Below are 56910 nucleotides of genomic sequence, written 5' to 3' on the forward strand. Positions count from 1 at the left end.
GGTCCGGGACCAGGATCATGATGACGTCGGCCTCGGCCGCGGCCTCCGCAGGGCTCACCACGCGCAGGCCCTGCTCCTCGGCCTTCGCCTTGGACGTGGAGCCCTCGTGCAGACCGACCCGCACGTCCACACCCGAGTCGCGCAGCGACAGCGCGTGCGCGTGCCCCTGGCTCCCGTAGCCGATGACCGCGACCTTACGGCCCTGGATGACGGACAGGTCGGCATCGTCGTCGTAGAACAGCTCAGCCACAGGTGAAGCCTTTCCATGGTGCAAGCCTCGTTGCCACGTCAGGCAGGCTTGCGTGAAGGATGTTGTTCGTCCGCTTTGCGCGGACTTGGATTTCAGGGAGGCCAGCCGCCGCGGACCTTCAGGGATGGGGCGGCGGCAATGGCAGTGGTGGAGGGAGCGCGGAGCCGTGGTCCTCGGCCGCTGCCGCGACGGCGACCCGGCTCGGAGGGAGCTGCGTCGGCTGGTCGGTCCGATCGGGACCCAGACGACCGGTCGCCTTCAATGCTTGGAGTATACATATTTGTCGAGTGCATGCAATTAACCCGAAAGGGCCCTCCGGACCGGCCCGCGACCTGGCTGCGAGGCCATCCCCTGTAGGGGTTCTTCGCCGTGGAGCGCCGCTCCGGTACCATGTCAACGGCTCCGAACATACGGAGCGCCGCTCCGGTAGTCAAACCGCGGAGCGCTGCTCCACCCCGGCGAGGTGTTGATCATGCCGCAGGCAAACCGCGTGGACGCGGTTCGTAACCGTGACCTGCTCCTGGCGGTCGCGAAGAAAGCCGTCACCGAGAACGGAACGGATACCTCGCTGCGTGAGATCGCCCGGCGCGCCGGAGTGGGCATCGGCACGTTGTACCGCCACTTCCCCACCCGTGAGGCGCTGCTCGAGGCCCTGCTGGAATCCAACTTCGCCACGTTGCACGCAAGGGCCGAGCGCCTGCTCACCTCTGCCGACCCAGGTGAGGCGTTCCTGATGTGGCTCCGGGAAATGTCAGCGGGGGCCGCCGCCTATCAGGGGCTGCCCCAGTCCATCAGGGACGCCCTGGCCGACGACGAATCCCGCCTGCACACGTCCTGCGCGGAGATGAAGGCCTCCGGAGGCCTGCTCCTGGAACGAGCACAGAAGGACGGCAGCGTGCGGTCCGACATGTCGCTCGGTGAAGTGATCGACCTCGCGCTGGGGCTCGCCTGGGCGTCAGAGAAGGCGTCGGAGGCGTCCGACCTGGCCGCCCGGCTGCTCTCCACGGCCCCCTACGGACGTGCCGAACGCGGCCGCTGACGGCCAGGGGCCCGCGACATCGGCACGCACCTCTTGGCGTTGACAGGCCCGGCGTTGCCGCTCAGCGCGCGGTGACCGGCCCCGCCGTCGACGCGTGTCAGCCGTTCCCGTTGGCGGCGAGAAGTTGGTTGAAGACGTCGGTCAACACGGTCAGCGGGTCGTCGGCTGCATCAGTCGAACGGAAGGCCACGTATCCGTCGGGCCTGATCAGGAGAGCACCCTCCACGGAGATCGCGCGGTTTCGCTGCCACGCCGACCGGATGTCGATGAGATCGACCTTGCCGAGACCCACTCGGGCGCTGCGCAGCGCAATCCCTCGTGCCCGTGCGAGCTTCTCCGCAGCGTCGATCCAAGGCTGACCGTTCTCACCGGCGATGAGCGCGAAGTGACCGCCGTGGATCAGTGAGCGGAGCGCCAGCCGCTCACCGGATCGTTCGACCCAGGCATGCGGCAGCGGGTGACCCGGCCTCGTGCTCGGTACGTACAAACGGATCTCGTCGGGGGATTCCGGTGCCAGAGTTCCGTCCGGGACGACCGCGGCGGAGTCGTACGTGTAACCAAAGTCGAGCCCGTGCTGGTGGTACTCCACGGTGTTCGCGCCGACCCACTCGTCGAACTCGCGCCGTCGCTCGCCGGCGCCGGGAGCGTCGTCGTCCCAGAACAGGCGCAGCGCCGCCCAGTTCTCCTCGGCGGACTTGCCGGGCGAGAGTCCCAGCGCCGAGGACATGTTGGCCTGGTTGCCGACCATCTTGAGCACGGTTTCGATGGTGTTCAGGTTGACCGGACGGGGCTCGGCTGTGTACGTGTCCAGCAAAGCGTCTCCGGCGCGCTTCTCCAGTACGGCGGCGAACTTCCAGCAGAGGTTGTAGGCGTCCTGGATCGCGTTGTTGAGGCCGAGGCCGCCTGCTGGGGGAAGACGGTGTGCGGTGTCACCCACCAGGAGCACCCGTCCGACACGGAAGTCGTCGACGAGGAACCGCTCCACGTACCACTCGCTCACCCCGAGGACCTTCGGGTCGAGGTCCGGGATCCCGAGCGCTTCGCGCGCCCAGAGCAGCATCTTCCCAGGCTCCGGCTCGCCCAGGTCGGGCCGGGACACCGCCAGCAGCCACTCCTCCGAATGACGGCCCCAGTGTTCGGGCCCTGAGGGATGAGTGCGGCGCCGTGTCCCAGGTACTCCGGGTACTCGGGATTGAACACGAAGGTGATGATCGAGTCGTCGCTCGGCAGATACTCCGACACGTCCATGGCGAGATAGAGACTGACCCACTTGTGGAAGCGGTCATGCATCGTCACCTTGGCCCCGGCCAGCTCGCCTACGGTTTGGCCGGCGTCCGCGCCCAGGACGTAGGAGGAGCGGACCGTGTAGGTGTCGCCCGAACTCCGGTTCAGAATGGTCGAGGTCACACCGTCGGCATCCTGCTCGAGACCCACCAGCTCGTGCCCGAACCGGACGGTCGCTTCCGCGTAGCCCTCCGCATGGGCCTTGAGGAGCGGCTCCAAACGCAGGAGGGAGAGATTGCGACTCGCCTCGGGGCTCGCAGCGATGTAGTCGGGGTCGGCCCCCCTCCCCAGGCTTCCGCGAATCCGAGGAGGCGGCCGTGCCCGTCTTCGGGGCCGCCGCCCCCGAGCCCTGAATACCAGGCGAGGCCTCGCATGTTCTCCGGGGGAGTGGCCTTCGCCTTGACGTCGTCGGCGACCCCCATGTCGGTGAGGATCTCCAGGGTGCGCTGGTTGAGGATGTGTCCTCGCGGCAGATTCGTGGTCTCCGGGTGACGAGTGACGAGCAGCGAGGAAACCCCCGATCGGGACAACAGGATTGAGGAGGTGAGGCCGGCACCACCGTCTCCCACGATCAGTACCGGGACATGTATGTCGATCTTCTGACGCACGTGGTGTTCTCCGTCGTGTTGTGGTCGTGCATGGACACTTCCGCCACGGAGCGTCCAGCCTGGATCCGGTGATATAGGCAACCGGTCGTCTATGTGCTCGCGTGGGCCCCCGTGCCAGCCGCGTCCACCACTGAACGCGCCGCGTCCGTGCCGCACCCCGAGGCGACATGGACGCGGCGCGAAGCCTGTCAGGAGCGGTGGTACTGGACCGGGATGGTGACCTCCCCGCCCAAGGCGGAGGCCGCGTGGCGCGCCCAGTAGGGGTCGCGCAGCAGTTCGCGGCCGAGGAGGACGGCGTCGGCCCTGCCGGAGCCGACGATGGTCTGCGCCTGGTCGGGCTCGGTGATCAGCCCCACTGCGGCCACCTGCATGCCCGTCTCGTTGCGGACGCGCTCGGCGAACGGCACCTGGTATCCGGGTCCGTCGACGATCGTGGCGTCGAGAACGATGCCGCCCGTGGAGACGTCCATCAGGTCCACGCCCCGGGCCTGCAGCTCCTTGGCGAGGCGGACGGTGTCGTCGCCGGTCCAGCCCTCGCGGTCGTCGTCGGCGTTCTCGCTCAGCCAGTCGGTCGCGGAGATGCGGAAGAAGACCGGCAGGTCGGCGGGCCAGACGGCGCGTACGGCATCGACGACCTCCAGCGCGAAACGGGTGCGGCCGGCGAAGTCCCCGCCGTAGCCGTCCGTGCGGCGATTGGTGTGCGGGGAGAGGAACTGGTGGACCAGGTAGCCGTGCGCGCCGTGGACCTCGGCGACCTGGAACCCGGCGTCCAAGGCGCGACGGGCGGCGTCGGCGAAATCCCGTACGATCCCCGCGATCTGCTCGGTGGTGAGCTCCTCCGGTGTCGTCGCCGCCTCCCTGAAGGCGACCGCACTCGGGGCGACGGGCGTCCAGCCGTGCTGCTCCCCAGGGGCGATGGGAGCGGCGCCGACCCAGGTGCGCTCGGTGGAGGCCTTGCGGCCGGCGTGGGCGAGCTGGATGCCGGGCACGGTGCCCTGGGACGTCAGGAAGGCGGTGATCCGGCGGAAGGCCTCGACCTGGGTGTCGTTCCAGATGCCGAGGTCGTACGGGCTGATCCGGCCCTCGGGGCTGACCGCGGTGGCCTCGGTAATGATCAGTCCGGTGCCGCCGGTGGCCCGGGTCGCCAGGTGCGTGAAGTGCCAGTCGTTCGGCACGCCCGCCTGCTCGCCGTCGGGCGCGGCGCTGTACTGGCACATCGCGGCCATCCAGATCCGGTTCGGAATGGTCAGCGACCGAAGGGTGAAGGGCTCGAACAAGGTGGTGGTCACGAAACTGTTCTCCTATGTACAGGTCGGGGCTGGGTCGCACACCGGGGAAGGGTGCCCCTCTGGGGGCGGCATCCCGGCCGGCGACCGCGGCGGGCGCGGCGCCGGGACGCCATCGCCCGCGCCGGGTGTCAGGCGCTGACTCCGCCGTCGACGGTGAGGGTGGCCCCGGTAATGAATCCGGCCTCCGGTCCGACGAGGAAGGACACTGCGGCCGCGATCTCCTCGGGGCGACCGTACCGACCGAGCGGGACCAGGGAACGGACGGATGCGGCCTGCTCCGAGTCCGCCGGGTTCATGTCGGTGTCGATCGGGCCCGGTTCGACGACGTTGACGGTGATGCCGCGCGGAGCGAGGTCCCGCGCCCAGCCCTTGGCGTAGGTGACGACCGCCGCCTTCGTCGCCATGTAGTCGGCGATACCCGGGAAGGGCACCTTGGTGTGCGTCGAACCGGTGGAGGCGATGGAGATGATGCGCCCGCCCTCCGAGAGCAACGGCATCGCTGCGACGACCGTACGGACGGTTCCCTGGAGGTTGATCGCCAGTTGACGGTCCAAGGCCCCCTGGTCGCGATCGGCTGCGTCGACGACCCCCTGGAGGTACACCGCGGCGTTGTTGACCACGATGTCGAGTCGGCCGAAGTACTCCCCGACTCGCTGGACCATGGTCCGCACCTGCTGCTCGTCGGCCTGGTCCGCCTTGACGACCAGGCCGCGGCGGCCGGCCGCCTCGATGGCCGCCAGGGTCTTCCGGCCCTCGTCGGGGTCCGCCGTGTAACTGAACGCCACATCGGCCCCGTCGGCCGCCAGTCTGGCGGCGATGGCGGCTCCCATCCCCCGTGACCCACCGGTCACCAGGGCGACCTTTCCTGCAAGATTCTCGTTCACAGTGTTTCTACCGATTTCTCGTGTGATGGACGGTCCGGTGGACGGGATGACAGGAGCCGTGGTGTCCACCGGCGAATCCGCCGGGCGGAGGCCAGTTGCCGGGAGGGCGACGGCCTTGCGAGCTCCGGGCACTGGGCGATGCGAGTGACGCATGCTTGCCGCGTGGCGCCAGAAAAGTGACCGGTCGCCTACGTAGTTTGATGACACATCCATATGGAGCTCTGCTCCGTTTGGTGGGTCACTCTGCCGGTGCCGGCCGTCTCGCGAACGATCGGACGCGCTGTGCCGGGCGAATTCCCCGATGGGCACAGGCTGTTCCCTGGAGGGATCCGGTTCCGTCAGCGTCCGTGAGGTCCCGCATACAGACGTGCTTTATGCGGAACACTGCACTCCTCGTGCGTGTCAGGCGCTGAATCCACCGTCGACGGTGAGGACGGTTCCGGTGATGAACGCGGCTTCCGGTCCGACGAGGAAGGACACTGCGGCCGCGATCTCCTCGGGGCGACCGTACCTGCCCAAGGGGACCATGGAGGTCATGAATGCCGCCCTTTCCGACGTCGCCGGGTTCATGTCGGTGTCGATCGGGCCCGGTTCGACGACGTTGACGGTGATGCCGCGCGGAGCGAGGTCCCGCGCCCAGCCCTTGGCGTAGGTGACGACCGCCGCCTTCGTCGCCATGTAGTCGGCGAGGCCGGGGAAGGGCACCTTGGTGTGACTCGTCCCCGTGGAGGCGATGGAGACGATCCGGCCCCCTTCCGAGAGCAATGGCATCGCTGCGACGACCGTACGGACGGTTCCCTGGAGGTTGATCGCCAGTTGACGGTCCAAGGCGCCCTGGTCGCGATCGACCGCGTCAACGGCTCCGCCGATGTGCACCCCGGCGTTGTTGACCACGATGTCGAGTCGGCCGAAGTACTCCCCGACTCGCTGGACCATGGTCCGCACCTGCTGCTCGTCGGCCTGGTCCGCCTTGACGACCAGGCCGCGGCGGCCGGCCGCCTCGATGGCCGCCAGGGTCTTCCGGCCCTCGTCGGGGTCCGCCCTGTAACTGAACGCCACATCGGCCCCGTCGGCCGCCAGTCTGGCGGCGATGGCGGCTCCCATCCCCCGTGACCCACCGGTCACCAGGGCGACCTTTCCTGCAAGATTCTCGTTCACAGTGTTCCTACCGATTTCGCGTGTGATGGGTGACCTCGGCGGACGAGGATCCACCCAATTCTTGGTGCGCTGTCAGAGGGCTGACAGGGACTACGAGTCCAGCACTACCTCGGTCCGCCCGATGAAGCCCGGGACGGATTGGCTCAGCTCCAGCCTGAGGCCGTTCGGATCGGCGAGATGGAGGCTCGGCCGCACGCCCAACTGCATGACCTTGTAGGCGGTTCCTCGATCGTCCATGCGCTGCCTGACTGCGGAAAGTTCCTCGGGCGTGAACGACACGGCGAAGTGATGGATCCCTCCGAGTGCTTCCTCGTAACCCGGGTGAGGATGGCCTGGGAAGTCGAAGAACCCGAGCAGGTTCCTGTTCCCCAGGTCGAAGAAGAAGTGGGACGAACCCGGGTAGGAGGGGTTCTCCACGAGCTCCACCAGAGGAAATCCCAGAACCTCCGTGTAGAACAGAATGGTTTCCTCGAGATCGCGGCAGATGAAAGCTGCATGGTGGACGCCGCGTGCGGTGGTGGTGCGTTCTTTCATGGGTCGGACGTGAGTCTGCTTGAGCTGTTCTCGACGACCCACCAACCGCTGCAATTCCGTGCCTTCTGGCTGAGTCATGGCCTTTTTTCCTTCGTCTCTCCTGCGGCCGCCGAGGATGACGCGGATTCCGCGCCTTACGGTTGGCGACGCCGGCCGTGGGGTTGTGGCTGGTGCGGGGCATACGGGCTCAAGAGGGTGAGCACCGATCCGTCTCAGAGGGCGAGGGCTCCGCCGTCGACGGGGAGGGTGGCGCCGTGGATGTGCGCTGCGTCCTCACTGGCGAGGAAGACCACTGCGGCGGCGACCTCCTGGGCGGTGCCGGGGCGCTTTGCCGGGTACCGGCCGGCGACCTTTTCCAGGAGGGCGTGGTAGGTCCCGTTGTCCTCGGTGAGCGTGGGGCCGGGAGCGACGGTGTTGACCCGCACTCCCTTGGAGGCCAGTTCCACCGACCAGGACTTCGTCAGCGAGTGCAGACCGGCCTTACTGGCGCCGTAGAGCGCCGCGAAGTCCATACCGACGACACCGTTGATCGACCCCATGTTGATCACCGACCCCGCGCCCTGCTCCACCATGGCGGGTACCAGAGCGGCCGTCAGGAGGAACGGGACCTTGACGTTGACCGCCAGCGCCTCGTCGATCTGCTCCTCGGTCGCCTCCAGCATGGACTGCGGCGGCACCAGGTAGGCGGCGTTGTTCACCAGGACGTCGATCGGACGTCCCGCAGCGGCCGAAGCCTCATGCGCGAGTCGGCGGACCTCGGGTCCTCCGGCGGACAGGTCGGCGCGGACGAAGTGCGCGCGGCCGCCCTGTGCGGAGATGGCATCGACGACCTGCGTGCCGCGCTCCGCGTGGCGTCCGGTGATCACTACGGTGGCGCCTTCAGCGGCCAGGGCCTGAGCCGCGGCGCGACCGATGCCGCTGGTCGAGCCCGTGACGAGGGCGGCACGTCCCATGAGACGCTTCATTCTGGAATCTCCTCAATCGTGGCTGTGCTGCTGTGTTCCGGGTTCGCCGATTTTCGGGCGGTCCCGTCACTCGGGGAGGATGATGTTTCCCATCGCATCGTTGACGGCGATCATTTCCGGGGTGAAGTCCTCCGGGGTCCACAGGCGCGGCGAATGCCCGGGAAGCGGATCGTCCGCGAAGTCGAGGAAGAAGTTCTCCGGACCGCCCGGAGTGAAGAAGAAGGCCATCTTGACGTCGCGGTCGCTGATGTTCTTGAACCGGTGCCGGATGCCGCGTGGTACGAACACGAAGTCGCCCGCCGACGCCACGAACGTGTTCTCGCCGTCCAGGAACTCCAGCTCACCCTCGAGGAGGTAGAACGACTCGTCGTTGTGCTTGTGGAGGTGGGCGATCGGCCCCTGGCCCGGTGGGACGGTGGCGATGATGAAGCCGAGTGAGCCGTTGGTCTGCCTGCTGCTGACCTTGATGGTGTATTCGTCGCCGGCCATCCACTTGACTTGACCCTCGGCGGAGGGGACGTGCATGGAACCGCTCTTGTACTGCTTGGAATGTGCAATGGACAAGATTGTCTCCTAAATGAGCGGGCGGACCCTGAGGGTGGAATGTCGGTCTTCTCGTCACAAAAGGTGGGTGGCGCCGCGTGGTCGCCTTTTCAACCCATCACAGAGTTTCTTGCCTCGTCAAGCAATATTGCATTCTGGTTGACTCCCGACCTTTCCCATCGACGGTCGCCGAGATGGGTTGTGTAGTGAGGGCGATCAGTTTCCAGGCACGCCGGCGAGTGCCCTGCCGTCATCCGGACACCGGGCCCACGGAGTCGCTGTCGGCGTGCGGAGGGTACGGGTGCTCAGGGGGTGAGCACCCATCTGCCGCGCTGTCCGCCGCCACGCAGTGCCTGATAGGCGCGTGCTGCCTGATGGAGTGGAGCGATGCCGGCCTTGCGGGCCTCAAGTACTCCCTGAGCCGTCAGCTCGAGCAGGCTGCGCAACTGTCGTCCGTCGGGCGTGACCATGCCCGTGACGATCGTGATGCCGCGTTCGGTCTCAGGCTCCGCGCCGGGATAGACCCCTATGTAGGTGCCATGGTCGCGGACGGCACGGAGAGCAGCCGCGTTGAGGAGGGCGGCGTCGAGGACCACGTCAAAACCGGTCGCGTCGCGCAGGCTTGTGATCGCGGCCACCGCTCCGTTGCGGCCGAGGAAGTCCGCGTCGGATGCGCGCGCGAGACCGGTGACGGCCCAGCCGGCATGCGCTGCCAGGGCGACCGCGTACCCGCCCACGCCTCCAGCTGCTCCGGTGACCAGGAGCCGTCGGCCATCGGCAGGGCCGAGAGGTGCCAGGAGCTGGGCGGCCGTCAGGGAGTTGAGCGGGATCGTGGCGGCGTCGAGCAGTTCGACGCCTGGGGGAACAGGAGCGGCGTGCGCGGCGGGGACGATCACGTATTCGGCCGCCGCACCGGCGACGGACTCCGGCGCGTGCGGGAAGTGCAAGGCCGCGGCAGGTGCGCCGGGCAGGAAGCCGTGGGCGTCGGGGCCCACCATGTCGACGACGCCGGCCACGTCCATTCCCAGACCCGGGCGGCGCCCCGGCACGGCTCCCGCCGTCCCCCTCGCCCAGAAGTCCAGGACATGCAGGTCGACGGGGTTGACCGCCGCTCCCGCCATTTTGATGCGGATCTGGCCGTGGGCGGGCCGCGGGTCGCGGAGACGCTCAAGGGTAAAGCCGTTTGCTTCTCCTGGGCGGGTCATGAGCAGGGCGCGCATTTGTGTCTTTCCTACTGTTGGAGAGAGGGCTGGTCAGCTGGCTGCTCTTGCGTCCGGAGGCTGGGCGCCCCACGGACGCGGTCAGTTGCGGAGCAGCAGAACGACCACAGCGATCAGCACGCCGAGGGCGACGGCAAGGATGCCGAATCCGATCCTGTGGTCGCGTATGCCGGGTACGTGGCGGTCGGCCGCGAGGCGGCCCGGCCCCGTCAGGGCCAGTGCCGTCGCCCCTGCCGCCAGTACGAGCTCGTATTCCATGCCGTTCGGGATGAAGAAGCCGCCGTGCCACTTCACGGAGATGGCGTTGACCATCATCCCCACGACTGCTGCGGCGGCAAGGGGGGTGAGGAGCCCCGAGGCGAGGCCCAGGCCGCCGAGCAGCTCGCTCAGCCCGGCGATGACCGCCATCGTCCTGCCCGAGGGGTATCCGAGGGAGGTGAAGAGCTGTCCCGCGCCCGTCAGCCCGGGGCCGGAGAACCATCCGAACAGCTTCTGCGACCCGTGGCTCGCCACAGTGAGTCCGAGGGACAGGCGGAGCAGGAGCAGTCCGGCGTCGTAAGCGTGCAGCGGGACTGTCCGATCCCGTAGTTGCGGGACGCCGGAGGCCGGGTGCTCCAGCGCGTCGCCGGGCGAGGAGGACATGAGGTACCTGAATTCTGGGGGGGCGTCCGTGAACGACATCGGCGCCGGTTCAGCGGAGAGGGGGAAAGGGGTGTCAGGCTGCCGGTGTTCCTGTCACGCGGCCACGCCGCCCAGTGCCTCAAGGACCCAACGCGGGCCGTCGACAGGCCAGTCGGGGTTGGCGCAGAGTGGCTGCGCGGGCGCGTTCCGGTGGCCGGTCCACGCTGATCGATCGGCCGGCGAATCCGGGGTGGCGGCCTCGACGTGCTCCCGGCCGGCGGGACTTCTCTGCCCGGACTGCGGGGCCGAGTTGGACGTCTGCGGGGCGTGGTGCGGGATCACGGGTTCTGCCCTTCTGTGGTCCGTGTCATGGGAGACATGGCCGCTAGAGAGTTGAAGCTTCAAGTCGTGGCTTGCAAAAAGCCGGTGTGGAGCTCAGAGGTCATGTCGTTGGTGCTGGTCGAAGAGCGCCCCGATCCTGGCTGCACCTTCTCTGGCCAGCCAGGTGTCAAAGCTCATGAGGCCGGGGTGCTGTTCGCGGAGTGCCGTGATGTCCGCCTGCCAGCCGGCGAAGAAGCCCCGCTGGCCGACGTCCGATCGTCCGCTCGGTTGCGTTGGGTCGTGTGGTGGGGGGAGTGATCGGCCGATGGCGCGGCTCGTTGCGGTGAGAAGTTCCTCCGCTGTGATCTCGTCGCCGGCTATCTCGATCGTCTTGCACACGTAATGCTCGGGATAGCCGAAGGCGAGTGCTCCGAAAGCGCCGATGTCCTGCACCGCGATGAGCTGCACGGTGCCGTGGGCCGGGATGCTGCGGATTGCCGCCTGTGCGCCGGTCAGGCCGTAGAGCGGGTCCGCGTGGACCTCCATGAACATGACGGGGCGCAGCACCGTGGAGGGAATGTCCAGTGAGCGGATGTGCTGCTCGATCCGCCACTTGACCTCCCAGTGGGGTACACCGCTGTTGCTGTCGGCACCTGCCACGGACGAGTAGACGAGGTGCTCCACGTTGGCGTAGGCGGCAGCCTCCGCGACGTTGAGTCCGCGCTGCAGTTCGTTCTCGGCGAAGTCGGGCGCGATGAACGAGGGCTGGACGCTGTACACGCCGTAAGCCCCCAGGGCCGCGTTTTCCACAGACGCCAGGTCGTCCATGTCGCCGCGGACCAGTTCGGCGCCGAGCCCGGCCAGTGCCCGGGCCGCGGGTGTGGCGGGGTCGCGGACGAGTGCTCGTACGTTCCACCCGTCGGCGAGAAGGTGCCGTGCGGTGGCGCCACCCTGTCGGCCTGTGGCCCCGGTGACCAGCACGGTCGCGGTTTGCGTGGTCATTGTCCTCTCTCAGGGATGGTTCACCGTGGAGCAGTGCTCCGGTACGATGTGATGGCTCCGAACATACGGAGCGCTGCTCCGGTAGTCAAACCGGGGAGCGCTGCTCCGCTTTCCGTAAGGTGTTGATCTTGCCGCAGCCCAGTCGCGCCGACGCGATCCGGAACCGTGACCTGCTCCTTGCGGTCGCGAAAGAAGCCGTCGCCGAGAACGGAACGGATACCTCCCTGCGTGAGATTGCCCGGCGCGCCGGAGTGGGCATCGGCACCCTGTACCGCCACTTCCCCACCCGTGAGGCACTGCTCGAGGCACTGCTGGAATCCAGCTTCACGGCGCTGCAGGCGCGGGCCGAGCGCCTGCTCACCGCTGCTGACCCAGGCGAGGCGTTCCTGACGTGGCTCCGGGAGAGGGCTGAGAGTGCCGCCTCGTATCAGGGGCTGCCGCAGTCCATCAGGGACGCCCTGGTTGACGACGAGTCCCGCCTGCATGCCTCCTGCGCCCAGATGCGCGCTGCCGGAGGGCTGCTTCTGGAGCGGGCACAGAAGGACGGCAGTGTTCGGTCGGACGTGTCGCTGGGGGACGTGATCTCCCTCGCGCTGGGGCTCGCCTGGGCGTCGGAGAAGGCGTCGGAGGCGTCCGACCTGGCCGCCCGGCTGCTTTCCACGGCCACCTACGGACTCGCCGAACGCGGCCGCTGAGGTCCCTTGATGCCGAGGGTCCTGGCAGCCGCTTCCGCGCGTCGGCACTCACGCTGCCGGGACCGAGATGAAGACGGTCCCCGTCCAGATCCAGGACGGCGCTTCCTGCCGGCGACCGGATCTTCGAGTGCTTCGGCGGCCTCTCTAGCCGCACCGCCAGCACTGGCATGGGCCAGTGCTGGCGGCACGACGGGTAATTCCGAGAGTCGGCGTGCACGGTTCGTCGGAACTCTCCACCGGTCGGCCATGTGCAGGAAGCCCTCGGCAGGGACTGCGAAGTGCCTTGTGGCTACTGGTCAGGCGAGCAGGACGATCTTGCCCCGGGGGTGGGGGCCGGCGAGTTCCTCGTACGCCGCCCGGACCTGGTCCAGGGGATAGGTCGCGGCGATCGGCACGTCCAGTGCCCCGGAGGCGGCCATCTGAGCGAGCTCCGTGAGGATGCCGCCGGTAGCTGCGGCTCTGCTCGCTTCCGTCTTGGCGCCGATTCGGGCGGCTCCGGAGTAGTCGACGAGGGTGTTGATACGGGCGGGAGCCGCACCGAGGGCGACCGCGAGTTCGAGATAGCCGTCGCCGTGGGTGTCGATGAACGCGTCAACGCGGTCGGTGGCTTGGCGCAGCCGTTCCGCGACCCCGTCCCCGTAGGCGACGGGTATGACGCCGCGCTCGGAGAGCCACCGGTGGTTCGCCGGTCCCGCGATGCCGATCACGTCGGCCCCCGCCCGCCGGGCCAGTTGGACCGCCAGCGAGCCCACGCCCCCCGCGGCGCCCGAGACCACCACCGTCTCGCCCGGCTGCGGCGCGACCGCGCGCACGGCCGCGTACGCCGACGTGCCGACGACGAAGAGCGAACCCGCGACCTCCCACGACAGCCCCGCGGGCTTGGCGATCAGGTTGGCGGCCTCGACGGCCACGTAGTCGGCGTGACTGGCGTGCTCCCAGGTGAAGCCCATCACCTCGTCCTCGGCGGCGAGCCCTGTCACGCCTGGCCCGGTGCGCACCACGACGCCGGCCAGGTCGATGCCCTGGCCCGAGGGGAGCGAGCGCTGCTGCAACGTTCCCGCCCGGGTCTTGGCCTCACCCGGGTTGATGCCGGCCGCCTTCACCCTGACCAGGACTTCTCCCTCGGCGGGCTCCGGTATGCCCACCTCCACCACCTGCAGGACCTCCGTCCCGCCGTACCTGCTGTACTGCACCGCCCTGGGCATGGTCTGTTCCCGTCTGCTGGCTGAGTGTTCTCTGGGTCGCGGCGCCCCGCACCTTGGCCCCGATTCGATGGTGCAAAGCCCCACGAAATCGCTGTACTGCAAGTTTTTTGACCGTCGGAGCGCTGCTCCGTATAGTGTGACACATGGCGGAGCGATGCTCCGCTTGTCCTGGGGCGGTCGTGAACGGGCCAATCCCGTGCCCGGTTTGCGGAAGTCCGCAGCAGTGCCGGACCGAGCAGACGCCCGCGGCCGGTCACCGCGACCTCACCAAGGTCGGCGGCGCGGCGTCCGTAGCTCACACCCAGACATGTCCCCTGATCACTCGCTCTTCTCCCGTGCGTCTCGCACGCCTAGGTGGATACCCCCCATGCCTCATACAGCCGATCACGTCACCTCCGACCCCAGGCGCTGGAAGGCCCTGGTCTTCATCTCCCTCGCCCAGCTGATGGTGGTCCTGGACGCGACCATCGTGAACATCGCCCTGCCGAGTGCCCAGCAGGCCCTCGACATCTCCGAGGCCAACAAGCAGTGGGTCATCACGGCCTACGCGCTGGCGTTCGGCGGCCTGCTCCTGTTCGGCGGCCGGATCGCCGACCTGTGGGGCCGCAAGCGGACCTTCGTCCTCGGCCTGTCCGGCTTCGCGCTGGCGTCCGCGGTGGGTGGTGCCGCCACCGGCCAGGCGCTGCTGCTCGGCGCCCGCGCGGCGCAAGGCGCGTTCGGCGCCCTGCTCGCGCCTGCGGCGCTGTCCCTGCTCGCGGTCCTCTTCACGGACGCCAAGGAGCGGGCGAAGGCCTTCGGCATCTACGGCGCGATCGCCGGCGGCGGCGGGGCGGTCGGTCTGCTGCTCGGCGGTGTGCTGACGGAGTACCTCAACTGGCGCTGGACGTTCTTCGTCAACATCCCCTTCGCGGTCATCGCGGCGCTGGGCGCCTACTTCGTGATCCGCGAGCCGCAGGGCGGACGCAACCCCTCGCCGTTGGACGTCCCCGGTGTCGTGCTCTCCACCCTGGGCCTGGTCGCGCTTGTGTACGGCTTCACCCGCGCCGAGACCGACGGCTGGTCCGACGGCTCGACGATCGGCCTGTTCGTCGCCTCCGGCGTCCTGCTCGCCGCCTTCGCGGTCGTCGAGTCCAAGGTGAAGGCGCCGCTGCTGCCGCTGCGCGTGATCGCCCACCGCACCCGCGGCGGCATCTACCTGTCGCTGGGCCTGGCCATCATCGGCATGTTCGGCGTGTTCCTCTTCATGACCTACTACCTGCAGGTCGTCCAGGGGTACTCCGCGATCAGGACCGGCTTCGCCTTCCTGCCCATGGTCCTCGGCTTCGTCGTCGGCTCCACACAGATCGGCGCCCGACTGGCCACACGGCTACCCGCCCGCATGATCATGGCTCCCGGCTTCGGTCTCGCCGGCATCGGCCTGCTGCTCCTGACGCAGCTGGACGTCGACTCCTCCTACTGGTCCCTGGCCGGACCCGGCCTGGCGCTCGCGGGCATCGGCATGGGTGCCGCCTTCATGCCCGCCCTGTCGCTGGCCACGTACGGCGTCGAGGCGCAGGACGCGGGAGTCGCCTCGGCGATGGTCAACACCTCGCAGCAGGTGGGCGGCGCGATCGGCACCGCGCTGCTGAACACCATCGCCGCCTCGGCGACCACCGCCTACCTTGCGGGACACACCGCGGGCGCGGGCAACGAGCGGCTCCTCCACGCGCAGGGACTGGTGCACGGGTACGCACGTGCGACCTGGTGGGCGGTCGGCATCGAGGCCCTGGCCGCGCTCATCGCCCTCACCTTCATCAACGTCGGGCGCCCCGGCTCCACGACGGTCGCCGCCGGCACCGGCGACGTCGTCGGCGAGGCCAGCACCCCCACCGCGATGCACTGATCCGCGGCCACCCGCGGTGCTCCCAATCCTTGGGTCCTGTTGCCTGGCTCGGCAGCAGGACCCACGGTTCAGCCGGTCTCCGTGGGTGGCTTGGCCCACGGAAAGAAGCGGTTGGCCCCCGACGGTTGCTGCAGATGCTGGCCGGAGCGCGCGCTGATCGCGGCTCCTGCAGTAGCGGGACTGTACGGCCTGGCGGCGGATGCGCATCGTGCACCACTCAACGCGATGGGCGCTTCGGAGGAACCGGTCCTGGGATCACGTCCTTACCGAGATGCTCCTTGACCAGGTACTTCAGCTCCGGGCCTTCGATCAGCTGGAGCCGACCATGCTGACGGGCAAAGTCGTGGCTCGCTCTGCCGAACCATGAAGTGGTGATCAGGATGCCTTTGGCGCAGCGATTGTCCTCCATGAGGCCGGCTAGCGCATGGACAGGCTCGACGCTAACGCGGCGGGGTCGACTGACGATTGGAGTCGGTGGGCGTCCAACCGCCGGCGAGAGCGAAGCGACCCACGAACTCCGAAGACACCGACGGAGGATGCCGATCACCACTCTGGGTCACGCATTTGAGGAAGTTGTTAGTAAGACCGCAGCCTCCTGGCACGGCCGCCATCTGTGCGGGCTCGAAACGCTCTCTTGGGAGGAGAGCTTGAGCGGGCAATGGACCTTGCCCGCCTCGGCCGGGTTCCGCATGCGTGGCCTTCGGCGTCGTCGGCATGGGACGGCACGGCCAGAGGCCGCGTGGCGCACGCCACACGGCCCCTCCGTCAGCCCACCGTGGCCCGGGTCTGTCCAGTGAACGGTGTAACTCGGGTCGTGTGGGTTATCGGCGGCCGGCGGTCGGCACCCTGCCCGGTCATCCTGCCGGCCGCGTCCGCCATGGGGCCTTCGATCGCGTCCCGGTCCAAGAGGACAGTCCGGGGGACACCGTGGTCGGGCCAGACCGCATGGCGTGGCCAGTCCTTCCCCGCCGGGCGGGGGCGGTACGTCTGAAAGAGGGTTGCCGCGACATCGACGGACTTGGTGGACACAGGGGTGAGTCTCAGCCCGGTGATGCACCGGTCGTACCAGTCCATCGCGACGGTCAGCTCGGGCTGCACCCAGCGCAACGCCAAGGGATCCATCGCGAAGACATCCAGCCTGTTGGTATCCATCAGCAGGTACTCGCCGGGCCGTGTCGGGCGCAGCTTCCCGTACACGCCGGACGGACGGGCGGCGATGTCCCGGTTCCTCTTTGCGCTCAGTCGAAACGTCGGTCGCCGCTTCTCCAGCTCGCTCAGCCACCGGTAGGCCGTCGCGCGCGCAGGGAGCGACACCTGACCCTTGCCATAGCGGGCCTCCAAGCGGGGACGGATGCTGCGGATGACCTTCGCTCGGCTCGGCGTCGAGGCATCGGTGTGCTCCGCCATGATCTCCAAGGCCATCTCCACCCACCGCGGATCAGCCCGGCCCACACCCGCCGCATCCGCCGGCCGGTCCGGAAGGTCGCGTGTCAGCGCTGCCTCCCGCTCACGCTGGAAGCTGCTGATCCATCGTGTGAGGGTCCGCAGGCCTACCCCCAGCTCTTCTGATTTGGCTTTGTAGCGGGCCATTTTTGGTCTTCCCGGCGCGTACTGCGGGCGTGGTTCTCCTGGCGCAGCAAGATCCGACGATCCCGAGCGAAAGCCACAGGTCATTCCGCGGTGCGGCGCAGCAGGGCGAGGTACATCGCGTCGGTGCCGTGCAGGTGGGGCCAGAGCTGGACGTCGGGGCCCTCGCCGAGGTCGTGGACCCCGGGCATGAGGGGGCGGGCGTCGACCCATTCGGCGGGGACGGCTCCCGGCTGGCCGAGGACGTCCTCCACGACGGCACGGGTCTCGGCCGGATGCGGGGAGCAGGTCGCGTAACCGACGACCCCGCCGACGCGTACCGCGCGCAGCGCGGACTCCAGCAGGCCGCGCTGCAGGGGCGCGAAGCCCGGGACGTCCTCGGCGCGCCGGCGCCAACGCGCCTCGGGGCGGCGGCGCAGGGCGCCGAGGCCGGTGCAGGGCACGTCGACCAGGACACGGTCGAAGGCGCCCGGGCGCCAGGCGGGCCGGGTGCCGTCGGCGACGATCACCTCGAACGGCCCGGGGTTGCCGGCCAGGGCGCGGGCCACCAGCCGGGCCCGGTGCAGCTGCTTCTCGGAGGCGACCAGGGCCGCACCGCGCTCGGCGGCGAGCGCGCCGAGCAGGGCCGCCTTGCCGCCGGGGCCGGCGCAGCCGTCCAGCCAGAGCCGGTCGGGGCCGTCGCCGAGCGGGGCCGCGGCCAGGGCGGCGGCGACGAGCTGGCTGCCCTCGTCCTGGACACCGGCGCGGCCCTCGCGCACCGCCTCGATGGCGGCGGGGTCGCCGCCCTCGGCGAGCCGGACCGCCCACGGGGACCAGCGGCCGGGGAGCGTGGCGTCCGCGGGAAGCGCGTCGGCGAGCTCCTGCGGGGTGGCGCGGCCGGGGCGCGCGACGAGGGTGACCTCGGGGCGCTCGTTGTCGGCCGCGAGCAGTTCCTCCATGCCCGCGCGGCCGCCGCCGAGGGCGTCCCACAGGGCCGAGACGATCCAGCGCGGGTGCGAGTGGACGACGGCGAGGTGGTCCTCGGGGTCCTCGTCGTAGGGCGGCGCCACCTCGTCCAGCCAGGCGTCGAGCTCCTGTGCGGCGATCCGGCGCAGCACCGCGTTGACGAACTTCGCGCGCCCGTCGCCGAGGACCACGCGGGCCAGCTCGACGGTGGCGGAGACGGCGGCGTGGCTGGGGATACGGGTGCCCAGCAGCTGGTGGGCGCCGAGCGACAGCACGTCCAGCACGGGCGGGTCGACCTCGCGCAGCGGCCGGTCGACGCACGCCGCGATCACGGCGTCGTACGTGCCCTGACGGCGCAGGGTGCCGTAGACGAGCTCGGTGGCGAGCGCCGCGTCGCGCCGGTCGAACTCCCGGCCCTTGCGTGCCGCCTCGGCCTCGGCCTCGCGCAGCAGCGAGGGCAGGACGAGGTTGGCGTAGGCGTCGCGCTCGTCGACCGCCCTCAGCGCCTCGAACGCCAGGATGCGCACGGGGTCGCGCTGGGGCTTGCGGTAGGGCCGGCCGCCTTGCGGGGGCCTGCCCTGGGTGCGGCCCTGACGGGCGGCGGGCTGCGGTCGGCGTCGTGACGGTTCGCTCACGTGGAAGGTGCTCCGGAAGTGTCGGTGGTACGGCGGGACGCGGTGCGCCCCGCTTCGAGCGTACGTGGCAGACGCGGTCAGGCGCCGAGCCGGTCGCCGGAGGGGACGCGGACGCCGCGCGCCCAGTCGGCGGCGGGCATCGGCTTCTTGCCCTGCGGACGCACCTCGCCGAGCTCCACGGCGTGGCTGCCGGTGCCCACGTACACGGCGCGCTTGGTGACCTCCAGCTCGCCGGGCGCCAGGTCGGTGCGCTCCGGCAGCAGGGAGACGGGGCCGACCTTGAGGCGCTCGCCACCGAACAGGGTCCAGGCACCGGGCGCCGGCGTGCAGCCCCGGACCAGCCGGTCCACCCGCAGCGCCGGGGCGTTCCAGTCGACCTGGGCGTCGTCGACGGTGATCTTGGGCGCCAGGCTGACGCCCTCGGCGGGCTGCGGCCGGGCGACCAGCGCGCCGTCCTCGATGCCGTCCATGGTGGCCGAGAGCAGTTTCGCACCGCTGTGCGAGAGCCGGGTGAGCAGGTCGCCACTGGTGTCGCGGGGCCGGACGTCCTCGGTGACGACGCCGTACACCGGCCCGGAGTCCAGGCCCTCCTCGATGAGGAAGGTCGCGGCCCCGGTGACCTCGTCGCCCGCCATGACGGCGTGCTGCACCGGGGCGGCGCCGCGCCAGGCGGGGAGCAGGGAGAAGTGCAGGTTGACCCAGCCGTGGGCGGGCACGTCGAGGGCGACGCGGGGCAGCAGTGCGCCGTAGGCCACGACCGGGCAGCAGTCGGGGGCGATCTCCCGGAGCCGGGCGAGGAAGTCCTCGTCGCGGGGCTTGGCGGGCTTGAGGACCTCGATGCCGGCCTCCTCCGCGCGCTGGGCCACCGGGCTGGCGACGAGCTTGCGGCCGCGCCCCGCGGTGGCGTCCGGCCGGGTGACGACGGCGACGACCTCGTGCCGGCCGGAGGCGATCAGGGCGTCGAGGGCGGAAACGGCGACCTCGGGGGTGCCGGCAAAGACGAGCCTCATGCGTGCGGGGTGCCTTTCTGCAGTGCGCGGCCCTACAGTGCGCGGCCGAAGGTGCTGTGCGGGGAGACGCGGACCTGGGGCGCGGGCTGACCGGCCCACTCGGCCTCGCGTATCGCCTTCATCGCGGCCTTGCGCTGCTCGCGGTCGAGGCGGTCGATGAAGATGATGCCGTCGAGGTGGTCGGTCTCGTGCTGAATGCAGCGGGCGAGCAGCTGGGTGCCCTCGATGGTCACCGGGTCGCCGTGCATGTTGAAGCCCCGGGCGACGACGCCGTGGGCCCGCTTGGTGTCGAAGCGCAGCCCGGGCAGGGACAGGCAGCCCTCGGGGCCGTCCTGCTCCTCCTCGCTCAGACTGAGGTCCGGGTTGACCAGATGGCCCAGCTCGCCGTCGACGTGGTAGGTGAACACCCGCAGCGAGACGCCGATCTGAGGAGCCGCCAGGCCTGCGCCGGGGGCGTCCTTCATGGTCTCCTCGAGGTCCTTGACGAGGGTGCGCAGCTCTTTGTCGAAGACGGTCACGGGCTGCGCCGTCATGCGCAGCACGGGGTCGCCGAAGAGGCGGATCGGCTGGATGGACACGCGGTGGCTCCGTGGTCGGACGGGGACAGGGCAACCGCCCCAGTCTATGGGCCGGTGGGGTGGGGGCGCGCACCCCTGCGCACGCCCCCCGAAGGGTGCGATGCGCCCCCGATGCGTGACTCCACGGGAGTCTGGCGCGTTGGTCAATGGAGTTTGACCCACAAGAGCCGGTTCGAGAGGCCAGTTGATGCCCGAACACGCAACTCATGACGCCCAGGCCAGGGCGAGCCTTCACCTGCTGGTGCGGGACATCGAGCGGGTCCGCCGACAGGTCGACGCGCTGCGCACCCTCACCACCCAGCTGGGCAACGTCTACCGTCCCCGCCGCGGCGGGCCGTCCGCGGGATTCGTGGTCTACGGCCGCGCCCCCGCTCCCACCGTCCGGCTCGCCCAGGAGCTGCGGGACAGCGTCGAGACCCTGGTGACCGCGGCCGTCGAGTTCGACCGCTCCCTGGGCTTCAGCTGGGACGCCGTCGGCTCCGCGCTGGGCGTCACCAAGCAGGCCGTCCACCGGCGGTACGGCAACCGGCGCTCGGCGCCGCCCGGAGCGGCCGTGGCGGAGGTGCACGGCGATCCCCCGGCCCCGGCGGTGCTGCCCTCCGTGCCCGCGGCCCGCGCGATGCCCGCGCACGCCGGCCCCGCCCCCCGCGACGAGGCCGTCCCCGGAGCGGTCCCCTCCCCGCGCACGGGCTGATCCGGCGGCTCCCCGGGCCCGCCCGCCCCGCCGCCCGCCACGCCGACAGGACGGCCGCCGGGGCGGGCGCGTACGGGCGCGTACGGGTACGGACGCACCGCGGTCAGGGCCGCCGGTGCTCCGCCGGCAGCCGGGCCGGATCCAGCTCCAGCTCCCCCACGGTCTGGCCACCGCTGGACTCCCCTGTGGGCCGGAAGCCGAGCCCCAGGTAGAAACGTTCCGGGCCGTCCTCGCCGGGATGCCAGGTGGTGGTGACCCGGGTGCCGCCCCGGCGCAGGATCTCCGCCGCCACGGACTCGACGGCGAGGCGCCACAGACCGGAGCGGAGGTCGGTGCCGGTTCCGTCGGCCGCGAAGTCGATGTCGAAGAAGGCCATCAGGAAACCGACGATCCGGTCGCCGTCGACGATCAGCCGGGGCCAGGCCGTCTCCCCGTACGCGTACGCCTCCGCGAGGGACTTCACGACCGGCGCGACCAGGTGTTCCTGGCCGGGGCGGACCTTCAGGGCGATCGCGGCGCCGACGTTGTCGGGGGTGATCTTCTCCAGACGGAGCGTGCTGGTCATGCCCGGAACCCTAGGACGGTGCGTCAAGCGCATTTCCCCGGCCACAGCCACCCCGCGGCGCTCCCTCAGGACGGGGGCGCCACCCGGGCCGGGCCTCCGCGTACGGCCAACGCGGCCGCCAAGGCGGCGCCATCGCCGGCCGGAACAGCGTGCACTCCCCAGGCCCACGCGATGGGTGCCCCTCGAACAGCAGGACCGCCCGGCGCCGGTGATCGGCTCTCTCCGCCCGCACCCACCGCCGGGTCCCCACCCGGGTCCGGCCGGCAGCGGCTGATGCGAGCGCCCCCGCGGAGTGCAACGCCCGCCAGGGCGGCGCCACTACAGGGCGGCGGCACCCGCTCCACCCGGCCGCCTCACACAACCGGGGCTCACCCAGGTCATGCTCCCCGCGCGCGATCCGGGGCGGTCCGCGCGGACTCGACGCGACGCCATCGGCCGGAGACACCCCGCGGCACCGACCCGACGAGGACGCACTCTCCACCGGCCGACTCCCGCCACGGGCGCCACGCGGGGCGGGCTCCCCACGCGGACGGCGACGCGGCGCCGCCATCGCCGACGCCTTACGCGCCGCCCGGGGCGCTAGCCGATGTCGGGCGGGTCGATGCGGACCCGGACCGGGTCGGGCTCCTTGCGGGCGATGCGGGCGGTCTGCGCGGACTTCAGCGCGGCGGCCAGGGCGGAGCCCTTGCCCGGCGGCACGCGCAGCAGCACGCGCTCCCAGCGCTCTCCGGGTGGGGTGTCCCCGGAACGACGGGGCCGCGCGGGATCGGTGATCGGCAGCGGCACCGGGCCGAGCACGTCGGTGCCCTCCGGGAGCCGGACCGTGGCCAGCAGGTCGGCGACGGCGGCTGGACGGCCGCTGACGGCGGCCATCCGGGAGACCGGGGGGAAGCCCAGCTCGGCACGTTCGGCCAGCTCGCGCACCGCGTGGCCGACCGGGTCCCAGCGGACGAGGGCCTGCACGGGACGCAGCGTGGGCTCCCCGATGACGACCACCGTGCCGCCCTCGCCGGCCGGGCGCACCAACGCCGCCGCGGCCGCCCAGCGGCGCAGGGTCTCCTCCCCCGCCCGCAGGTCCGGGCGGTTGAGCAGCGCCCAGCCGTCCAGCAGCAGCGCCGCGGCGTAGCCGCCCTCCGCGACCGGTTCGGCGCCCGGGGTCGAGATCACCAGCGAGGGCGTGCCCGGCACCGAGGCCAGTACGCCGTCCCGCCCGGAGGTCCGCACCGGCACCTTGGGGAAGGACCGGCCGAGCTCGTCGGCGGTGCGCCGGGCACCGACCACCTGCGCGCGCAGCCGGAAGCCGCCGCACTCCTTGCAGTGCCAGGCCGCCTCGGGCCGCCCGCACCAGCCGCAGTGCGGCGCGCTCTCCCCGTCGCCGAGCTGCAGCGGTCCCGCGCAGTGCGCGCACCGGGCGGGCTCGCGGCAGCGCTCGCAGGCCAGCCGCGGTACGTAGCCCCGCCGGGGCACCTGCACCAGCACCGGGCCGCGCTGCAGCGCGTCCCGGGTCACCTGCCACGCCACCGACGGCAGCCGCGCCGCGCGCGCCGCGGCGTCCCGCGCCTCGTCGCCCTCGCCGACGGTACGGACCAGGGGCGCGGCGGCCCGGACCCGCTCGCGCGGTGCGGTCAGCGGCAGCGCCCACTGGGTGTCGACCAACTGCGCGCCCTCCACGGTGCAGGTGAGGCCGCCGAGCAGGAAGCCCGCCCGCTCCTCCGCGGCCCGCAGCAGCAGGACGTCCCGGGCGTGCGGCTGCGGTGCGTGCTGCTCGGCGTGGCTGGAGTCGCCGTCGTCCCAGAGCACGGCCAGCCCCAGCTCCGCCACGGGCGCGAACATCGCGGCCCGGGTGCCGACGACGGCGCGTACGCTGCCCCGGCTCACCGCCAGCCAGCGGCGGTACCGCTCCTCCGGCCCGGCGTCGGCGGTCAGCAGCACATGGCGGCCCTCGCCGACGATCGCGGTCAGCGCCTCGTCGACGCGGGCGGCCGCGCGGCCGTCCGGTACGACGGCGAGCGCCCCGCGTCCCGAGGCGAGCGTCGCCGCCATGGCGCGGGCGATCTCCTCGGGCCAGTGGGGCCCGGGCAGCGCCGTCCACACCGCCCGCGGGGTGTCGCCGCGGGCCAGCGCCTGCAGGAACGCCGGCCCGGTCGGGTAGCGCCGCCACGGCCCGGGCTCGGGCGCGCCGGGAACGGGCAGTGGCTCCCGTACCGGCTCCGCCTCGACCTTGGCCCGGCGCGGTGGCACCGCGAGCTGCACGATGTCGGCGAGGGCGCCCGCGTAGCGGTCGGCGACGGCCCGGCACAGCCGCAGCAGCCCGGGGGTCAGCACCTCCTCGGGGGACAGGACCTGGGCGAGCGGGGCGAGGGGGCCGCGGTAGTCGCTCTCGGTGAGGCGGTCCACGATGAAGCCGTCGTGCAGCTCCCCGCCCTCGCGGCGGCCGCCCTTGCCCACGCGGCCGCCGAAGCGCACCCGGACGCGCACGCCGGGCCGCGCCTCGGCGTCCATCGCGGCGGGCACCGCGTAGTCGAAGTACTGGTCGAGGTGGAGCAGGCCCTTGTCGACCAGGACGCGGGCCACCGGCAGCCCCTCGGCCAGCGCCGCGCCCCGCCAGGTCCGCGGCTTGGCGCGGGGCTCCTTGGCCTTGCGCACGGTCTCCCGGATGAGGGCGAGCTGCTCTCCCCCGTGCGGCTCCGCCGCCGGGGACACCTGCCGGTCGTCCTCGCTGCTCACAGCCTCAGTGTTACCAGACGCGTCGGACACCGGACGCCGCCGGAGGTGTCCCCGCGCACGCCGACGGCCCCGGACCGCTGGGGTCCGGGGCCGTCGTCAGGCCGTGGGGCGGGCGCGCCCCCGACGGTAGGGCCTAGAAGCCGGCCGCCTGGCGCAGCGCCTCGACGCGGTCGGTGCGCTCCCAGGTGAAGTCCGGCAGCTCGCGGCCGAAGTGGCCGTACGCCGCGGTCTGGGAGTAGATCGGGCGCAGCAGGTCGAGGTCGCGGATGATCGCGGCCGGGCGGAGGTCGAAGACCTGGCCGATGGCCTGCTCGATCTTCTCGTGGTCCACGGTGTGGGTGCCGAAGGTCTCCACGAACAGGCCGACGGGCTCGGCCTTGCCGATCGCGTAGGCGACCTGGACCTCGCAGCGCGAGGCGAGGCCCGCGGCGACGACGTTCTTGGCGACCCAGCGCATGGCGTAGGCGGCGGAGCGGTCGACCTTGGACGGGTCCTTGCCGGAGAAGGCGCCGCCGCCGTGGCGGGCCATGCCGCCGTAGGTGTCGATGATGATCTTGCGGCCGGTGAGGCCGGCGTCGCCCATCGGGCCGCCGATCTCGAAGCGCCCGGTGGGGTTGACCAGCAGCCGGTACCCGTCGGTGTCGATCTTGATGCCGTCGTCGAGCAGCGCCTTCAGCTCCGGCTCCACGACGAACTCGCGGATGTCGGGCGCGAGCAGCGACTCGAGGTCGATGTCGCTGGCGTGCTGCGAGGAGACCACCACGGTGTCGAGGCGCACGGCCTTGTCGCCGTTGTACTCGATGGTGACCTGGGTCTTGCCGTCCGGGCGCAGGTAGGGGATGGTCCCGTTCTTGCGGACCTCGGACAGCCGCCGGGAGAGCCGGTGCGCCAGCGTGATCGGGAGCGGCATCAGCTCGGGGGTCTCGTCGCAGGCGTAGCCGAACATCAGGCCCTGGTCGCCCGCACCCTGCTTGTCGAGCTCGTCGTCATCGCCCTCGACCCGGCTCTCGTACGCCGTGTCGACGCCCTGCGCGATATCCGGGGACTGCGCACCGATGGAGACCGAGACACCGCAGGAGGCGCCGTCGAAGCCCTTCTTCGACGAGTCGTAGCCGATCTCGAGGATCTTGTTCCGCACCAGGGTCGCGATGTCCGCGTATCCCTTGGTGGTGACCTCTCCGGCGACGTGCACCAGACCGGTGGTGATCAGCGTCTCGACGGCGACGCGCGAGGAGGGGTCCTCCTTGAGCAGCGCGTCGAGGATCGTGTCGCTGATCTGGTCAGCGATCTTGTCGGGGTGACCCTCGGTCACGGACTCCGAGGTGAACAGGCGGCGGGACACATCGCTCCCTGGGGTTGCAGCGGCTGCTGGCTGATCATTGGCGGCTCGCGCAGGGCTGCGCCTGGCGGGCCATGGGTCAGTTTATCTGTCGACCATGCGCAGGGACACGGCATCTCGCACCTTGGATATGCCGTGACCTGCGACACTGTGCATCACCTCGGGACGGAACGCCAGTAGGGGACACGTACCGCCCCGAAGTGTCATCGAGGCAGGCGGGCGGCGACCAGGTCCCAGACCTGCTCGGCCAGCGCCTCCTTGGGCCCGTACGGCACGGCGGTCTCGCTGCCGTCGGCGCCGAGCACGACGGCCTCGTTCTCCTCGGAGCCGAAGGCCTTGTGGTCCCCCACCTCGTTGACGACCAGCAGGTCACAGCCCTTGCGGGCGAGCTTGGCGCGACCGTTGGCGAGGACGTCGTCGGTCTCGGCGGCGAAGCCGACGACGATCTGGGCGGGGTGCGGCCGTTCGGCTGAAAGCTCGGCGAGCACGTCGGGGTTGCGCACCAGTTCCACGGGTGCGGGCTCCTCGCCGTCCTTCTTCTTGATCTTGCCCTCGGCGTAGCGCGCCGGGCGGAAGTCGGCGACGGCGGCCGCCATCACGACCACGTCGGCGTCGGACGCGGCCTTCAGCACGGCCTCGCGCAGCTGCACCGCCGTGCCCACGCGCACCACGTCCGCCCCCGCCGGGTCGGCGAGGCCGGTGTTGGCTGAGACCAGGGTGACCCTGGCGCCCCGGGCCAGGGCCGTGCGGGCGAGCGCGTAACCCTGCTTGCCCGACGAGCGGTTGCCCAGGTAGCGGACGGGGTCGAGGGGCTCGCGGGTGCCGCCGGCGCTGATGACGACGTGGCGTCCGGCCAGGTCGGTCTCCAGCGCCCGGGGGCCGCGCAGCAGCACGCGGCGGCAGGCCTCGAAGATCTCGGCGGGCTCGGGCAGCCGGCCCTTGCCGGTGTCGACGCCGGTGAGGCGGCCGACCGCGGGCTCGAGGACGATGGAGCCGCGGCGGCGCAGCGTCGCCACGTTCTCCTGGGTGGCGGCGTGCTCCCACATCTCGGTGTGCATGGCGGGCACGAACACCACGGGACAGCGCGCGGTGAGCAGGGTGTTGGTGAGCAGGTCGTCGGCGAGCCCGTGGGCGGCCTTGGCGAGCACGTCGGCGGTGGCGGGGGCGACCACGACGAGGTCCGCGCCCTGTCCGATGCGCACGTGCGGCACCTCGTGGACGCTCTCCCACACCTCGGTCGAGACGGGGTTGCCCGACAGTGCCGACCAGGTGGCCTCTCCGACGAAGTGCAGCGCCGAGGCCGTGGGCACGACGCGCACGTCGTGGCCCGACTCGGTGAACCGGCGCAGCAGCTCGCACGCCTTGTAGGCGGCGATCCCGCCGCTCACACCCAGGACGACCTGTGGCTTCCCCATCGACCTCTCCCGCGCTGTGTTGGACCGTGGTGCGTACCACCCATGACACACCACGGGCCCGGCGGTCGTGCCGCCGGGCCCGTGGTGAAACACCTGGGCGCGGTTACTGAGCGGGGCCCTCGACGGCCTCGGAGGTCAGCAGACCCGCGTTGATCTCGCGCAGCGCGATCGACAGCGGCTTCTCGTGCACGTGGGTGTCCACGAGCGGACCGACGTACTCGAGCAGGCCCTCGCCGAGCTGCGAGTAGTAGGCGTTGATCTGACGGGCACGCTTGGCCGCGTAGATCACGAGGCTGTACTTCGAGTCGGTTGCCTCGAGCAGCTCGTCGATCGGCGGGTTGATGATGCCCTCGGGCGTGGTGATGGAAGAGGACACGCTCTACCTTCCGATTGGGTGCAAAAAGATCAGACTACAGCCATCAAGGCTAGCAGCTCGCGCGCGACGTCCTCGACGGAGGTGTTCACCAGGGTGGTGTCGAACTCCGGCTCGGCCGCCAGCTCGACCCGCGCGGCCTCCAGCCGGCGCTCGATGACCTCGGGAGCCTCGGTGCCCCGGCCGGTGAGCCGGCGGACCAGCTCGTCCCAGCTCGGAGGCGCGAGGAAGACCAGCTGCGCCTCGGGCATCGACTCCCGGACCTGGCGGGCGCCCTGCAGGTCGATCTCCAGCAGGACCGGCTCGCCGGCCTCCAGGCGCTCCAGCACCGCCTGGCGCGGTGTGCCGTACCGGTTCCCCGCGAACTCGGCCCACTCCAGCAGTTCGCCGTTGGCGACGAGCTTGTCGAACTCGTCGTTCTCGACGAAGTAGTAGTGCACCCCGTGCTCCTCACCGGGGCGGGGCTTGCGGGTGGTGGCCGAGACGGAGAGCCACACCTCGGGGTGGACTGTGCGCATATGAGCGACGACCGTGCTCTTGCCGACCCCCGAGGGGCCGGAGAGCACGGTCAGCCGCGGACGTTCACTCATGGAGCGATTATCCCGGTTCCCGGAGGGTGCTGGGAACGTCAGGCAGCGGGGCTGCCGAACTCGCGCTCCAGGGATGCGATCTGGTTGGAGCCGAGCCCACGGACCCGGCGGCTCTCGGAGATGCCGAGCCGCTCCATGATCTGCTTGGCGCGGACCTTGCCCACGCCGGGCAGGGACTCCAGGAGGGCGGAGACCTTCATCTTGCCGATGACGTCGTTCTCCTGGCCCTGCTTGATGACCTCGTGCAGCGAGGCGCCGGAGTGCTTGAGCCGATTCTTGACCTCGGCGCGCTCCCGGCGAGCCGCGGCGGCCTTCTCGAGCGCGGCAGCGCGCTGTTCAGGGGTAAGGGGCGGAAGAGCCACGCCTACGTCACCTCGGAAGTAGAACTGTCGGATACGGACCGGTGTGGAACCTAGTCGCCCCCCACCTGCAGGGGCAACGTGAAACGCGCAGCTTGCGCGCTCTCGACGGAGACTAGCGGCCCCAGCGGCGTCAGTCAGCGCAAACAAGAAGAAAAGTCCTGGTCAGCGTCAACCGACCAGGACTTTTCGGACAAATCTGCGCAGGTTTCCGGACGTCTTGACCGCTACTTGACGACTTCGGCGAGCTGTGCGGCCTCGCGTTCCGCCGCTTCGCGCAGTGCGGAGACCGACGGTCCGAGCTTCAGCACGCCGCGGCTGACGCTCGGCACGACGTTGCGCACGGCCTCCCCGAAGACCCGCGGAAGGTCGGCCGCCGTCGCGCCCTGGGCCCCGATGCCGGGGGCGAGCAGCGGTCCGTTCACGGCGAGGTCCACACCCGCCCGGTCGAGCGTCGCGCCGACGACCGCACCGACCGATCCGAGCGGCAGGTCGCCCTCGTTCTCCGCCGCGATGTGGTTCAGCATCACCTGCGCGAGGGACGCGCCGCTCGCCGTGGTTGACCGCTGCACCTCCGCGCCCTCCGGATTGGAGGTCAGGGCGAGCACGAAGACGCCGCTGCCGCTCGCCCGGGCGGCGTCCAGGGCGGGGCGCAGCGAGCCGAACCCCAGGTACGGGCTGACGGTGACCGCGTCCGAGAACAGCGACGAGGCGGGGTCGAGGTAGGTGGCCGCGTACGCGGCCATGGTGGAGCCGATGTCGCCGCGCTTGGCGTCCATCAGCACCAGGGCACCGGCCGCGCGGGCCTCGGCGACGGCCGTCTCCAGGACGGCGATGCCGCGCGAGCCGAAGCGCTCGAAGAAGGCGCTCTGCGGCTTGAGGACGGCGACCCGGTCGGCCAGCGCCTCCACCACGGTGCGGGTGAAGCGCTCCAGTCCGGCGACGTCGTCCTGCAGGCCCCAGTCGGAGAGCAGGGAGGAGTGCGGGTCGATGCCGACGCAGAGCGGTCCACGGGTGTCCATGGCGCGGCGCAACCGGGCGCCGAAGGGCTCGGGGTTCATCGCGGGGTGGCTTCCTTCCGGGTCTCGGCGCCGACGGCGTCGGCGAGGGTGGCGTACGGGCTGGCCTGCAGCAGTCCGGCCAGGTCCCGGTGGATCGTGCGGCACCAGAAGGGGCCTCGGTAGACGAAGGCGCTGTAGCCCTGCACGAGGGTGGCGCCGGCCAGGATGCGCTGCCAGACGTCCTCCGCGCTCTCGACCCCGCCCACGCCGACGAGGGTGATGCGGTCGCCGACGCGGGCGTACAGGCGGCGCAGCACCTCCAGGGAGCGTTCCTTGAGCGGGGCGCCGGACAGTCCGCCGGTCTCCTTGACCAGTGAGGCGTCCGAGCGCAGGCCGAGGCCGTCGCGGGCGATGGTGGTGTTGGTGGCGATGATGCCGTCCAGGCCGAGCTCGAGGGCCAGGTCGGCGACGGCGTCCACGTCCTCGTCGGCGAGGTCCGGGGCGATCTTGACCAGCAGGGGGACGCGGCGATCGGTCACGGTGCGGTCGGCGGCCTCGCGGACGGCGCTGAGCAGCGGCCGGAGGTGGTCGACGGCCTGCAGGTTCCTCAGTCCGGGGGTGTTGGGCGAGGAGACGTTGACGACGAGGTAGTCCGCGTGCCGGGCGAGCCGCTCGGTGGAGGTGACGTAGTCGGCGACCGCCTCCTGCTCCGGGACGACCTTGGTCTTGCCGATGTTGACGCCGACCGTGGTCGGGAAGACCGCCCTGCGGGCGGCCAGGCGCGCGGCGACGGCGGCGGAGCCCTCGTTGTTGAAGCCCATGCGGTTGATCAGGGCGCGGTCGGCGACCAGGCGGAACAGCCGCTGCCTGGGGTTGCCCGGCTGCGGCTGGGCGGTGACGGTGCCGATCTCGACGTGGTCGAAGCCGAGCATGGTGAGCCCGTCGATGCCGACGGCGTTCTTGTCGAAGCCGGCCGCCAGCCCGAAGGGGCCGTGCATCCGGCGGCCCAGCGCCTCGGTGCGCAGTGCGGGGTGTCGCGGCGCGAGCAGGGCGGCGGCCAAGGTGCGCACACCGGGGATCCGGGCGGCGAGCCGGATCCAACCGAAGGCGAGGTGGTGGGCCTGTTCGGGGTCGAGGCGCTTGAAGAACAGGTTGAACAGCAGGGAGTACATGCGAAGCCTTCCACGGCGGGCTGGGGGTCCCCCCGTGCCGCGGGCCACGGGGGCAGGGCGCGGGGGCTCGTGGAGAGGGGGACACCGGACCGGTGTCCCCCTCCCGGGCCTACGCCTCGCGGGCGGCGGTCAGGTGTTCCGCGTGTTCCTGCAGGGAGCGGACCCCGACGTCGCCCCGGTTGAGCGCGTCGACGCCCTGGACGGCGGCGGCGAGCGCCTGCACCGTCGTCAGGCACGGGACGCCGCGGGCGACGGCCGCGGTGCGGATGTCGTAGCCGTCGAGGCGGCCGCCGGTGCCGAACGGGGTGTTGACGATGAGGTCGATGGCGCCCTCGTGGATGAGCTCGATGATGGTCGGCTCGCCGTTGGGGCCGGTGCCCTCGCTCTTCTTGCGCACCACGGTGGCCTCGATGCCGTTGCGCTTGAGTACCTCGGCGGTGCCGGAGGTGGCCAGCAGCTCGAAGCCGTGCTCGACCAGCGCCCGGGCCGGGAAGATCAGCGCGCGCTTGTCGCGGTTGGCGACCGAGACGAAGGCGCGGCCCTTGGTCGGCAGCGCACCGTAGGCGGCGGCCTGCGACTTTGCGTACGCCGTGCCGAATACCGAGTCGATGCCCATGACCTCGCCGGTGGAGCGCATCTCCGGGCCGAGGATGGTGTCGACGCCCCGGCCGTGCACGTCGCGGAAGCGGCTCCAGGGCAGCACGGCCTCCTTGACGGAGATCGGCGCGTCCAGCGGCAGGGTGCCGCCGTCGCCGTGGGCCGGGAGAAGTCCCTCGGTGCGCAGCTCGGCGATGGTGGCGCCGAGCGAGATGCGGGCGGCCGCCTTGGCCAGCGGGACCGCCGTCGCCTTGGAGGTGAAGGGCACGGTGCGGGAGGCGCGCGGGTTGGCCTCCAGCACGTAGAGGATGTCCCCGGCCAGGGCGAACTGGATGTTGATCAGGCCCTGGACGCCGACGCCCTTGGCGATGGCCTCGGTGGAGGCGCGCAGCCGCTTGACGTCGTGCCCGCCGAGGGTGATCGGGGGCAGGGCGCACGCGGAGTCGCCGGAGTGGATGCCGGCCTCCTCGATGTGCTCCATGACGCCGCCGAGGTAGAGCTCGTGGCCGTCGTAGAGCGCGTCGACGTCGATCTCGATGGCGTCGTCGAGGAAGCGGTCGACCAGCACGGGGCGGTCCGGGCCGATCTCGGTGGACTCGGCGATGTAGGAGGCGAGGCGGGTCTCGTCGTAGACGATCTCCATGCCGCGGCCGCCGAGCACGTACGAGGGCCGCACCAGGACCGGGTAGCCGATCTCGTCGGCGATGGCCTTGGCCTTCTCGAAGGTGGTGGCGGTGCCGTGCTTGGGGGCGGGCAGGCCCGCCCGGTCCAGGACGCGGCCGAAGGCGCCGCGGTCCTCGGCGAGGTGGATGGCCTCGGGCGAGGTGCCGACGACCGGCACGCCGTTGTCCTTCAGGGCCTGGGCCAGGCCGAGCGGGGTCTGGCCGCCGAGCTGGACGATGACGCCGGCGACGGGGCCGGCCTGCTGCTCGGCGTGGACGATCTCCAGGACGTCCTCCAGGGTGAGCGGCTCGAAGTAGAGCCGGTCGGAGGTGTCGTAGTCGGTGGAGACGGTCTCGGGGTTGCAGTTGACCATGACGGTCTCGTAGCCCGCGTCGCTCAGCGCGAAGGAGGCGTGGACGCACGAGTAGTCGAACTCGATGCCCTGGCCGATGCGGTTGGGACCGGACCCCAGAATGATCACCGCGGGCTTCTCGCGCGGCGCGACCTCGCTCTCCTCGTCGTAGGACGAGTAGAAGTACGGGGTGCGGGCGGCGAACTCGGCGGCGCAGGTGTCGACCGTCTTGTAGACCGGCCGGACGCCCAGCGCGTGCCGGACCTCGCGGACGACGTCCTCGCGCAGGCCGCGGACCGCGGCGAGCTGGGCGTCGGAGAAGCCATACCGCTTGGCCTCGGCGAGCAGCTCGGGGTCGAGCTTGTCGGCGGCCGCGAGCTCGTCGGCGATCTCCTTGATCAGGAAGAGCTGGTCCACGAACCAGGGGTCGATCTTCGTGGCGTCGAAGACCTCCTGCGGGGTGGCGCCGGCCCGGATCGCCTGCATGACGGTGTTGATCCGGCCGTCGGTGGGGCGCCGGGCGGCGAGCAGCAACTCGCCCTTGTCGCCCGGGTCGCCGGTGAAGGCGAACTGGCTGCCCTTCTTCTCCAGGGAGCGCAGTGCCTTCTGCAGCGCCTCGGGGAAGTTGCGGCCGATGGCCATGGCCTCGCCGACCGACTTCATGGTGGTGGTGAGGGTGGCGTCGGCGGCGGGGAACTTCTCGAAGGCGAAGCGCGGCACCTTGACGACGACGTAGTCGAGCGTCGGCTCGAAGGAGGCCGGGGTCTGCTCGGTGATGTCGTTGGGGATCTCGTCGAGGGTGTAGCCGACGGCGAGCTTGGCGGCGATCTTGGCGATCGGGAAGCCGGTCGCCTTGGAGGCGAGCGCCGAGGAGCGGGAGACCCGCGGGTTCATCTCGATCACGATGACCCGGCCGTCCTCGGGGTTGACGGCGAACTGGATGTTGCAGCCGCCGGTGTCGACGCCGACCTCGCGGATGACGGCGATGCCGACGTCACGCAGGATCTGGTACTCGCGGTCGGTCAGCGTCATCGCGGGCGCGACGGTGATGGAGTCACCGGTGTGCACGCCCATGGGGTCGAAGTTCTCGATGGAGCAGACGACCACGACGTTGTCGTGCTTGTCGCGCATCAGCTCCAGCTCGTACTCCTTCCAGCCGAGGATGGACTCCTCGAGGAGCACCTCGGTGGTCGGGGAGAGCGTCAGGCCCTGGCCGGCGATGCGGCGCAGCTCCTCCTCGTCGTGGGCGAAGCCGGAGCCGGCGCCGCCCATGGTGAAGGAGGGGCGGACGACGACGGGGTAGCCGCCGAGGGTGTCGACGCCGGCGAGGACGTCGTCCATGGTGTGGCAGATGACCGAGCGGGCGGACTCGCCGTGGCCGATCTTGGCGCGGACGGCCTCGACGACGTCCTTGAACAGGTCGCGGTCCTCGCCCTTGTTGATGGCCTCGACGTTGGCGCCGATCAGCTCGACCCCGTACTTGTCGAGGACGCCCGCCTTGTGGAGCGAGATCGCGGTGTTGAGCGCGGTCTGGCCGCCCAGGGTGGGCAGGAGCGCGTCGGGGCGCTCCTTGGCGATGATCTTCTCGACGAACTCGGGGGTGATCGGCTCGACGTAGGTGGCGTCGGCGATCTCCGGGTCGGTCATGATCGTGGCCGGGTTGGAGTTGACCAGGATCACGCGCAGGCCCTCGGCGCGCAGGACGCGGCAGGCCTGGGTGCCGGAGTAGTCGAACTCGGCGGCCTGGCCGATGACGATCGGGCCGGAGCCGATGACCAGGACGGACTGGATATCGGTGCGCTTAGGCACGCTGGCCCTCCATGAGCTTCACGAAGCGGTCGAACAGGTACGCGGCGTCGTGCGGACCCGCGGCGGCCTCGGGGTGGTACTGGACGCTGAAGGCGGGGGTGTCGAGCAGCCGCAGGCCCTCGACCACGTCGTCGTTGAGGCACACGTGGGAGACCTCGACCCGCCCGTACGGGGTGTCGCTGACCTGGTCGAGCGGCGCGTCCACGGCGAAGCCGTGGTTGTGGGCGGTGACCTCGACCTTGCCGGTGGAACGGTCCTGCACCGGCTGGTTGATGCCGCGGTGGCCGTACTTCAGCTTGTAGGTGCCGAAGCCGACGGCGCGGCCGAGCAGCTGGTTGCCGAAGCAGATGCCGAACAGCGGGGTCCTGCGCTGCAGGACGCCCTGGATGACGGTCAGGTCGGCGGTGGCCGGGTCTCCGGGGCCGTTGGAGAGGAACACGCCGTCGGGGTTGACCGCGTAGACCTCGTCCAGGGTGGCGCCCGCGGGCAGCACGTGCACCTCGATGCCGCGTTCGGCCATGCGCTGCGGGGTCATCCCCTTGATGCCGAGGTCGATCGCGGCGACGGTGAACTTCTTCTCGCCGACCGCCGGGACGACGTACGGCTCCTTGGTGGCGACCTCGGCCGACAGGTCGGCGCCCTTCATCTGGGGGCTGGCCTGGACCGCGGCCAGGAGCGCGGCCTCGTCGGTCCGCGCCTTGTCGCCGGAGAAGATGCCGACGCGCATCGCGCCGCGCTCGCGCAGGTGCCGGGTCAGCGCCCGGGTGTCGATGCCGCTGATGCCGACGACGCCCTGACGGGTCAGCTCCTCGTCCAGGGTGCGACGGGAGCGCCAGTTGGACGGTACGCGGGCGGGGTCGCGGACGACGTAACCGGCCACCCAGATGCGGGAGGACTCCGGGTCCTCGTCGTTGACGCCGGTGTTGCCGACGTGCGGGGCGGTCATGACGACGACCTGGCGGTGGTACGACGGGTCGGTCAGGGTCTCCTGGTAGCCGGTCATGCCGGTGGAGAAGACGGCCTCGCCGAAGGTCTCCCCCACGGCCCCGTAGGCGCGGCCGCGGAAGGTGCGGCCGTCCTCCAGGACGAGTACGGCAGGGACCCTCGCGGGCCGCTGGGTGGAGGTCGTCATCGTGCGCCTTCCTGGTCGTGCGTGAGAGTGTTCAGGGCCTCGACCCACGCGGCGTGCTCGGCGGCGTGGTCCGAGCGGAAGCCGGAGTCGATCAGCCGGTCGCCGTGCGCCCAGGTGACCACCAGCAGGCCGCCCTCGGTGAGGACCTTTCCGGCGATGCCCTTGTCGAGGCGTGCGCCGCGCAGGTCCGCGGCCGGGACGAAGAAGCTCGGCGCGCCGGTGCGCCGGGCGTCCAGTCCCCGGTCGGTGAGGGTGAGCTCGACCCGGCTGCGCACGCCCAGCCCGTGGGCGACGATGCGGTCCAGCCACTGCCCGGCGGTGGTGCTGCCGTGGTAGCGGCCGCTCAGGGTGAGCCGGGGCTCGCCGGGCTCCTCGGGGGCGGTGGGCAGGGCGGGCAGGTCGCTCTGGAGGGTGCCGCGCCACTTCCAGCCCTGGCGCATCAGCCAGTAGACGAGGGCGATGAACAGCAGCAGCCCGACGACCCAGCCGATGCGGGCCGACCAGTCGGTGACCTCGGCGGAGTGCTTCCCCTCCGCCGCGATGAGTACCAGAGGTGTCACGAGAGCTTCCCGTCCATGACCGTCGCCTTGCCCCGCAGGAAGGTGGCGAACACCTGGCCCGGCAGCTCCAGACCCTCGTACGGGGTGTTGCGGCTGCGGGAGGCGAAGCCCGCGGGATTCACCACACCACGGTATGCCGGATCGACCAGGGTGAGGTTCGCGGGCTCACCAGCCGAGACGGGCCGTCCGTGGCCGGAGAGCCGGCCGATCTCCGCGGGACGGAACGACATCCGGTCGGCGACGCCGGCCCAGTCGAGCAGGCCCGTGTCCACCATGGCGTGCTGGACGACCGACAGCGCGGTCTCCAGGCCGATCATGCCCATGGCCGCCGCGCCCCACTCGCAGTCCTTGTCCTCGTGCGGGTGCGGGGCGTGGTCGGTGGCGACGCAGTCGATCGTGCCGTCGGCGAGCGCCTCGCGCAGCGCCATGACGTCGCCTTCGGTGCGCAGCGGCGGGTTGACCTTGTAGACCGGGTTGTAGGTGCGCACCAGCTCGTCGGTGAGGAGCAGGTGGTGCGGGGTGACCTCGGCGGTGACGTCCCAGCCCTTGGACTTGGCCCAGCGGACGATCTCGACCGAGCCGGCCGTGGACAGGTGGCAGATGTGCACGCGGGAGCCGACGTGCGCGGCGAGCAGCACGTCACGGGCGATGATCGACTCCTCGGCGACGGCGGGCCAGCCGGTCAGGCCCAGCTCGCCGGAGACGAGGCCCTCGTTCATCTGGGCGCCCTCGGTGAGCCGGGGCTCTTGGGCGTGCTGGGCGACGACGCCGTCGAAGGCCTTCACGTACTCCAGGGCGCGGCGCATCATCACGGCGTCGTCGACGCACTTGCCGTCGTCGGAGAAGACCCGCACACCGGCGGCGGAGTCGGCCATCGCGCCGAGCTCGGCGAGCTTCTTGCCCTCCAGGCCCACGGTGACGGCGCCGACCGGCTGGACGTCGCAGTAGCCGTGCTCGCGGCCAAGGCGCCAGACCTGCTCGACGACGCCGGCGGTGTCGGCGACGGGGAAGGTGTTGGCCATCGCGTGGACGGCGGTGTAGCCGCCCGCGGCGGCCGACCGCGTGCCGGTGAGGACGGTCTCGGAGTCCTCACGACCGGGTTCGCGCAGGTGCGTGTGGAGGTCGACCAGGCCCGGCAGGAGGACCTTGCCCTCGGCCTCGACCACCGTGGCCCCCTCGGGGGCGGTCAGGTCCGGGCCGACCTCGGCGATGGTCTCGCCGTCGATCAGGACGTCCTGCGGCTCTCCGCCGAGGATCCTCGCGCCGCGGATCAGCGTCTTCGGGGTCGCGCTCATGCTTGGTTGTTCTCCTCGGTGCGGGCGGGGGCGGGGGCGGAGACGGCGGGCTCGGCGCCGCCGAGCAGCAGGTACAGGACGGCCATGCGGATGCTGACGCCGTTCTTCACCTGCTCGACCGCGGTGCAGCGCGGCGAGTCGGCGACCTCGGCGGTGATCTCCATGCCGCGGTTCATCGGGCCGGGGTGCATGACGACGGCGTGCTCGGGCAGCGCGGCCATGCGCAGGCCGTCGAGGCCGTAGCGGCGGGAGTACTCGCGCTCGGTGGGGAAGAAGGCGGCGTTCATGCGTTCGCGCTGGACGCGCAGCATCATCACGGCGTCGGACTTGGCGAGCACCGCGTCCAGGTCGTAGGAGACCTCGCAGGGCCAGTTCTCGACGCCGATCGGCAGCAGGGTGGGCGGCGCCACCAGGGTGACCTCGGCGCCGAGCGTGCCCAGCAGCAGCACGTTGGAGCGGGCCACCCGGCTGTGCAGCACGTCGCCGACGATGGTGATGCGGCGTCCCGCCAGGTCGCGGCCGGGGCCGGACAGGTGGCGGCGCATGGTGAAGGCGTCGAGCAGGGCCTGCGTGGGGTGCTCGTGGGTGCCGTCGCCGGCGTTGACGACGCTGCCGCCGATCCAGTCGGAGTACGCCAGCCGGTGCGGGGCGCCGGACATGTGGTGGCGGATGACGACGGCGTCGGCGCCCATGGCCTCCAGGGTGAGGGCGGTGTCCTTCAGGGACTCGCCCTTGGACACCGAGGAGCCCTTGGCGGAGAAGTTGATCACGTCGGCCGACAGGCGCTTGGCGGCGGCCTCGAAGGAGATGCGGGTGCGGGTCGAGTCCTCGAAGAAGAGGTTGACGACCGTGCGGCCGCGCAGGGTCGGCAGTTTCTTGATGGGGCGGTCGGCGACGCGGGCCATCTCCTCCGCCGTGTCGAGCACGAGGAGGGCGTCGTCACGGGTGAGGTCGGCGGCCGAGATCAGGTGGCGCTTCATCGGGTCACTCCGGAGGATGCGTGCGGGGGCGGACTGGGTGGCGGCACGCCACGTCTCCCGGGCAGGCCGGGGCGGGGACGGGCGGGCAGGGCGCTGCCCCGGGAGCCGGGGCGGGCCCGCGGCTACTCGTCCGCCGGGGAGCCGTCGCGTACGCCGAGCAGGACGCAGTCGCGCCCGTCCTCCTCGGTCAGGTGGACCTTGACGGTCTCGCGCAGCGAGGTGGGGATGTTCTTGCCGACGTAGTCGGCCCTGATGGGCAGCTCGCGGTGGCCGCGGTCGACCAGGACGGCCAGCTGCACGGCGCGGGGGCGGCCGATGTCGCCCAGCGCGTCGAGGGCGGCGCGGATCGTGCGGCCGGAGAAGAGCACGTCGTCGACGAGGACGACCAGCCGGCCGTCCACCCCGTCGGCCGGGATCTCGGTGCGGGCGAGCGCGCGCGCCGGGCCGAGCCGCAGGTCGTCGCGGTACATGGTGATGTCGAGCGAGCCGACCGGGGTCTTGCCGCCGGTGATGCCGTCGAGTTTGTCGGCGAGCCTGCGGGCCAGATGGACCCCGCGGGTGGGGATGCCGAGGAGAACCACGTCGTCCGCGCCCTTGGCGCGTTCGACGATCTCGTGCGCGATGCGGGTCAGCACCCGCGCGATGTCCGGGGCCTCGAGGACGGGCCGGACCGGATCGGAACCGATGACGGTCATGGAAAAGGGACCTCCTTCCCCGCCTCACTGGACGGGCCTTAAAGGACGCCAAAACGTACGGGTCAACCGTATCAGGCACCCTGGCGTGCTCCCTGGCGGGGCCTGGCGGCCGCCTGGCGCGGCTCTCGGGGCGGGTCCGCCACCCGTACCACGATCGACTGCAGATCCCGGCCGAAAGGCCGTTGACCGGCCATTCCTCGCTCTTCCGGGGGACCGGTGTGGACCATTCGGCTTGACGGATTCCAATTACGCTGCGTAACCTCACAGTGAGTTACTGAGTTTCCGTCCGGGGAGCCATATGTCCAGCGATTACGCCAAGCAGCTCGGAGCGAAGCTCCGCGCCATCCGCACACAGCAGGGACTCTCCCTCCACGGTGTCGAGGAGAAGTCCCAGGGCCGCTGGAAGGCCGTGGTGGTCGGTTCCTACGAGCGCGGCGACCGCGCCGTGACCGTGCAGCGCCTCGCCGAGCTCGCCGACTTCTACGGCGTTCCGGTCCAGGAGCTGCTGCCCGGTTCCGCGCCCGGCGGTGCCGCCGAGCCGCCGCCGAAGCTCGTCCTCGACCTCGAGCGACTGAGCCAGGTGCCGTCCGACAAGGCCGGTCCGCTGCAGCGCTACGCCGCGACCATCCAGAGCCAGCGCGGCGACTACAACGGCAAGGTGCTGTCGATCCGCCAGGACGACCTGCGCACCCTCGCCGTCATCTACGACCAGTCGCCCTCGGTCCTGACCGAGCAGCTGATCAGCTGGGGCGTCCTCGACGCGGACGCACGGCGCGCGGTGCAGCACGAGGAGGGCTGACGCCCTCGGGAAGCAGAAACGTCCCGCCCCTTGGGCGCGGCCGCCAGGCCGCGTCCGAGGGGCGGTTGTGTTTGCCCTCCCGTCGCCCGCCCCGGCACGGCGTGCAAGGCGCCGGCCGGGCACGCCACGGGCCCGGAACGCGCGGCGTTCCGGGCCCGGTGGGCGGTGTCGGGGGCTAGTCCTCCCGGAGGCTGGGCTTCAGCTCCTTGAGACGGGCCAGCAGGCCGTTCACGAACGAGGGCGACTCCTCGGTGGAGAACTCCTTGGCCAGCTGCACGGCCTCGTCCAGGACGACGGCGTCGGGGACGTCGTCCTCCCAGATCAGCTCGTAGGCGCCGAGCCGCAGGATGTTCCGGTCGGTCACCGGCATCCGGTCGAGGGTCCAGCCCACGGCGTGCTTCGACAGCAGTTCGTCGATGCGCCTCGCCCGTTCGGCGTAGCCCTCGATGAGCTGCATCGTGTATTCGCTGACCGGCGGCTGCCGGTCGTCGGTCCGGGCGAGCCTGATCCAGTCCGCCATGGCGGTCTTGGGGCTGACACCCCGCTGCTCCGCCTCGAAGAGGATCTGGAAGGCGCGCTTGCGGGCCTTGTTACGAGCAGCCACGGTTAGCTGGTCACCCGGCCGAGGTACTCACCCGAGCGGGTGTCGACCTTGATCTTCTCACCGGTGGTGATGAAGAGCGGGACGCCGATCTCGTAGCCGGTCTCCAGCTTGGCGGGCTTGGTGCCCCCGGTGGAGCGGTCGCCCTGGACGCCGGGCTCGGTGTACTCGATGACCAGCTCGACGGCGGCCGGGAGCTCGATGTAGAGCGGGGAGCCCTCGTACATGGCGACGACGGCCTCGAAGCCCTCCAGGAGGAAGTGGGCGGCGTCGCCGACGACCTCGGGGGTGATGTAGATCTGGTCGTACGTGTCCATGTCCATGAACACGAAGCTCTCGCCGTCCTTGTAGGAGAACTGCATCCCGCGCTTGTCGACGTTGGCCGTCTCGACCTTCACGCCGGCGTTGAAGGTCTTGTCGACGACCTTTCCGGAGAGCACGTTCTTGAGCTTCGTACGGACGAAGGCGGGGCCCTTGCCGGGCTTGACGTGCTGGAACTCGACGACGGACCAGAGCTGGCCGCCGTCGAGCTTGAGCACGAGGCCGTTCTTGAGGTCGTTCGTGGTGGCCACGGTTGCGGAATCTCCTGCACTGCTGCTTCGGGGACCCGGAGCCGCGGCCGCCCTCTACAGGGCGAGCAGCTCCTTGGTCGTGATGGTGAGTAGCTCGGGCCCGCCGTCCGTCGGTGGACGCACGACGAGTGTGTCGTCGATGCGGACACCGCCACGGCCCGGGATGTGGACTCCCGGTTCGACGGTGACCGGCACGCAAGCGTCCAGTTTACCCATGGCCGAGGGGGACAACCGCGGGTCCTCGCCGATCTCCAGTCCGACGCCGTGTCCGGTGGACTCCCCCAGGGCCTCGCCGTGGCCCCCGGACTCCAGTACGTGGCGTGCGGCGTGGTCCACGTCGCGGCAGGCGGCGCCGGGTGCGAGGGCCTCGCGGCCGGCCCGCTGGGCCGCGAAGACCAGGTCGTACAGCTCGATCTGCCAGTCCGCGGGCGAGGTGCCGATGACGAAGGTGCGCCCCACCTCACAGCGGTAGCCGCGGTAGCAGGCGCCCAGGCACACGGTGAGGAAGTCGCCCTCCTCGACCCGCCGGTCGGTGGGCAGATGGCGCGCCGCACCCGAATGGGGGCCGGTGCCCACGCAGGTGGGGAAGGCCGGGCCGTCGGCGCCGTGGTCGATGAGGCGGCGCTCCAGCTCCAGGGCGAGGTGGCGTTCGGTGCGGCCCACCAGGATCGACTCCAGGAGTTCGCTGAGCGCCTGGTCGGCGATCTCGGCGGCGATCCGCAACGCGGAGATCTCCTGCTCGTCCTTGACCAGGCGGAGCTGCTCCACGGCCGAGCCGAGGTCGGACAGGCTCACGCCCGGCGCGGCGCTGCCGACGGCGCGGTGCCGCGCGACGGTGAGGTGGTGCTCCTCGACCGCCAGGGCCTCCGCCTTGCGGTCCGCGGCCAGCGCGGCGGCGGTGACCGCCGGGTCGCCGTCGGGGCCGGACAGGACGACGGCCCGCACGTCGTCCGGGAGCCGGCCCTCGGCCAGGTCGCCGGACGGGTGACGGTGGTGGACCAGCACGTCCTCGGGACCCGGCCCCACGAGCAGCACGGTCCCCGGCGGGGCGCAGCCCGTCAGGTAGCGGACGTTGGCGGGACGCGAGACGAGCGCCGCCGCCGATCCGGCCGCCGCGCAGCGGTCCCGGAGGCGTTCCCTGCGGGCAGCGTGCACCTCGGACATGTGGCGAGCGTACGTCGCGGGCCGCCGGTCGGCCTGTCGAGAGCCGCCGGGCGGTGGCTACCAGGCGGGCGGGCCCTGGAGGCTGCGGGTGACGACGCTGTCGAGCGCGGCGGCGGCCGCGGCGACGTCCAGGTGGGAGTTGTCGATGATCGGCAGCCCCGAGCCGTACCAGCCGGCCATGCGGCCGTGGATGCGGGCGACCTCCTCGTCCGACAGGCGCCGGTTGCCGCTGCGCTGGGCGTTGCGGGCCAGCACGATGTCGAGGCCGGGGAGGAGGACGACGGGTAGCAGACCGGGCCCCACGTGCCGCTTCCAGCCGCCGAGGCCGACGACCGGGCGGTCGGGGAAGACCGCGTCGTCGATGATGCAGGAGATGCCGTTCGCCAGGAAGTTGCGGGCCGCGAAGCCGCAGGTGCGGCGGGCGAGGCGGTACTGCGCCTCGGAGTGGTCGTTCCAGCCGGACTGCGGGTCGGCGAAGCCGGAGCGGACCCACTCGCGGACGTCGTCCAGGCTGATGTGGGCGGTCGGTACGCCCCGGTGGTCGGCCCAGTGCCGGGCGATGGTCGTCTTGCCCGCGCCGGCCGCGCCGATCAGCAGGACAGCGACGGGGCCGTGCGTGGTGCCCGTGAACGGAGCGCCGCCGCCGGCCGCGGGCTGCGGGGGCGGCTGGACCGGGTGCTGGACGGGGGCTCCCTGGGCCATCGGGAAGTGGCCGGTGGTGCCCGGGGGCTGCGGCGGCGGCCCTGGCTGCCCGGCCTGCTGCCCACCGTGCGGCGGTGGCAGCGGCGCACCCACGGCATGCTGCATCGAGGCCACTCCGTCCGTACAAGAGCTTTCAGGTTCGACCGAACGGTACCGTCAACGGACGCAGTTGTGTGAACGGCCGGGCAGCCCACGGGGTGCCCGGCCGTTCGGGATCCGCCGTCCCGTGCGCGTGCGGGCCTACTTGGAGATCTCCGCGTAGGCGGCGAGGAGCACCCCGGGGTCGGGGGCCTCCAGGACGGTCGGCTTGGCGAGGCCGTCCAGCACGATGAAGCGCAGCCGGTCGGCGCGCGACTTCTTGTCCACCTTCATCGTCTCCAGCAGCCGCGGCCACTGGTCTCCGCGGTAGGTCAGCGGCAGGCCGACGGACTCCAGCACGGAGCGGTGACGGTCGGCGGTGGCGTCGTCCAGACGGCCGGCCAGGCGGCCGAGTTCGGCGGCGAACACCATGCCGATGGAGACGGCGGCGCCGTGCCGCCAGTTGTAGCGCTCGTTCTTCTCGATGGCGTGGCCGAGGGTGTGGCCGTAGTTGAGGATCTCGCGCAGGCCCGACTCCTTGAGGTCCGCGGAGACCACCTCGGCCTTGACGCGGATGGCGCGCTCGAGGAGCTCCGCGGTGTGCGGGCCCTCGGGGCCGCGGGCGGCGGCCGGGTCCTGCTCGATCAGGTCCAGGATCACGGGGTCGGCGATGAAGCCGGCCTTGATGATCTCGGCGAGACCGCTGACGTAGTCGTTGACCGGCAGCGACTCCAGCGCCGCGAGGTCGCAGAGCACCCCGGCGGGCGGGTGGAAGGCGCCGACGAGGTTCTTGCCCTCGGCGGTGTTGATGCCCGTCTTGCCGCCGACCGCGGCGTCCACCATGCCGAGCACGGTGGTCGGCACGGCGACCCAGCGGACCCCGCGCAGCCACGTCGCCGCGACGAACCCGGCGAGGTCGGTGGTGGCACCGCCGCCGACGCCGACGATGACATCCGTACGGGTGAATCCCGACTGCCCGAGCGCCCGCCAGCAGTACGCCGCGACCTCGGTGGTCTTGGCCTCCTCGGCGTTGGGCACCTGGATGGCGACGGCCTCGTAGCCCTGCTCCGCCAGGTCCTCGCGCAGCGCCTGGCCGGTGGCCTCCAGGGCCTCGGGGTGGATGACGGCGACCCGCACCGCCTTGTCGCCGATCAGGCCCGGCAGCTCGCCGAGCAGCTGCCGGCCGACCAGCACCTCGTACGGCTCGGTGCCCGCACTGCCCCCGACCTGGATGCGGATGGGGGTGTGGGCGGCGTGCTCCGTCATGCGTTCTTCAGCTCCAGTGCGTCCAGGACGGCGTCCGCGACGTCCTCGGGGGTCCGGCCCTCCGTGCTGACCACGGCGCGGGCGACCTCGGCGTACAGCGGGCGGCGGGCTTCCATCAGCTCGCGCCACTGCCGCCGCGGGTTGACGGCGAGCAGGGGGCGGGCGGCGTCGAGGCCGACGCGCTTGACGGCTTCGGCGACGTCCATGTCGAGGAAGACCACGGGCAGCCCGGCGAGCAGTTTGCGGGTGTCCTCGTCGAGGATCGAGCCGCCGCCGAGCGCGAGCACGCCCTGGTGCTCGGCGAGCGCGACGCGGACGGCCCCGGCCTCCAGGGCGCGGAAGTGCTCCTCGCCGTCCTCGACGAAGATGTCCGCGATCGGACGGCCCTCGGCCTCGACGATGTCGGCGTCGGTGTCGCGGCAGGTCGTGCCCAGCCGCAGGGCGAGCAGCTCGCCGACGGTGCTCTTGCCGACCCCCATCGGGCCGACCAGGACGACGACGGGGCCGCTCATCGGATCACCAGGTTGTCGAGGTAGCCGCGCACGTTGCGACGGGTCTCGGTGACGCTGTCGCCGCCGAACTTCTCCGCGACCGCGTCGGCCAGGACCAGGGCGACCATCGCCTCGGCGACGATGCCCGCGGCCGGGACGGCACAGACGTCGGAACGCTGGTGGTGGGCCTGGGTGGCCTCGCCGGTGTTCACGTCCACGGTGGCCAGCGCACGCGGCACGGTGGCGATGGGCTTCATCGCGGCCCGCACCCGCAGCAGCTCGCCGGTGCTCAGGCCGCCCTCGGTGCCGCCGGAACGGCCCGTGGAGCGGCGGATGCCGTCCTGCGTGGCGACGATCTCGTCGTGCGCCTTGGAGCCGGGGACGCGGGCGAGCTCGAAGCCGTCGCCGACCTCGACGCCCTTGATGGCCTGGATGCCCATGAGGGCGGCGGCCAGCCGGGCGTCCAGCCGGCGGTCCCAGTGCACGTGACTGCCGAGGCCGACGGGCACGCCGTAGGCGAGCACCTCGACGACGCCGCCGAGCGTGTCGCCGTCCTTGTGGGCCTGGTCGATCTCGGCGACCATCCGCTTGCTGGCGTCGGCGTCCAGGCAGCGCACGGGGTCGGCGTCGAGCCTGTCGACGTCGGCGGGGGTGGGGTACACGCCGTACGGGGCCTTGGCCGAGGCGAGCTCCACCACGTGGGAGACGATCTCGATGCCCGCCGTCTCCTTGAGGTAGGAGCGGGCCACGGCGCCGAGTGCGACACGGGCCGCGGTCTCGCGGGCGGAGGCGCGCTCCAGGATCGGCCGGGCCTCGTCGAAGCCGTACTTCTGCATGCCGGCGAGGTCGGCGTGGCCGGGGCGGGGCCGGGTCAGCGGGGCGTTGCGGGCGAGCCCGGCGAGGACCTCGGGGTCGACCGGGTCGGCCGCCATGACCTGCTCCCACTTGGGCCACTCGGTGTTCCCCACCATGACCGCGACCGGGGAGCCCAGGGTGAGCCCGTGGCGCACGCCGCCGAGGAAGGTGACCTGGTCCTGCTCGAACTTCATACGGGCACCGCGGCCGTAGCCGAGCCGCCGCCGCGCGAGGTGGTCCGCCACCATCTCGGTGGTGATCGGCACACCGGAGGGCAGACCCTCCAGCGTCGCGACGAGTGCGGGGCCGTGCGACTCCCCCGCGGTCAGCCAGCGCAACCTGCTCAACGGTGCTCGCTCCTTCATCATCGCCCGGACCGCGGCGAGGCGGACCGGACCATCCGTGCGTAAACCGATCCTTTCACGTCCCGCGGCGAAGGCGGGGCGCGGTCCGCTGGGCGGACAGCGCCGTGGACACCTCCGGACCGGTCAGGGGCGGTGCAGCGCCGCCTCGCCGGCCGCCCGCATGGCCGCCAGGGGGGCCGGCTTGCGGCCGGTCATCAGCTCCACCTGCAGCACCGCCTGGTGCACCAGCAGGTCGAGTCCGCCGACGACGGCCCCGCCCCGCTCCGCCCAGGCCGACGCCAAGGTGGTGGGCCAGGGGTCGTACAGCACGTCGAAGAGCGTGCCGGGACGCTCGGGCACGGCGGCGGCGAGCGCGTCGGCGGTGCCGGCCGGCGTCGTGGAGATCACCAGGGGCGCGGCCAGGGCCTGCTCGGCGTCCTCCCAGGCGGCCGTCCGCACGGCCACACCGAGCCGCTCGCCCCACTGCCGCATCTCGCCGGCGCGGGTGTCGCTGCGCACGTACGCGGTGACCTCGCCGTCGCAGATCTGCGCCAGCGCGGCCAGCGCGGACGAGGCGGTCGCCCCGGCGCCGAGCACGGCGGCGGAGCCGACACGTCCGACGCCGCGCTCGTGCAGGGCCGCCACCATCCCGGGGATGTCGGTGTTGTCGCCCAGCCGGCGTCCGTCCTCGGTGAGCACCAGCGTGTTCACGGCCTCGACGGCCGAGGCGGTGGCGCTGACCTCGTCCAGCAGCGGGATGACCGCCCGCTTGAGCGGCATGGTCAGCGACAGCCCGGCCCAGCGTCCACCGCCGGGCAGTTCGCCCAGCCGGGCCAGGAAACCGGGCAGCGCGGCCTCGTCGACCTCGAAGCGGTCGTACGTCCAGTCGGCCAGCCCCAGTTCCGCGTAGGCGGCGCGGTGCAGCACCGGGGAGAGGGAGTGCGTGATCGGCGTTCCGAGGACCGCTGCCCTAGGCACGCGCGGCCCCCCGCGGGCTCTTCGTCATGGGCTGGTCCCCTCGGCTGCGTGGTGTCCGTCGATCCGGGCCGCCCCCCGTCCGGCCGGCGGAGGGGACGCCCGGTCGAGTCTAGGGCCTCAAGATCCGCCCGGTCCGGGCGGCGCTCGGGACGGCAGCGGGGCGCCGCACGGGGGACGTTCTCCGTGCGGCGCCCCGGCGGCGGCTCAGCCGTTGTGCTTCTTGTCGAACTCCTTGGCGAGCTTGTCGTGCTCCGCGAGCGTCTCCGTGAACTTGGTCGTGTGCCCGTCGAGGGAGATGAAGTAGTACCACTTGCCCGGTTCGGGATCCATGGCCGCGGCCAGCGCCTTCGCTCCGGGGTTGCCGATCGGCCCCGGCGGGAGCCCCCGGTAGTAGTACGTGTTGTAGGCGTCGTCGTAGGTACGGAGCTCCTTGAGCGAGAGGTTGATCTCGCTCTGGTTCTTCAGGTAGTTGTACGTCGAGTCGAACTCGAGCTTGCCGTTGGTCTCGGTGTTGGTCGGCTTGAGGCGGTTGTAGACGACCCGCGACATCTTCCGGAAGTCCTCGTCCGACTTGCCCTCGGCCTGCACCAGGCTGGCCAGGGTGACGACCTGCAGCGGTGACTCCAGCCCCAGTTTCTCGGCCTTCGCCTCCACGTCGTACTTGGTGTACTGCTTCTTGGCGTTGGTGACCATGCTGCGCAGCAGGTCGGCGGGCTTGGTGTCCTTGCCGACGCTGTAGCGGCTCGGCCAGAGGAAGCCCTCCAGCGGATCCTTGATGTCCTTGTTGTCATCAGCCCAGTCGGGCAGCCCGAGCTTGCCGACCTGGTCCTCGGCGACCTTGGCGGTGGCGCCCTTGTCGAGCCCCAGTTTGGCGTCGATGATCGCGTAGATCTGCACGTCGCGCAGGCCCTCGGCGATGACCAGGACGTTCTGCGACTTCGGGTCGAGCATCATCGTGACGGCGCTGGACGCGGCCATCTCCTTGTGCAGGACGTAGACGCCCGCCTGGATGGAGTTGCCCTTGGGGTCCTTGCTGACGGCCGCGGTGAAGGCGTCGACGCTCTTGACCACGCCGGCCTTCTTGAGGATGTTGCCGATCTGGATGCCGCTCGCGCCCTGCGGTACCTCGACCTGGACCTCGCCGCTGCCCTGCCCGGCGAAGTCCGGGGGCGGACCGAAGTTGCTCTGGTAGTAGCGGTAGCCGAACCAGCCGGCCCCTGCGATGCCGCCGCCGAGGACGACCAGCACGACCAGGCACGCCATGCCGGAGCGGCGCTTCTTGCCGCCCTGCCCGGTCTTGCCGCCCCTGCCCGCGCGGCCGCGCCGGTCGTTGCGGCCCGGCTGCGGCTCGTCGTCCTCGTCGTCGTCCGCGCCGGAGAAGAAGGAGTGGTCGTCGGCGGCGCCCCCCTCGTCGTCCCAGAGCGGGGCTTCCTGCTCGGCCGGCCGGGAGCGCTGCGGCCGCTGCGGCTGCTGCGGCTGCTGTTGCGGGGGCTGCTGCTGGTACTGGGGCTGCTGCTCCGGGTAGCGCTGGTCGGGCCGCTGCGGGGGCGGGTAGCCGCCCTGCCCGTAGTAGTCGGGCTGCTGCTGACCGCCGTACCCGTCCTGGCCGTAGCCGGCCGGGGCGCCCCAGGAGTCGTACTGCTGCTGCGGGTCGTACGGGTACTGCTGCTGCTGACCGGTGTCGCCGTAGGGGTCCCAACCGCCCTGCTGCGGGTACTGAGGGTGCTGCTGCTGGTTCTGCGGGTGCTGCTGGTACTGGGAATACTGCTGGTGCTGCTGGTGCTGCTGGTGCTGGTGTTGCTGCGGGTGCTGCTGCTGTCCCCATTGGTCACCGAAGAGAGGGTCTTCGGGGTGCCATGCTTCGGAGCCCGGGCTCCGGCCATAGTCAGTCATCGATCCCCTACGGTTCGGTTCGCGAGGCGGCAGCCGGCCGGCGCTTGTGGCGCGGGCGGGAGGGTCCCGACCCGTCGGCACCCACGGATCAGACTGTGGAGCCGCCGTGCTGCGCGGAACGTTACCGTACCGCGATCAGATAAACGGTTCGACGCTCTCGCCCGGCTCTTTACCAGACACCCGTTCGGTCTCGAGGGCGCTCTGGAGGATGACCACGGCCGCCGCCTGGTCGACGACGGAACGTCCCTTCTTGGCCTTGACGCCCGATGCGCGCAGGCCCTGGGTGGCCGTGACGGTGGTCATCCGCTCGTCAACGAGGCGCACCGGAACGGGGGAGATGATCTTCGCCACATCCTGGGCGAACTCGCGGGCCTTGGCCGCGGCCGGCCCCTCCCGCCCGCTGAGCGAGCGGGGCAGGCCGACCAGGACCTCGATCGGCTCGTACTCCTCGATGATCTGCGCGATGCGCCGGCGCGCGGCCGGGACGTCCCGGCCGGGCACCGTCTCGACGGGTGTGGCGATCAGCCCGTCGGGGTCGCACGAGGCGACCCCGATGCGGGCGTCCCCGACGTCGATCGCGATCCTGCGACCCCTGCGCATCGACGACCTCAGGCAGTCTCGGCGACGAGGCGCTGCACGGCGGCGATGGCCTCGCCGACCGCGTCCGCGTTCTGGCCGCCGCCCTGGGCGACGTCCGGCTTGCCGCCACCGCCGCCGCCGAGGGTCTTGGCGGCGGTGCGGACCAGCTCGCCGGCCTTCAGACCGCGTTCACGGGCCGCCTCGTTGGTGGCGATGACGGTCAGCGGGCGGTCGCCCGCGACGGTGAACAGGGCCACGACAGCGGCGCGGCCGCCGCTGATCCGCTGGCGGACGTCCAGGACGAGCTTGCGCAGGTCGTCGGCGCCGGTGCCGTCCGGCACCTGGCCGGTGACCAGGGCCACACCCTTGACGTCCTGGGCGGAGGCGGCGAGCCCGGCGGCGGCCTGCAGGACCTTCTCGGCGCGGAAGCGCTCGATCTCCTTCTCGGCCTCCTTGAGCTTGGCGAGCATGCCGGAGATCTTCTCAGGGAGCTCCTCCGGACGGCCCTTGACCAGCTGCTGGAGCTGAGCCACGACCGTGTGCTCGCGGGCGAGGAAGTTGTACGCGTCCACGCCGACCAGGGCCTCGACCCGGCGCACGCCGGAGCCGATCGAGGACTCGCCGAGCAGCTTGACCAGGCCCAGCTGGGCGGTGTTGTGGACGTGCGTGCCGCCGCAGAGCTCCTTGGAGTAGTCGCCGATGGTCACCACGCGCACCCGCTCGCCGTACTTCTCGCCGAACTCGGCGATGGCGCCGGCCTTCTTGGCCTCGTCGATGCTCATGATCTCGGCGGTGACGTCGAGTTCGCGGGAGAGCACGGCGTTGATCTTCTGCTCGACGTCGGTCAGCACGCTGCCCGGCACGGCGGCCGGCGAGCCGAAGTCGAAGCGGAAGCGGCCCGGGGAGTTCTCCGAACCGGCCTGGGCGGCGGTGGGACCGAGCGCGTCGCGCAGCGCCTGGTGGGTGAGGTGGGTGGCGCTGTGGGCGCGGGCGATGGCGCGGCGGCGGCCGAGGTCGATCTTGCCGAACGCGGCGGAGCCGACGGTCACCTCGCCGACCTGGACGCTGCCCTTGTGCACGGTGACGCCGGGCACGGGCTGCTGCACGTCGCGCACCTCGATGACGGCGCCCGACTCGGTGCGGATGCGGCCGGTGTCGGCAAGCTGGCCGCCGCCCTCGGCGTAGAAGGGGGTGCGGTCGAGGATGACCTCGACCTCGTCGCCCTCGTTGGCGGCCGGCGAGGGCACACCGTCGACCAGCAGGCCGACGACACTGGCCTCGCCCTCGTTGTCGGTGTACCCGGTGAAGACGGTGCTCCCGGCCGTGTCGGCGATGGAGCGGTACGCCGACATGTCGACATGACCGCTCTTCTTCACCAGGGCGTCGGCCTTGGCGCGGTCCCGCTGCTCCTTCATCAGGCGGCGGAAGCCGTCCTCGTCCACCGACAGGCCCTGCTCGGCGGCCATTTCGAGGGTGAGGTCGATCGGGAAGCCCCAGGTGTCGTGGAGCAGGAAGGCCTTGTCGCCGGAGAGCACACCGGAACCGGCGGACTTGGCCTCGGTGACGGCGGTGTCCAGCACATTGGTGCCGGCCTTCAGCGTCTTGAGGAAGCGGGTCTCCTCGGCGAGGGCGACCGTCTCGATGCGCTTGCGGTCCTCGACGAGCTCCGGGTACTGCTGGCCCATCGTCTTGATGACGGTGTCGACGAGTTCGCCGACGACGGCGTCCGTGGCGCCGAGCAGCCGCATGTTGCGGATGGCGCGGCGCATGATGCGGCGCAGCACGTAGCCGCGGCCCTCGTTGCCGGGGGTGACTCCGTCGCCGATCAGCATGACGGAGGTGCGCATGTGGTCGGCGACCACGCGCAGCGAGACGTCGGAGTCGTGCGCGGCGCCGTAGGCGACGCCGGTGAGCTCGGTGGCCTTGTCGATGACCGCGCGCAGGGTGTCGGTCTCGTACATGTTCTGCACGTCCTGCAGGATCATGGCGAGACGCTCGAGACCGAGACCGGTGTCGATGTTCTGGGCGGGCAGGTCGCCGAGGATCGGGAACTCCTCCTTGCCGGTCCCCTCCCCGCGCTCGTACTGCATGAAGACCAGGTTCCAGATCTCCACGTACCGCTCGTCGTTGACGGCCGGGCCGCCCTCGACGCCGAACTCGGGGCCGCGGTCGTAGTTGATCTCGGAGCACGGCCCGCAGGGGCCGGGGACGCCCATGGACCAGAAGTTGTCCTTCATGCCCAGACGCTGGATGCGCTCGGCGGGCACGCCCACGACCTCGCGCCAGATCTGCTCGGCCTCGTCGTCGTCCTTGTAGACGGTGATCCACAGCCGCTCGGGGTCGAGACCGTAACCGCCGTCCGCCACGGGAGAGGTGAGCAGCTCCCAGGCGAACTTGATGGCGCCTTCCTTGAAGTAGTCGCCGAACGAGAAGTTGCCGCACATCTGGAAGAAGGTGCCGTGGCGGGTGGTCTTGCCGACCTCTTCGATGTCGGGCGTGCGGACGCACTTCTGCACGCTGGTGGCGCGCGGGAAGGGCGGCTTGACCTCACCCAGGAAGTAGGGCTTGAACGGGACCATGCCCGCGGGCACCAGAAGGAGCGTGGGGTCGTCGGCGATGAGCGACGCCGACGGCACGACGGTGTGCCCGCGCTCTTCGAAGAAACGCAGCCAGCGGCGGCGGATTTCTGCCGACTCCATCAGTGTTCGTCCTTCCGGTGGTGGTACGCGATCTCCGGCCGCTGGGCCGGCATGTCGAGGTCGGGGGCCGTACGGCCCAGCTGGTCGTTGAGCTGTTCCTCGCGCTCGGTCATCCCGGCGCGGACGTCCTGCGCGAACGTGCGCAGCCGGTCCCCGGCCTCGAGGGCCTTGTCGGCCGCCTTCGCCGCGAGGCTCTCAGGGGTCAGGCTGCGGATCTTGCGATGGACCTTGTTGGTGGCCCACACCCCGGCGGCGGCACCGGCGGTGAACCAGAAGGCACGGCGGAACATGCAGGTCAGCCCCTTGACTTACGGCTGCGGGCGGACGGAAGCGTCCGGCCGACGACCACGGTGCGCTTCTTGGCGGCGCCCTTGGCCTGGAGGGTGACCGCGCGCCGCACGCCGTAGCCGAAGGCCGCGACCTTCACGAGGGGGCCTCCGAAGGTGGAGGCGACGGTCGTGGACAGGGCGGAGGCGTTCGCGGTCACCTCGGCGACGTCGGAGGTGATGGTGTCCACGCGGGCCAGCTGGGCGTGGGCGGAACGGACCGCCTCGGAGGCCTCGCCGAGCAGCGGCACGGCCTGGTCGGTCACCTCCGCCACGAGGCGGGTGGCCTGACGGAGCGCCTGCGCGAGCCGCACGAGTGCCACGGCGAGGAACGACACCAGGATCGCCCAGAAGACGGCCACGATGAGGCCGGCCACCTCTCCACCGGACACGCTGCCACTCCCTCGGATCCACCGCGCCAACCAGGTACCGATCAGGTACCGACCTTATCGCGACGGGCAGCACGCTCCGTACCGCATTGCGGGCCGGGGCCGCCCGCCACCGGCCCGGGCGAGGGGGCCCGGACTGTACGTTCCGCTTATTTGACGATACCCTCCGTGACCCATGCGCCATGAGACGACGCCCGGCAACCTGCCGTGCGAGCTGAACCACTTCGTCGGCCGGCGGCGCGAGCTCGACGACGTGGCCCGCCTGCTGGAGCGGGCCCGGATGGTGACGGTGACCGGCGTGGGCGGGGTCGGCAAGACCCGGCTCGCGCTGCGCGCGGCGGCCGGGCTGCGCGCCGGGTTCGCCGACGGGGTCTGGCTGGCCGAGCTGGGGGCCGTACGGGATCCGGGACTGGTGGACCACGCCGTGGCGGACGCGCTCGGCCTCACCGACCACACCACGCGCGGTCCCCGGGCCGCGCTCGGTGCTTTCCTGGCCCGCCGCGAGCTGCTGCTCGTCCTGGACTGCTGCGAACCGCAGGTGGAGGCGGCGGCGGAGCTGGCCGAGGCGATGCTGCGGCGGGCACCGGGACTGCGGTTGCTGGCCACCAGCCGGCAGCCGCTGGGGGTGGCCGGCGAGCACATCGTGGCGCTGGAGCCGCTGGGCGACGCCGACGAGGCGGTGGAGCTGTTCGCCGACCGGGCGGCCGCGGTGCTGCCGGGCTTCACCGTGGACGGGGGCAACCGGGCCGAGGTGGAGGAGCTCTGCCGCCACCTGGACGGCATCCCGCTGGCGCTGGAACTGGCGGCGGGCCGCGTGCGGGCACTGTCGGTGCGGCAGATCACCGGGCGGCTGGACGACCGCTTCCGGCTGCTCACCCGGCGCGGCGGCACGGGCGGTCCCGAACGGCACCGCGCGCTGCGCACCACCATCGGGTGGAGCCACGAGCTGTGCACCCCGCGCGAACGGCTGCTGTGGGCACGGCTGTCGGTGTTCGCCGGGGACTTCGACCTCGACGCGGCCGAGTACGTGTGCGCGGGCGGCGAGGTGACCGCCGACACGATAGTGGACCTGCTGGCGGACCTGGTGGACAAGTCGGTGGTGCTGCGCCGCGAGGACGCGGGCGTGGTGCGCTACCTGCTGCTGGACACCGTGCGCGAGTACGGGCTGGGCTGGCTGCGCGAGCTGGGCGAGGAACGGCGGCTGCGGACCCGGCACCGCGACTGGTACCTGGGGTTCGCCACCTGGGGCGAGATGGAGTGGTTCGGCGCGCGGCAGGAGGAGATCTCGGCCGGCACCGAGCGGGAGCTGGCCAACCTGCGGGCCGCGCTGGAGTTCTCCCTGGAGGTCCCCGAGGAGCTGCGGACCGGGCAGTACCTGGCGGCGAGCCTGTGGTTCTTCTGGGTCGGCTGCGGCCGGCTCGCCGAGGGCAGGTACTGGCTGGAGCGCGCGCTGGCGGCCGACCACGAGCCCACGGGTCAGCGCGCCAAGGCGCTGTGGGTGTGCGGTTACGTCTCGATCCTCCAGGGCGACGGCACCGCGGCGCTGGGCATGCTGTACGAGTGCCGGGAGCAGGCACTGGCCACCGGCGACGCGACGGCGGTGGCGTACGCGGTCCACCGCATGGGGTGCGGGGCGCTGCTCAGCGACGACCTGCCGCGCGCCAAGGCGCTGTTCGAGGAGGCGCTGGGGCACTACCGGACGCTGGGCGAGCTCAACAGCAACGTCATCATGGCCGAGGTCGAGCTGGCGATGGCGGTGGCCTTCGAGGGGGACCTGGAGGGCGGGATCGAGCTCTGCGAGCACATCCGCGAGGTCTGCGAGGACCACGGGGAGCGCTGGGCGCTGGCGTACGCGCTCTACACGCGGGCGGTCATCGCCTGGTGGCAGGACGACCCCGTGCTCGCCGCCGAACTGGCGGCCGAGTGCGTGCGGATCAACCACACCTTCCGCGACATGGTGGGCATCGTGCTCGGCATCGAGCTGCTCGCGCTGCTGCGGGTCCCGGGGGACGCCCGGGAGGCGGCGGTGCTGCAGGGCGCGGCGGGCGGCATCTGGCGGCTCGTCGGGCTGCCGGTGTTCGGCTCGCGCCACTTCGGCATCCCCCACCAGCGCTGCGAGGAACTGGCCCGCGCCGAGCTGGGCCGGGTCGGCTACGAGGGGGCGTACGCCGAGGGGGGCGTCCTCGACCTCGACGCGGCCGTCGCCCGGGCCCTGACCGGGCTGCCCCCGACACGCACCGGCCCGCGTCCGCCCCGCGGTCCCGTGCCACCCGCCGATTCGCTGCCCGCGGGCGCGCCGCTCGGCCGGTCCGCCCAGGACTGACCGGGGCGAGCAGGGTCGCCCCGGGCACGCGAAAGCCCCGGCGCCCCGCCGGAAGGGCGGGGCGCCGGGGCTGACGTGCGTGCCGGGTGGGGCAGGCGTCAGCGAGCGTAGTACTCGACGACGAGCTGCTCGTCGCAGATCACGGGGACCTCACGACGGTTCGGCAGACGGTCCAGGCGGAAGGCCAGCGCCTGCAGGTTGACCTGCAGGTACTTCGGGGTCTCGCCCTCGCCGGCCCAGCCGCCCTCACGGGCGACCTGGAACGGGGTCTTGGCGCGGGAGCGCTCGCGGACCATCACGACGTCGTCGGGGGTGACGCGGAACGACGGCTTGTCGACCTTGTGTCCGTTGACCTCGATGTGGCCGTGGACGACCATCTGGCGGGCCTGGTAGATCGTGCGGGCCAGGCCGGCGCGCAGGACGAGGGCGTCCAGGCGGCGCTCGAGCTCGACGATCAGGGCCTCGCCGGTCTTGCCGCTGACCTTGCGGGCGCGGTCGTAGGCACGGGCCATCTGGCGCTCGGAGATGTCGTACTGCGCGCGCAGCCGCTGCTTCTCCAGCAGTCGGACCTTGTAGTCACTGTTCTGCTTGCGGCCACGGCCGTGCTCGCCCGGCGGGTAGGGACGGGCCTCGAAGTACTTGACGGCCTTCGGCGTCAGGGCGATGCCGAGGGCACGCGACTTCTTGACCTTGGGACGCGACTGGTTCACGTTTCCCAGACCTCCATGTAAGTTAGGTAAGGCTTACCTTAGCGAAGGAGATCGTATGTCTCGCCCTGGGAACACCACGCGCATCACGGACGGAATGGACGCCACGCAGGGCGCCGCCGACGCCACGGCGGGCGCCGACTTGACGGGGGTCCGATCAGCTCATGGTCAGCCGCGTCCCAGCGGGCATGAAACCGCCCGACTGCCGTCAGCAGCCGAGCGCACACGAACTCTCGTACAGAGTACCGCCTCCGCCATCCTGGTGATTCCCGGCCTGGTGCCCGACCTCCCCGAGCTCATGGTCCCGGACGAGCGGATCGTGGGCACCGACGGTGACCTGTTCCTGCTGTTCCCCGCGGAATCGCCCGCCGTACGGGCCGCCACGCACGCCGAGGACGACGACCTCACGGCTGTGCTCGACATCACTGACGTCGCCCCGGTCGCGGTGCCCGGACGCATCCGCGGCCGCGCCTGGATCGCCGGCTGGCTCACCGTCGCGCGAGACCTGCCGGCCCCGGCCGGGAAGGTGCGGCTACGGCTGGAGGTCGGCGAGGCGTCGCTGGACGACCTGTGGGGCGCGGAGCAGGTGGAGCCGGACGAGTTCGCCGCGGCCCGTCCCGACCCGCTGGTCGAGCACGAGGCGGAGCTGCTGCAGCACCTGGCGGCCGCCCACGCCGACCAGGTGGGCTGGCTGTGCGCGCTCGCCGGCGGCACCGGCGCCTGCCGCAGCACGCCGACCACCGCGGTGCCGCTCGCCCTGGACCGCTTCGGGCTGCGGGTGCGCTTCACCGGCGAGGACGGCACCTTCGACGCGCGCTTCGAGTTCCTGGAGCCCGTACGGGGCCACGCCGACCTGCACCGGGCCATGCACACGCTCTTCGACGCCGCGCAGGAGGCCGCGGCCGCACAGGAGCACTGACCCGGCCCCGGCCCCGGCGCACCCGGCCCCAGCGGGCGTGGCGCTACTCCCCCGCCAGCCGCTCCCTGACCCGTTCCAGGACGTCGGCGTAGCGGGCCTCGGCGCCGTAGCGCGTCGGCTCGTAGTAGCGCCGGCCGTGGATCTCGTCCGGCGCGTACTGCTGGGCGGCGATGGCACCGGGCAGATCGTGCGGGTACTGGTAGCCCTGGCCGTGCCCGAGTTTCGCGGCGCCCTTGTAGTGGCTGTCGCGCAGGTGCGCGGGGACCGGCCCCGCCTTGCCCGCGCGTACGTCGGCGAGCGCGGCCCCGATGGCCGTCGTCGCCGCGTTGGACTTGGGGGCCAGGGCGAGCGCGATCGTGGCGTGGCTGAGGGTCAGCGCGGCCTCCGGGAAGCCGATCATCGCCACCGCCTGGGCCGCGGCGACCGCCGTGGGCAGCGCGGTCGGGTCGGCCAGGCCGATGTCCTCGCTCGCGGAGATCATCAGCCGGCGGGCGATGAACCGCGGGTCCTCCCCCGCCTCGATCATGCGGGCCAGGTAGTGCAGGGCGGCGTCCACGTCCGAGCCGCGGATGGACTTGATCAGGGCGCTGGCCACGTCGTAGTGCTGGTCGCCGTCGCGGTCGTACTTCACGGCGGCGCGGTCGACGGTCTC

The 56910-nt window shown here is 71.5% G+C and carries 55 protein-coding genes and 1 pseudogene (1 of these 56 only partly in view); 7 read left to right on the top strand and 49 right to left on the bottom strand.

The features are described from left to right. Positions 1–250 (bottom strand): NAD(P)-binding domain-containing protein (locus tag ABZ312_RS03895; RefSeq protein WP_500436396.1); only part of this gene is annotated, 250 nt, incomplete at its 3' end. A 472-nt stretch (positions 251–722) separates the two neighbouring features. Here ABZ312_RS03895 and ABZ312_RS03900 point away from each other — a divergent pair. Then, entirely contained in the window at positions 723–1289 is a 567-nt protein-coding gene (locus ABZ312_RS03900) for a TetR/AcrR family transcriptional regulator (protein WP_400807470.1), read from the top strand. A 97-nt stretch (positions 1290–1386) separates the two neighbouring features. Here ABZ312_RS03900 and ABZ312_RS03905 read toward each other — a convergent pair whose 3' ends face one another. The 12 genes and pseudogenes from ABZ312_RS03905 to ABZ312_RS03960 all read right to left on the bottom strand — a co-directional run bounded on the left by ABZ312_RS03905 (position 1387) and on the right by ABZ312_RS03960 (position 11718). Further along, on the bottom strand, positions 1387–2349 hold the full coding sequence (locus ABZ312_RS03905) for an FAD-dependent monooxygenase (RefSeq protein ID WP_500436487.1): 963 nt from the start codon (positions 2347–2349) through the stop codon (positions 1387–1389). Next, entirely contained in the window at positions 2286–2933 is a 648-nt protein-coding gene (locus ABZ312_RS03910; protein WP_500436489.1) for an FAD-dependent monooxygenase, read from the bottom strand. Before ABZ312_RS03910 ends, ABZ312_RS03905 begins: the two co-directional genes overlap by 64 nt. 8 nt (positions 2934–2941) lie before the next feature. Next, positions 2942–3337 (bottom strand): annotated as a pseudogene (locus ABZ312_RS03915) (FAD-dependent monooxygenase); the annotation flags it as partial. Positions 3338–3369: 32 nt separating this feature from the next. Further along, positions 3370–4470: an NADH:flavin oxidoreductase/NADH oxidase gene (locus tag ABZ312_RS03920; protein WP_500436398.1), complete on the bottom strand. Its 1101-nt coding sequence runs from the start codon at positions 4468–4470 to the stop codon at positions 3370–3372. Between the two features lie 128 nt (positions 4471–4598). Beyond that, positions 4599–5321, bottom strand: coding sequence for an SDR family NAD(P)-dependent oxidoreductase (locus ABZ312_RS03925; RefSeq protein ID WP_500436400.1), 723 nt, complete (start codon positions 5319–5321; stop codon positions 4599–4601). Positions 5322–5756: 435 nt separating this feature from the next. Then, positions 5757–6512: an SDR family NAD(P)-dependent oxidoreductase gene (locus ABZ312_RS03930; RefSeq protein WP_500436402.1), complete on the bottom strand. Its 756-nt coding sequence runs from the start codon at positions 6510–6512 to the stop codon at positions 5757–5759. 90 nt (positions 6513–6602) lie between these two features. Beyond that, complete coding sequence (locus tag ABZ312_RS03935; RefSeq protein ID WP_500436404.1) at positions 6603–7124, bottom strand: VOC family protein; 522 nt, start codon at positions 7122–7124, stop codon at positions 6603–6605. 134 nt (positions 7125–7258) lie between these two features. Next, positions 7259–8011, bottom strand: coding sequence for an SDR family NAD(P)-dependent oxidoreductase (locus ABZ312_RS03940; protein WP_500436406.1), 753 nt, complete (start codon positions 8009–8011; stop codon positions 7259–7261). Positions 8012–8077: 66 nt separating this feature from the next. Then, positions 8078–8575 (bottom strand): cupin domain-containing protein, encoded by a 498-nt coding sequence (locus ABZ312_RS03945; protein WP_500436408.1) that lies wholly within the window; start codon positions 8573–8575, stop codon positions 8078–8080. A 284-nt stretch (positions 8576–8859) separates the two neighbouring features. After that, a complete protein-coding gene (locus ABZ312_RS03950) occupies positions 8860–9774 on the bottom strand; it encodes a zinc-binding dehydrogenase (protein WP_500436410.1) in 915 nt (304 codons plus the stop codon). Between the two features lie 81 nt (positions 9775–9855). Continuing rightward, positions 9856–10416, bottom strand: a complete 561-nt coding sequence (locus ABZ312_RS03955; protein WP_500436411.1) for a DoxX family protein — start codon at positions 10414–10416, stop codon at positions 9856–9858. A 414-nt stretch (positions 10417–10830) separates the two neighbouring features. Then, positions 10831–11718, bottom strand: coding sequence for an NmrA/HSCARG family protein (locus ABZ312_RS03960; RefSeq protein ID WP_500436413.1), 888 nt, complete (start codon positions 11716–11718; stop codon positions 10831–10833). A 128-nt stretch (positions 11719–11846) separates the two neighbouring features. Between ABZ312_RS03960 and ABZ312_RS03965 the strand changes: the two genes are divergently transcribed. Further along, positions 11847–12413, top strand: coding sequence for a TetR/AcrR family transcriptional regulator (locus ABZ312_RS03965; protein WP_500436414.1), 567 nt, complete (start codon positions 11847–11849; stop codon positions 12411–12413). A gap of 296 nt (positions 12414–12709) precedes the next feature. Here the strand turns inward: ABZ312_RS03965 and ABZ312_RS03970 are convergent, their stop codons facing one another. Further along, complete coding sequence (locus tag ABZ312_RS03970) at positions 12710–13618, bottom strand: NADP-dependent oxidoreductase (protein ID WP_500436416.1); 909 nt, start codon at positions 13616–13618, stop codon at positions 12710–12712. A 367-nt stretch (positions 13619–13985) separates the two neighbouring features. Here ABZ312_RS03970 and ABZ312_RS03975 point away from each other — a divergent pair, with 367 nt between their 5' ends. After that, the gene (locus tag ABZ312_RS03975) at positions 13986–15500 is read left to right on the top strand and encodes an MFS transporter (protein ID WP_500436418.1); all 1515 of its coding nucleotides are present in this window, start codon (positions 13986–13988) and stop codon (positions 15498–15500) included. A 217-nt stretch (positions 15501–15717) separates the two neighbouring features. Here the strand turns inward: ABZ312_RS03975 and ABZ312_RS03980 are convergent, their stop codons facing one another. The 5 genes from ABZ312_RS03980 to def all read right to left on the bottom strand — a co-directional run bounded on the left by ABZ312_RS03980 (position 15718) and on the right by def (position 20255). Then, positions 15718–16050 carry a restriction endonuclease gene (locus tag ABZ312_RS03980; RefSeq protein ID WP_500436420.1) on the bottom strand — a complete coding sequence of 111 codons (333 nt, stop codon included), beginning with the start codon at positions 16048–16050 and terminating at the stop codon, positions 15718–15720. A 215-nt stretch (positions 16051–16265) separates the two neighbouring features. Beyond that, a complete protein-coding gene (locus ABZ312_RS03985; protein ID WP_500436422.1) occupies positions 16266–17090 on the bottom strand; it encodes a hypothetical protein in 825 nt (274 codons plus the stop codon). An 80-nt stretch (positions 17091–17170) separates the two neighbouring features. Then, positions 17171–18667: an RsmB/NOP family class I SAM-dependent RNA methyltransferase gene (locus tag ABZ312_RS03990; protein WP_500324401.1), complete on the bottom strand. Its 1497-nt coding sequence runs from the start codon at positions 18665–18667 to the stop codon at positions 17171–17173. Positions 18668–18744: 77 nt separating this feature from the next. Further along, the gene (gene fmt, locus ABZ312_RS03995; RefSeq protein ID WP_500436424.1) at positions 18745–19677 is read right to left on the bottom strand and encodes a methionyl-tRNA formyltransferase; all 933 of its coding nucleotides are present in this window, start codon (positions 19675–19677) and stop codon (positions 18745–18747) included. Between the two features lie 32 nt (positions 19678–19709). Then, positions 19710–20255 (bottom strand): peptide deformylase, encoded by a 546-nt coding sequence (def, locus tag ABZ312_RS04000; protein ID WP_500324403.1) that lies wholly within the window; start codon positions 20253–20255, stop codon positions 19710–19712. Positions 20256–20442: 187 nt separating this feature from the next. Between def and ABZ312_RS04005 the strand changes: the two genes are divergently transcribed. Beyond that, positions 20443–20949, top strand: coding sequence for a hypothetical protein (locus tag ABZ312_RS04005; RefSeq protein ID WP_500324404.1), 507 nt, complete (start codon positions 20443–20445; stop codon positions 20947–20949). A 103-nt stretch (positions 20950–21052) separates the two neighbouring features. Here ABZ312_RS04005 and ABZ312_RS04010 read toward each other — a convergent pair whose 3' ends face one another. The 15 genes from ABZ312_RS04010 to pyrR all read right to left on the bottom strand — a co-directional run bounded on the left by ABZ312_RS04010 (position 21053) and on the right by pyrR (position 38573). Beyond that, positions 21053–21514 carry a GNAT family N-acetyltransferase gene (locus tag ABZ312_RS04010; RefSeq protein ID WP_500436426.1) on the bottom strand — a complete coding sequence of 154 codons (462 nt, stop codon included), beginning with the start codon at positions 21512–21514 and terminating at the stop codon, positions 21053–21055. A gap of 579 nt (positions 21515–22093) precedes the next feature. Then, complete coding sequence (locus tag ABZ312_RS04015) at positions 22094–24241, bottom strand: primosomal protein N' (RefSeq protein ID WP_500324406.1); 2148 nt, start codon at positions 24239–24241, stop codon at positions 22094–22096. Positions 24242–24374: 133 nt separating this feature from the next. Then, on the bottom strand, positions 24375–25583 hold the full coding sequence (gene metK / locus ABZ312_RS04020) for a methionine adenosyltransferase (protein WP_500324407.1): 1209 nt from the start codon (positions 25581–25583) through the stop codon (positions 24375–24377). 200 nt (positions 25584–25783) lie between these two features. After that, on the bottom strand, positions 25784–26995 hold the full coding sequence (gene coaBC / locus ABZ312_RS04025) for a bifunctional phosphopantothenoylcysteine decarboxylase/phosphopantothenate--cysteine ligase CoaBC (RefSeq protein WP_500324408.1): 1212 nt from the start codon (positions 26993–26995) through the stop codon (positions 25784–25786). Positions 26996–27098: 103 nt separating this feature from the next. Continuing rightward, positions 27099–27371, bottom strand: a complete 273-nt coding sequence (rpoZ, locus tag ABZ312_RS04030; protein WP_030610454.1) for a DNA-directed RNA polymerase subunit omega — start codon at positions 27369–27371, stop codon at positions 27099–27101. 29 nt (positions 27372–27400) lie between these two features. Further along, positions 27401–27958: a guanylate kinase gene (gene gmk / locus ABZ312_RS04035; protein WP_499510764.1), complete on the bottom strand. Its 558-nt coding sequence runs from the start codon at positions 27956–27958 to the stop codon at positions 27401–27403. A gap of 38 nt (positions 27959–27996) precedes the next feature. Further along, entirely contained in the window at positions 27997–28320 is a 324-nt protein-coding gene (locus tag ABZ312_RS04040) for an integration host factor (protein ID WP_018564176.1), read from the bottom strand. Positions 28321–28544: 224 nt separating this feature from the next. Beyond that, the gene (gene pyrF, locus ABZ312_RS04045) at positions 28545–29378 is read right to left on the bottom strand and encodes an orotidine-5'-phosphate decarboxylase (RefSeq protein ID WP_500359938.1); all 834 of its coding nucleotides are present in this window, start codon (positions 29376–29378) and stop codon (positions 28545–28547) included. Beyond that, positions 29375–30490: a quinone-dependent dihydroorotate dehydrogenase gene (locus ABZ312_RS04050; protein ID WP_500324410.1), complete on the bottom strand. Its 1116-nt coding sequence runs from the start codon at positions 30488–30490 to the stop codon at positions 29375–29377. Before ABZ312_RS04050 ends, pyrF begins: the two co-directional genes overlap by 4 nt. A 109-nt stretch (positions 30491–30599) precedes the next feature. After that, a complete protein-coding gene (gene carB, locus ABZ312_RS04055; protein ID WP_500359937.1) occupies positions 30600–33911 on the bottom strand; it encodes a carbamoyl-phosphate synthase large subunit in 3312 nt (1103 codons plus the stop codon). After that, positions 33904–35043 (bottom strand): glutamine-hydrolyzing carbamoyl-phosphate synthase small subunit, encoded by a 1140-nt coding sequence (carA, locus tag ABZ312_RS04060; protein WP_500324412.1) that lies wholly within the window; start codon positions 35041–35043, stop codon positions 33904–33906. Before carA ends, carB begins: the two co-directional genes overlap by 8 nt. Beyond that, positions 35040–35603 carry a PH-like domain-containing protein gene (locus tag ABZ312_RS04065; RefSeq protein WP_500324413.1) on the bottom strand — a complete coding sequence of 188 codons (564 nt, stop codon included), beginning with the start codon at positions 35601–35603 and terminating at the stop codon, positions 35040–35042. The genes carA and ABZ312_RS04065 overlap by 4 nt, the downstream gene beginning before the upstream one ends. Then, positions 35600–36898, bottom strand: a complete 1299-nt coding sequence (locus ABZ312_RS04070) for a dihydroorotase (protein ID WP_500436428.1) — start codon at positions 36896–36898, stop codon at positions 35600–35602. Before ABZ312_RS04070 ends, ABZ312_RS04065 begins: the two co-directional genes overlap by 4 nt. After that, positions 36895–37878 (bottom strand): aspartate carbamoyltransferase catalytic subunit, encoded by a 984-nt coding sequence (locus tag ABZ312_RS04075; RefSeq protein ID WP_499510771.1) that lies wholly within the window; start codon positions 37876–37878, stop codon positions 36895–36897. Before ABZ312_RS04075 ends, ABZ312_RS04070 begins: the two co-directional genes overlap by 4 nt. Before the next feature lie 122 nt (positions 37879–38000). Then, positions 38001–38573, bottom strand: coding sequence for a bifunctional pyr operon transcriptional regulator/uracil phosphoribosyltransferase PyrR (pyrR, locus tag ABZ312_RS04080; RefSeq protein ID WP_500324416.1), 573 nt, complete (start codon positions 38571–38573; stop codon positions 38001–38003). A gap of 298 nt (positions 38574–38871) precedes the next feature. On the opposite strand from pyrR, the gene bldD reads away from it, so the two are divergent. Continuing rightward, positions 38872–39372, top strand: a complete 501-nt coding sequence (gene bldD, locus ABZ312_RS04085; RefSeq protein ID WP_018564185.1) for a transcriptional regulator BldD — start codon at positions 38872–38874, stop codon at positions 39370–39372. A 175-nt stretch (positions 39373–39547) separates the two neighbouring features. Here bldD and nusB read toward each other — a convergent pair whose 3' ends face one another. The 13 genes from nusB to ABZ312_RS04150 all read right to left on the bottom strand — a co-directional run bounded on the left by nusB (position 39548) and on the right by ABZ312_RS04150 (position 52312). Beyond that, positions 39548–39976: a transcription antitermination factor NusB gene (gene nusB, locus ABZ312_RS04090; protein WP_499510773.1), complete on the bottom strand. Its 429-nt coding sequence runs from the start codon at positions 39974–39976 to the stop codon at positions 39548–39550. A gap of 2 nt (positions 39977–39978) precedes the next feature. Then, positions 39979–40545, bottom strand: a complete 567-nt coding sequence (efp, locus tag ABZ312_RS04095) for an elongation factor P (RefSeq protein ID WP_499510774.1) — start codon at positions 40543–40545, stop codon at positions 39979–39981. 54 nt (positions 40546–40599) lie between these two features. Then, a complete protein-coding gene (locus ABZ312_RS04100) occupies positions 40600–41709 on the bottom strand; it encodes a M24 family metallopeptidase (protein ID WP_500358908.1) in 1110 nt (369 codons plus the stop codon). Between the two features lie 57 nt (positions 41710–41766). Continuing rightward, positions 41767–42516 carry an AAA family ATPase gene (locus tag ABZ312_RS04105; protein ID WP_500324418.1) on the bottom strand — a complete coding sequence of 250 codons (750 nt, stop codon included), beginning with the start codon at positions 42514–42516 and terminating at the stop codon, positions 41767–41769. A gap of 135 nt (positions 42517–42651) precedes the next feature. Further along, the gene (aroB, locus tag ABZ312_RS04110) at positions 42652–43755 is read right to left on the bottom strand and encodes a 3-dehydroquinate synthase (protein WP_500324419.1); all 1104 of its coding nucleotides are present in this window, start codon (positions 43753–43755) and stop codon (positions 42652–42654) included. Next, positions 43752–44267 carry a shikimate kinase gene (locus ABZ312_RS04115; RefSeq protein ID WP_500436430.1) on the bottom strand — a complete coding sequence of 172 codons (516 nt, stop codon included), beginning with the start codon at positions 44265–44267 and terminating at the stop codon, positions 43752–43754. The genes aroB and ABZ312_RS04115 overlap by 4 nt, the downstream gene beginning before the upstream one ends. Further along, positions 44264–45448, bottom strand: a complete 1185-nt coding sequence (aroC, locus tag ABZ312_RS04120; protein WP_500324421.1) for a chorismate synthase — start codon at positions 45446–45448, stop codon at positions 44264–44266. The genes ABZ312_RS04115 and aroC overlap by 4 nt, the downstream gene beginning before the upstream one ends. Positions 45449–45589: 141 nt before the next feature. Further along, positions 45590–46423, bottom strand: a complete 834-nt coding sequence (locus tag ABZ312_RS04125) for a shikimate dehydrogenase (RefSeq protein WP_500324422.1) — start codon at positions 46421–46423, stop codon at positions 45590–45592. A gap of 204 nt (positions 46424–46627) precedes the next feature. Further along, positions 46628–48316, bottom strand: coding sequence for an endolytic transglycosylase MltG (gene mltG, locus ABZ312_RS04130; protein ID WP_500324423.1), 1689 nt, complete (start codon positions 48314–48316; stop codon positions 46628–46630). A 135-nt stretch (positions 48317–48451) separates the two neighbouring features. Continuing rightward, the gene (gene ruvX, locus ABZ312_RS04135; protein WP_499510782.1) at positions 48452–48916 is read right to left on the bottom strand and encodes a Holliday junction resolvase RuvX; all 465 of its coding nucleotides are present in this window, start codon (positions 48914–48916) and stop codon (positions 48452–48454) included. Positions 48917–48924: 8 nt separating this feature from the next. Then, entirely contained in the window at positions 48925–51594 is a 2670-nt protein-coding gene (gene alaS, locus ABZ312_RS04140; protein WP_500324424.1) for an alanine--tRNA ligase, read from the bottom strand. Beyond that, positions 51594–51884 carry a DUF6167 family protein gene (locus tag ABZ312_RS04145; protein WP_500324425.1) on the bottom strand — a complete coding sequence of 97 codons (291 nt, stop codon included), beginning with the start codon at positions 51882–51884 and terminating at the stop codon, positions 51594–51596. The genes alaS and ABZ312_RS04145 overlap by 1 nt, the downstream gene beginning before the upstream one ends. Positions 51885–51889: 5 nt before the next feature. Continuing rightward, a complete protein-coding gene (locus ABZ312_RS04150) occupies positions 51890–52312 on the bottom strand; it encodes a DUF948 domain-containing protein (RefSeq protein ID WP_450385979.1) in 423 nt (140 codons plus the stop codon). Positions 52313–52484: 172 nt separating this feature from the next. On the opposite strand from ABZ312_RS04150, the gene ABZ312_RS04155 reads away from it, so the two are divergent. Continuing rightward, entirely contained in the window at positions 52485–54632 is a 2148-nt protein-coding gene (locus ABZ312_RS04155; protein ID WP_500436432.1) for an ATP-binding protein, read from the top strand. A gap of 98 nt (positions 54633–54730) precedes the next feature. On the opposite strand, the gene rpsD is transcribed toward ABZ312_RS04155, so the two are convergent. Further along, positions 54731–55342 carry a 30S ribosomal protein S4 gene (gene rpsD, locus ABZ312_RS04160; RefSeq protein WP_018564200.1) on the bottom strand — a complete coding sequence of 204 codons (612 nt, stop codon included), beginning with the start codon at positions 55340–55342 and terminating at the stop codon, positions 54731–54733. Positions 55343–55541: 199 nt separating this feature from the next. Here rpsD and ABZ312_RS04165 point away from each other — a divergent pair, with 199 nt between their 5' ends. Then, positions 55542–56258: a DUF2470 domain-containing protein gene (locus ABZ312_RS04165; RefSeq protein WP_500358911.1), complete on the top strand. Its 717-nt coding sequence runs from the start codon at positions 55542–55544 to the stop codon at positions 56256–56258. Positions 56259–56301: 43 nt separating this feature from the next. Here the strand turns inward: ABZ312_RS04165 and ABZ312_RS04170 are convergent, their stop codons facing one another. Continuing rightward, a protein-coding gene (locus tag ABZ312_RS04170; RefSeq protein WP_500324427.1) for a replication-associated recombination protein A crosses the window boundary here: on the bottom strand, positions 56302–56910 show its final stretch. The gene runs 741 nt beyond the window's last position; 609 of the gene's 1350 nt are visible here — the last part of the coding sequence; the start codon falls outside the window, past its right edge; its stop codon occupies positions 56302–56304.

The sequence above is a fragment of the Streptomyces sp. NPDC006207 genome (assembly GCF_040613835.1).
Lineage (GTDB): Bacteria > Actinomycetota > Actinomycetes > Streptomycetales > Streptomycetaceae > Actinacidiphila.

Bases quoted from the DNA above. Each gene is read 5' to 3' on its own strand.
- ABZ312_RS03940 (WP_500436406.1), bottom strand. From the start codon at position 8,011: ATGAAGCGTCTCATGGGACGTGCCGCCCTCGTCACGGGCTCGACCAGC.
- aroB (WP_500324419.1), bottom strand. From the start codon at position 43,755: ATGACGGAGCACGCCGCCCACACCCCCATCCGCATCCAGGTCGGGGGC.
- ABZ312_RS03975 (WP_500436418.1), top strand. From the start codon at position 13,986: ATGCCTCATACAGCCGATCACGTCACCTCCGACCCCAGGCGCTGGAAG.
- coaBC (WP_500324408.1), bottom strand. From the start codon at position 26,995: ATGGGGAAGCCACAGGTCGTCCTGGGTGTGAGCGGCGGGATCGCCGCC.
- ABZ312_RS03935 (WP_500436404.1), bottom strand. From the start codon at position 7,124: ATGACTCAGCCAGAAGGCACGGAATTGCAGCGGTTGGTGGGTCGTCGA.
- pyrR (WP_500324416.1), bottom strand. From the start codon at position 38,573: ATGACCGTCATCGGTTCCGATCCGGTCCGGCCCGTCCTCGAGGCCCCG.
- ABZ312_RS04115 (WP_500436430.1), bottom strand. From the start codon at position 44,267: ATGAGCGGCCCCGTCGTCGTCCTGGTCGGCCCGATGGGGGTCGGCAAG.
- ABZ312_RS04155 (WP_500436432.1), top strand. From the start codon at position 52,485: ATGCGCCATGAGACGACGCCCGGCAACCTGCCGTGCGAGCTGAACCAC.
- ABZ312_RS03985 (WP_500436422.1), bottom strand. From the start codon at position 17,090: ATGGCCCGCTACAAAGCCAAATCAGAAGAGCTGGGGGTAGGCCTGCGG.
- ABZ312_RS04100 (WP_500358908.1), bottom strand. From the start codon at position 41,709: ATGTCCGAGGTGCACGCTGCCCGCAGGGAACGCCTCCGGGACCGCTGC.
- ABZ312_RS04070 (WP_500436428.1), bottom strand. From the start codon at position 36,898: ATGAGCGCGACCCCGAAGACGCTGATCCGCGGCGCGAGGATCCTCGGC.
- ABZ312_RS04075 (WP_499510771.1), bottom strand. From the start codon at position 37,878: ATGAAGCGCCACCTGATCTCGGCCGCCGACCTCACCCGTGACGACGCC.
- ruvX (WP_499510782.1), bottom strand. From the start codon at position 48,916: ATGCGCAGGGGTCGCAGGATCGCGATCGACGTCGGGGACGCCCGCATC.
- ABZ312_RS03960 (WP_500436413.1), bottom strand. From the start codon at position 11,718: ATGACCACGCAAACCGCGACCGTGCTGGTCACCGGGGCCACAGGCCGA.
- mltG (WP_500324423.1), bottom strand. From the start codon at position 48,316: ATGACTGACTATGGCCGGAGCCCGGGCTCCGAAGCATGGCACCCCGAA.
- bldD (WP_018564185.1), top strand. From the start codon at position 38,872: ATGTCCAGCGATTACGCCAAGCAGCTCGGAGCGAAGCTCCGCGCCATC.
- fmt (WP_500436424.1), bottom strand. From the start codon at position 19,677: ATGAGGCTCGTCTTTGCCGGCACCCCCGAGGTCGCCGTTTCCGCCCTC.
- ABZ312_RS04145 (WP_500324425.1), bottom strand. From the start codon at position 51,884: ATGTTCCGCCGTGCCTTCTGGTTCACCGCCGGTGCCGCCGCCGGGGTG.
- ABZ312_RS04010 (WP_500436426.1), bottom strand. From the start codon at position 21,514: ATGACCAGCACGCTCCGTCTGGAGAAGATCACCCCCGACAACGTCGGC.
- ABZ312_RS03955 (WP_500436411.1), bottom strand. From the start codon at position 10,416: ATGTCCTCCTCGCCCGGCGACGCGCTGGAGCACCCGGCCTCCGGCGTC.
- ABZ312_RS04005 (WP_500324404.1), top strand. From the start codon at position 20,443: ATGCCCGAACACGCAACTCATGACGCCCAGGCCAGGGCGAGCCTTCAC.
- ABZ312_RS04105 (WP_500324418.1), bottom strand. From the start codon at position 42,516: ATGCAGCATGCCGTGGGTGCGCCGCTGCCACCGCCGCACGGTGGGCAG.
- carA (WP_500324412.1), bottom strand. From the start codon at position 35,043: ATGACGACCTCCACCCAGCGGCCCGCGAGGGTCCCTGCCGTACTCGTC.
- alaS (WP_500324424.1), bottom strand. From the start codon at position 51,594: ATGGAGTCGGCAGAAATCCGCCGCCGCTGGCTGCGTTTCTTCGAAGAG.
- ABZ312_RS03970 (WP_500436416.1), bottom strand. From the start codon at position 13,618: ATGCCCAGGGCGGTGCAGTACAGCAGGTACGGCGGGACGGAGGTCCTG.
- ABZ312_RS03900 (WP_400807470.1), top strand. From the start codon at position 723: ATGCCGCAGGCAAACCGCGTGGACGCGGTTCGTAACCGTGACCTGCTC.
- ABZ312_RS03905 (WP_500436487.1), bottom strand. From the start codon at position 2,349: ATGCTGCTCTGGGCGCGCGAAGCGCTCGGGATCCCGGACCTCGACCCG.
- pyrF (WP_500359938.1), bottom strand. From the start codon at position 29,378: ATGAACCCCGAGCCCTTCGGCGCCCGGTTGCGCCGCGCCATGGACACC.
- ABZ312_RS04050 (WP_500324410.1), bottom strand. From the start codon at position 30,490: ATGTACTCCCTGCTGTTCAACCTGTTCTTCAAGCGCCTCGACCCCGAA.
- gmk (WP_499510764.1), bottom strand. From the start codon at position 27,958: ATGAGTGAACGTCCGCGGCTGACCGTGCTCTCCGGCCCCTCGGGGGTC.
- ABZ312_RS03950 (WP_500436410.1), bottom strand. From the start codon at position 9,774: ATGCGCGCCCTGCTCATGACCCGCCCAGGAGAAGCAAACGGCTTTACC.